We start from the raw sequence: 56597 nt of genomic DNA, 5'->3' as shown, positions 1-56597 counted from the left end.
CGCTGTTCATTGACGAGAACGGGATTGAAACAGGCAAGCGCCAGAAACAGGGCTGCCAGCGCGCGGATGAGGCCGCCGCGCAGGCGCAGCAAAATGGTGGCGACAACCAGAATCCCAAGCGGAATCAGAATGGCAAGCAGCCACGGCAAGGGCAGAAGAGGTTCGAAGGTGATGTTCATCTCGTCTCCCTTGAGCAATTCAGATTTTCACGCAAATCCTGAATTGCTCCAACATTCGTTCTTTGCAGTTCCGTCCGGAAAATGGGTCCACTTTCCTGGAACTGCCCTAATTGCCAAGCCGCTGCAACAGATCCGGCACATGCACCTGATCGGATTTGTAATTGCCGGTGAGCATATACATCACAATGTTCACGCCGCCGCGGATGGCATGGATGCGCTGCATCGGATCATTGGGCACGGTGGGCAGAAGCGGATTGCCTGCCTCATCAACAGCCCATGCACCGGCAAAATCATTGGCGGTGATCATGATTGGCGAGACACCGTCGCCGGTGCGCACTGGCCGGTCGCGCGGCGCGTCATTGGGCTGGCTGGCCTCGACCCAGAGAGGACTTCCTTCATAGCGGCCGGGGAAGGAAGGCATGATGAAGAAGGATTTGGTCAGCACGTGATCATCCGGCACGGGTTCCAGAGGTGGCACATTCATGCCATCGAGAATGGCGCGCAGGCGCTGATTGGCAGGGGTTGTATTGCCGTCAAGGCTGGCGCCTGCCTGCAACTGATCGCGTGTATCAAACAGCACCGTGCCGCCATGCTGCATATAGGCGTCAACTTTGGCGATCGCTTCCGCACTCGGCATCGGGGCTTGCGGATCGATCGGCCAGTAGATCAGCGGATAGAAGGAAAGCTCGTCCTTTTCCGGGTCAACGCCGATCGGCTCGCCCGGTTCCAGTGCGGTCTTTTCGCTCAACGCAAGACTTAAGCCCCGCAGTCCGGCCTTGCTGATATTATCGGTTTCGGCATTGCCGGTGATGATATAGGCAAGATGGGTCTGGGAGACGGCATTGATGATCGTCTCGTCACCGGGCCTGCTGTCGTTGAAGTTTTGGTGGCTTTCCTGGGCTTCAGCCTTATGCGGCGCAAGTGGCATGGCGCCTGCAAGAACGAGCGCCAGCGCAATGATGCCTGCACGGGTCCTGAGCTGGCGGCGGAATGCGCCACGCAGCCAGAGCATCAGCAATGTGTCGAGCGCAAGCAGGGCCGCGGCAAGGGCAAGGAACCAGCCGGCGAGACGAATGGACTGATCGCGTCCATAGGAAACCCTGGTCACGCCGACGGAAAAATCGGGCTGTTGCAATGGCTGTAATGAGACGGAGGGTTGGCTGAACAGGTTGAGCGCCTTGAGCCCGTCCTCATTGCCATAAAAACCGGGGGGCGTGTTGAGGCTTGCCGTGGGGGGATTGTTGTGATCCACGATCAGCGGCTTGGCATCGGAGGATGGCAGAACAAGATCGCCAGAGGCTGACAAAAGCTGGAAGGCCGGCAGGGAAACGGTATTCTTGAGCTTGCCATCCACCGACTGACGCGACAGGGTGAGGATCCGGCGCAACATTTCAACGAAGGTGCCGGAAATCGGTAGATTTGACCAGCTTGCATCGGGGGAGACATGAAACAGGACCAGATGGCCAAGGCCACGCCTTTCGCCTGTCACCAGAGGCGTGCCGTCCTGCAGCGTGGCATAGGTCTTGTCATTCAGGTCAAAGGATGGCTCGGCCAGGACCTGGCGCTTGACAAGGACATCCTCCGGGACGTTCAGGCCGGCGAAGGGCCCATTGTCCTCAAAGGTGGCAAGATGTTGCGGCTCTGACCACGACAGGGTGCCGCCCAGGGCGCGCTCACCCTTGCGCAGGCGCACGGGAAGCAGGGTATCCTCCTCATTGGCGCCAATCAGGCGCGGGCCGGCAAATCGCACCAGTGTGCCGCCCTGTTCGACCCATTGTGCAAGTCGTTTCAGGACAGGCGCGGGAATGGTGCCAATATCAGCCATGATCAGAACGGACGGTCTGGCATCCAGCATTTCCTGAACAGCTTCCGGCAGATTGGTGGCGCGCGGCTCGATCAGATTGGCATAGGGGGAGAGCGCACGCCGGATATAGTGCAGCGGGGTGAGCAGTGGCTGCACCAGATCATCATTTCCGAGCGCGATGAGGGCGACGCTGCGCCGTTCCGATCCGCTGTCGAGAAGATGGGTGGCAGCCGCCTGATGCGCGCCATCAATGCGGATCACGCGGAAATCATTGCGCAATTCGACCGGCAGTTTGAATTGGGCTGTCGCCTGTGTGCTGCCCGGTGAAAAATCCAGCGCTGCCTCACCAATGCGCCGGCCCTTGTCGTCATAGGCTGCGGCGGTGAGGCTGCGCATATTGGCAATGCCGGTTGGACGGATGGCGGTTGCCTCAAGGCTGTCGGCCTTGATTTCAATGTGTGTCAGCGCCACAACGGTGTCGAGATCGGCATGATACCAGAGTACCGAGGCCAGATTGCCATTCCGCTCCAGCGCGTCAAAGGCTGCGCGATCATCCGGCGTGGCAAGGCCATCACTCAGCATGGCAAGACGGACCTTGTTATCCTCGCCAAGTTCAGAGCTCAGCAGTGCAAGCGCAGCCTTGCGGTCAGGAACAAGCGGGCGCGGTTGAAGCCGTCCCAGGCTCTCAGTGGCCTGTTTGCCGTCAAAGGGGCCGATCTGTTCATTGGCGGGTTCGGCCGTGCCGACAATATAAACCGGCATATTGGCGTTGCCCGCATCGGCAATCAGTTCTTGTGCCGCATCCACGCGCTGCTGCCAGTTTTCCGCTGACGCCCAGCCATTGTCGATGACGATGGCAAGCGGCGCATCTGTGTTCAGGGCCACAGGACGCGGCTTCCATACTGGCGCGGCAAGCGCGAGAATAGCCAGGGCGGCAATGAGAAGACGCAGCAGTGTCATCCACCACGGGCTTTTCGATGGCACTTCATCGCGTTTGAAGACTTGAGCCAGAATGCTAAGGGGCGGAAAGGCTTCTACCTGCGGGCGCGGCGGCGTCATGCGCAGCAAGAGCCAGATCACCGGCAAGGCCAAAAGGCCAAGCAGGACAAGCGGAGAGCCGAAGGCAAGCGGAAGGAAGCTCATCGCCATGCACCTCCGGACATGCCAAGGCTCAAGGCTGCATGAAGGCGCGCAAGGCAGGAGGCTGCCGGCCTGTCAGTACGGTGGATGGTGAACGTCCAGCCAAGACGGGTGCAATAATCGGCAAGTGAGTCGCGGCGCGCCAGATAAAGACGGCGATACTCATCCGCATAGGTTTCCGCGCGGCCTGCAACCAGGATTGTGCCGCTTTCCGGGTCTCGGAATTCGACCCTGCCCGTATAGGGAAAGGTTTCTTCCGCCGGATCGGCAATTTCCACCAAATGTGCGCGTACGCCGCGCCGCGCCAGCCGGTCAAGGAAAGCAGTCAGTTCATCCAGTGGGTGCAGGAAATCGGAAAACAGCACCACTTCGGAAAAACGTTGCACATCCGAAAGATCGGGCAGCGTCACATCGGGCGCATTGTGCAGCAATTGGGTTGCAAGACGCTCGGCACCATTGCGGGCGCAGACAGGGCGCATCACTTGCGGAAAGGCAATGCGTTCGCCAGACCGTGACAGGATTTCCGCCATGGCCAGCATCAGAACCAGCGCACGCGCTTCCTTGGAGAGGGGCGCGCGTGTCGAGCGGTAGAACATCGAGGGCGAGGCATCGCTCCACAGCCAGACTGTATGGGCGGATTCCCATTCGCGGTCGCGCACATAGGTATGGTCGTCGCGCGCGGAGCGCCGCCAGTCGATGCGTGCGAGGGATTCGCCATTCACATAGGGCCGGAATTCCCAGAAATTGTCGCCGGTGCCGCTCTTGCGCCGTCCATGCCAGCCGCTGATGACGGTATTGGCAATGCGCTGGGCTTCGACCAGCAGATCGGGCAGGGCTGCGGCGCGTTCATGCGCGCGCGCAAGCGAATCCCTGATGTCTGCGCGGGAAACCTTGGTGCCAATGACCATCAGATTGCAGCCTTGACCAGATTGGCGATCACATCGCGCACATGAATGCCATCAGCGCGCGCAGCAAAATTCAGCGCCATGCGGTGCTGCAGTACCGGCTCGGCCAGCGCTCTGACATCATCGACGGAAGGGGCAAGGCGGCCTTCATAAAGGGCGCGCGCACGCACGCACAGCATCAAGGCCTGGCTTGCACGCGGGCCGGGGCCCCAGGCAATGTGCTTGCGCGCTTCCTCATTGTCTGCATCGGGACGGGCAGAGCGCACCAGTTTCAGGATTGCCTCCACCACATTTTCCGCAACCGGCATGCGGCGCACCAGCATCTGCATTTCCTTCAGCCGTTCGGCAGAAAGGATTGTCTGTGGCTTGGCCTCGGCAATGCCGGTGGTGGCAAACAGAATGCGCCGTTCGGCCTCAAGATCGGGATAGAGAATGTCGATCTGCATCAGGAAACGGTCAAGCTGGGCTTCCGGTAGAGGATAGGTGCCTTCCTGTTCAAGCGGGTTCTGGGTGGCTAGTACATGGAACGGCGTGGGCAGGTCATAACGCTGGCCTGCGACCGTGACGTGATATTCCTGCATGGCCTGCAGCAGGGCCGACTGGGTGCGCGGCGAGGCGCGGTTGATTTCATCAGCCATGAGCAGCTGGGCAAAAACCGGCCCCTTGATATAGCGGAAAGAACGTCTGCCCTCGGCATCCTGTTCCATCACTTCCGAGCCGATAATGTCGGAGGGCATCAGATCCGGCGTGAACTGGATGCGCTGGCCGGAAAGGCCAAGCACGGTGCCAAGCGTTTCGACAAGCTTGGTCTTGGCAAGCCCCGGCACGCCAACCAGAAGCGCATGACCACCGGCAAGAAGTGCCGTGAGCGTGCGCTCAATCACGCTTTCCTGCCCGAAAATAACCGTGCCGACGCTTTCCCGGACCCGTGCAATATCAGCAAGCGCCCGTTCTGCTTCCGCGATGATTTCGTCTGCACTGGCGGTTTCAGGCTTGGCGATAATGCTCATATAGACCTCATATCAATGGTGCCGACATATGGACGGGCTGGAAATCAACGCAGACGTTTTGTCTTGGTTGCTTTTATATACTGACAATCCGCGAAACGGTGACTATTTCATGACTTATGCTACGAAATTTCTATCGCACAGGATTAATCGAGTCGGATGAAGAATGGCACCCCCGGCAATAATACGCATGAACAGGCTTCACTGCACACAGCGCAGGGAATGGGCGGGCTGGAAGCCCTGATTGCGCGTGCCCATGCGGATGCAAACTCCGGCCCGTCGAGCAGGGAGCGCGGCATACCGCCGGTCGAACGCTGGAACCCCGATTTTTGTGGCGATATCGACATGGAAATCAGGGCAGATGGCAGCTGGTATTATATGGGCACGCCGATCGGGCGCAAACAGCTGGTCAGACTGTTTTCGACCGTGCTGCGCAAGGATGAGGACGGCAGGACCTATCTGGTCACCCCGGTTGAAAAGGTTGGCATCCGCGTTCAGGATGCCCATTTCATCGCGGTGGAAATGCAGGCACGCGGCGAAGGCGGGACACAGGTTCTGACCTTCCGCACCAATGTTGGCGATGTGGTGGAGGCAGGCGCAGACCATCCTTTGCGTTTCGTCATTGATGCGGCAAGCGGCGGCCTCAAACCCTATATCAATATACGCGGCCGGCTGGAGGCGCTGGCCACACGCGCCGTCATGTATGATCTGGTTGCACTTGGTGAAGAAATAGACGTGGATGGTGAGCGCATGTTCGCGATCAGATCGGGTGGGGTGGTCTTTCCGGTCATGCCGGTGGCAGCACTTGAGGCAGCATTGCAATGAACAGGCCATCGAACCTGCACAAGAACGCATTTTCTGCCGCCGCCTTTGCCGAACGGGTGCGGCGCTGGCAACCGGATCATGCTGACCTGACGGGCGACCATATTCTCAACCCGGAATTCCTCCAGACCGTGACGACAGGGCCGATGCGCGAAGCGGCGGTGTTGATCGGCGTCGTTGATCGCGGCGAAGAGGCAACGGTGCTTCTGACCCAGCGCACGGCGCATCTGCGCCAGCATTCCGGCCAGATTTCCTTTCCGGGTGGCTCGATCGATCCTGAAGACGGATCAGCGGAAAATGCTGCCCTGCGCGAGGCAGACGAAGAAATTGGGCTTGCGCAGGATCGGGCTGATATTGTCGGTTACCTGCCGCGCTATCTGACCGGCAGCGGGTTTTCGATCACGCCGATTCTGGCAGTCGTCAGGACGCCTGTCGAGCTGAAACCGAACCCGGTCGAGGTGGCAGACATATTCGAAGTGCCGCTTTCCTTTCTCATGAATCCGGCAAATCACATAAGAGCTAGTCGCGTGCTTGAGAATGGGCAGAAGCGTTATTTCTATGCCATGCCCTATCAGGAGCGCTATATATGGGGCATTACTGCGGGGATCATCCGCGGACTTTATGAAAGGCTCTATCGTTGAGCGAGACCGTGAATATTTCCGGCAAGGCCTCGTGGCTGCATGACAAATCCCTGCAGGCGCTGTTTGCAGCGCTGAACCGGGATGGCGGTGAAGCGCGCGCGGTGGGTGGGGCCGTGCGCAACACGCTTCTGGGAACGCTGGTCAATGATGTCGATCTGGCCACCACGCATGTGCCGCAGGAGACGATGCGGTTGGCGGAAGCGGCCGGCTTCAAGCCGGTGCCAACGGGTATTGAGCATGGGACCGTGACGGTTGTGGTCAATGGCCAGCCATTTGAAGTGACAACGCTGCGGCAGGACATCGAGACCAATGGCCGACATGCGCAGGTTGCCTTCGGTACGGACTGGAAAGTCGATGCCGAACGGCGCGACTTTACCATCAATGCGCTTTACGCAAAGGCTGATGGCACGGTGGTGGATCATGTTGGTGGGCTGGCTGATATTGAAACGCGCACCTTGCGGTTCATTGGCGATGCCGAACAGCGCATTCGCGAGGATTATCTGCGCATTCTGCGCTTCTTCCGCTTCTATGCCTGGTATGGCGCAGGCCGGCCGGATGGCGATGCCTTGCGTGCAAGTGCGCGTTTGCGCGAAGGGATCCGTCAGCTTTCGGCAGAGCGGATCTGGGCGGAACTGAAAAAACTGCTTTCGGCCGAAGATCCTTCACGTGCGCTGTTGTGGATGCGGCAGGCGGGCGTGCTGACCGAGGTCCTGCCGGAAAGCGAGAAATGGGGCATTGATGCCATCCATGGCCTGATCCGCGCTGAAAACGATCTGGACTGGCCGGTTGATTGCCTGTTGCGGCTGGAAAGCCTGCTGCCTCCTGATGCGGAACGCATGAAGGCGCTCGGCCAGAGGCTCAAAATGTCCAATGCCGAACGCATGCGGCTTGAAGCCTGGGCTGCGGCCGACAAGGTTGAGTCCACGCTTTCCGAACAGGCGCTGAAACTGCGTATCTATCGTGGTCAGCGACAGGCCGTGCTTGACCGGATTCGCCTTGCCTATGCGGCTGCGCGTCAGGCGGCAGTAGCCGATAATGACGCCTTGATAAGGGCAGGCAATTATGCGCGGCTGTTGCAGCTGGCCGAAAACTGGCAGGCGCCGGCCTTTCCGGTCACGGGTGCTGATCTTTTGCAGAAAGGCTTCAGCAAGGGCCCGGAACTGGGCGCTGCACTGCGCAGGCTTGAAACTTTATGGATCGATTCGGGTTTTGGCCTTGACCGGCGGGTGCTTTTGGACAAACTTGACCAGAACAGTTTGCTCTGAACAGCCTAGTCCCGTTTCCCCGAAAGATTGTGCCGCTTTTGGATCACCAGAATGCGGAGTGTTCTTCTGAAAGAGTTGAGAATGTCGAAGTCCAATAGTTCTGCTGTCAACGAGTCCGAACCAAAACAGTCTTTCAGCACTGAAGGCCTTGCGCCGATGGATCGCCCAAGCCGCATCACGCGGTTTTTCATGAGCATTGTGGCCTGGGCAGAGCGGCTTAATCTCAAATATGCCAAGCTTGGCAATCCGCCTGTCTATGACAATGCGACCTTTTCCTGGGCAGCCGAGATTGAAAAGGAATGGCCCCTGATCCGCAAGGAGCTGGACAGGATCCTGCTGCGTCAGAATGAGTTGCCATCCTTCCATGATATTTCGACAGATGTAAAAACCATCTCGACCGATAATCGCTGGAAGACCTTCTTCCTGCTGGGCTTTGGCGTGAAGTCGGAACAGAACATCAAGCAATGCCCGGAAACATGGCGCATCGTGAACAAGATTCCGGGGCTCAAGACCGCGATGTTCTCGATCTTCGAGCCGGGCAAGCATCTGCCGCCGCATCGCGGCCCCTATAATGGCGTGCTGCGTCTGCATCTTGGCCTGATCGTGCCGGAGCCGCGCGACCAGATGGCCATTCGCGTCGACAAACAGGTCTGCCATTGGGAAGAGGGCAAGGTGCTGATTTTTGACGATGCCTATGAACATGAGGCATGGAACCACACCGACAAGACCCGCGTGGTCCTGTTCGTGGACTTTGTGAAGCCAACCCGCTTCCCGGCCAATTTCATCAACTGGTGCCTGATGAATCTGGCGATCTTCACGCCTTTCATCCGTGAAGGCATGGACAATCACAGCGCGTGGGAAAAGAAATTCTACGCGGAAGCGGAAAGGCTGCGCAATCAGCCGAAGGCATGAAAAGGCGGGTCACCCCGCCTTTTCATTCTTGTTCTGGTTCAGGGCCATTTCACCACTGGCGGCATGGACGACAGGATCGAATTCACATTGCCGCCGGTCTTGAGGCCAAAGATCGTACCGCGGTCATAAAGCAGGTTGAATTCTACATAGCGTCCGCGCCGGACAAGCTGTTCATCACGGTCTGCCTGCGTCCAGTCCTTATTGAAATTCTGCCGTACCAGATGCGGATAGACCACCGAGAAGCCGCGTCCGACATCGCGCGTGAAAGCGAAATCGGCATCCCAGCCCCCCTTTTCTTCGCTGGAATGCAGCCAGTCATAGAAAATGCCGCCAATGCCACGCGGTTCATTACGGTGTGGCAGGAAGAAATATTCGTCACACCAGTCCTTCAGGTGCTGATAATCGACAATGGCCTTGTGTTTTTCGCAGATGAAGCGGAAGGCCTTGTGGAAGGCAACCGTATCCGGGTCTTCCTGCGTGCGGCGGCGATCGAGCATGGGAGTCAGATCTGCCCCGCCGCCAAACCACTGGCGGGTTGTCACGACCATGCGCGTATTCATGTGGACGGCAGGCACGTTGGGATTTTGCGGATGGGCGATCAGCGAAATGCCGCTTGCCCAGTAGCGCGGATCTTCCTCGGCCCCCGGAATCTGCTTGCGGAATTCCGGCGAGAATTCGCCATAGACGGTCGAGACATGGACGCCGACCTTTTCAAACACGCGCCCGTGCATGATCGACATGATGCCGCCGCCGCCCTTGCCCTCGTCCTTCAGCCATGGGGTGCGCACGAAACGTCCCGGTTCGCGGTCACTGAGCGGTCCTTGCAATTCGTCTTCCAGCTTTTCAAAACTGTCGCAGATCCGGTCGCGCAGTTCCGCAAACCAGTCCTGCGCCGCCCGCTTCTTGTCTTCAATGTCATGCGGGATGAATGCAGGAATAGCATCGCGTTGCATTGTCTTTCCTTTCGGACTCTTATCCGCCCTGGTCGTCATTATGCAAAGGCTTAGCAAAGTCTTTGGTTTGCGCAAAGCGCAAGGGGCAGGATCGGGGCAGGACCAGTCTGCTCTCCCCAGAAAAGACTCGTCAAACGGAGCATGCAACCTTATCCTGTGACAGGAAGATGGACAGTCTTTTCTGCAGGGAGGTATGGCCATGAATGCATCACCACCCAAGCCGCCATCGGCCCGCCCACCGCTTGATGGCCTGCGCCGGCAATTGGCGAAAAGCCGTGAGGCAAGGGGCCGTCTGCCACGCGATGGCTATGTGCGCGAGACCTTCATCCTGCCGAGTCTTGCCGCACGGCAAAAGGCACGGGAATGGTTCGACAATTTTCCCAGGGCTGCCTATTGGACAGAGATTGAAAGTTGGTGCGAACGGCCTGATGATGTGATCGAATTTACCATGCGCCGCCTGCCAACGGCGGATTGAGATCAGAAACCGGGCGCGTGCAACTGTCGTAATGCTTCGCCTGCGGTCATGGCAACACTCACGGCCAGATTAAGCGAACGTGTGCCGGGCACCATCGGAATGATGAGGCGTTCATCCGCACTTTCATGCACCATGTCGGGAACACCGGCGGATTCCCGCCCGAACAGAATGATGTCATTGGGCCGGAACTGATAGCGCGTATAGGGCAGGGCCGCCCTGGTCGACAACAGCACGATGCGCCGGCCGTTTTCCCTGCGCCAGTCGTCAAAATGCTGCCAGCTTGCATGGCGGGTAAGGGCTGCCTGTTCGAGATAATCCATGCCGGCGCGCTTGAGGGCGCGGTCGGAAATGTCAAAACCGGCGGGCTCGATAATATCAACGGCAAAGCCGAGGCAGGCGGCCATGCGCAATATGGTGCCGGTATTGCCGGGAATATCGGGCTGATAAAGGGCGACACGTAAATCCATGTCCGGCGCCTAGCGCGAAATTTCAGGCCGGGCAAGCCCCGTTGGCCGCATTGGCAGCGTGATGACACGATGCGTTCCTGCTCCGGTTTGTTTTTAAATCATTGCAATCCCGTTTTGCGATTGTGCCATTCAGCTTTTCAGGGAAAGACTGGATTGCCCGACCTGTTGTTTTTTCGCAGTTGCGGATGGAAAAGCGGTTTCCACTTTTCATGGAACTGCCCTAAAAGGAACGCCATGTTCAAGTGGTTTGAAAATCGACTCGAAGTCTATCCCGATCAGATACCGGAAACGCCGCCACGTTCGCTGGTTGCATTCTGTCTTTATTATACGCGCGGCGCCTGGCCATGGATCATCGCCATGGCGGTGCTCACGTCGATCATCGCCATCATCGAGGTGTCGCTGTTCGGTTTTCTCGGCAATATTGTCGACTGGTTGTCGAACCAGACGCGCGAGACATTTCTGGCCAATGAGGGCTGGCGGCTTGCCTTGCTGGCGGGCCTCATTCTCGTGGTTCTGCCGGGGGTGGTGCTGCTGCATTCGCTGATCATCCACCAGACGCTGCTTGGCAATTATCCGATGCGGATACGCTGGCTGATGCATCGCCATCTCATCCGCCAGTCGATGGCGTTTTTCCAGGATGAATTTGCCGGGCGCATTTCGACCAAGCTGATGCAGACCGCGCTTGCGGTGCGTGAAACGGTGATGAAGCTCCTCGACGTGGTCAATTACGTCGTGGTCTATTTTGCCGGCACGCTGCTGATTGCGGCTGCGGCAGACTGGCGGCTGATGGTTCCCTTCGCGGCCTGGCTGGTGGCCTATCTGTTTTTGCTGCGCTATTTCATTCCGCGGCTGCGTGTCATTTCCGAAGAACAGGCCAATGCGCGCTCCACCATGACCGGGCGTATTGTCGACAGCTACACCAATATTGCCACCGTCAAGCTGTTCTCGCATTCTGCGCGCGAAGAGGCCTATGCGCGCGAAAGTCTCGATATTTTTCTCGACACGGTGCATCGCCAGATGCGCATGGTGACGATGTTCTTTTTCTCGCTCTACGGCATCAACTGCCTGTTGCTGTTTGCAGTTGGCGCCATCGGCATCTGGCTGTGGATGGGCGATATTGTCTCGATTGGTTCGGTGGCGGTTTCGATCAGCCTTGCGCTGCGGCTCAACGGCATGTCGCAATGGATCATGTGGGAAATATCGGCCCTGTTTGAGAATATCGGAACAGTGGAAGACGGCATGGCCACCATTTCGCGTGCGCATACGGTTGTGGATGCGCCGGATGCCAAGCCGCTGAAGGTAACCAGGGGCGAGCTCGAATTCGACCATGTTTCCTTCCATTACGGCAAGAGCAGGGGCGTCATTGATGATCTCACGCTGAAGATACCGGCCGGACAAAAGGTCGGGCTGGTTGGCCGATCCGGTGCCGGCAAGTCGACACTGGTCAATCTGCTGCTGCGTTTCTACGATCTGGAAAAGGGACGCATCCTGATCGACGGGCAGGACATATCAAAGGTCACGCAGGATTCGCTGCGCGCCAATATCGGCATGGTGACGCAGGACACCTCGCTGCTGCATCGCTCGGTGCGCGAGAATATCATGTATGGTCGCCCGGATGCGAGCGAGGAAATGGTCGAACGCGCCCTGAAACAGGCGCAGGCCGATACGTTCATTCCGATGCTGACAGACATGAAGGGAAGACAAGGGCTGGATGCCCATGTCGGCGAGCGTGGCGTGAAACTGTCGGGCGGCCAGCGCCAGCGCATTGCCATTGCGCGGGTCATGCTGAAGGATGCGCCAATCCTGATCCTGGATGAGGCAACTTCGGCGCTTGATTCAGAGGTGGAGGCTGCCATTCAGGACAGTCTCAATACGCTGATGGAGGGCAAGACCGTGATCGCCATTGCGCATCGTCTTTCCACCATCGCAGCCCTCGACCGGTTGATCGTCATGGATCAGGGGCGCATTGTCGAAGATGGCACGCACGAGGAACTGGTTGCACGTGGGGGCATTTATGCCAGCCTTTGGGCGCGCCAGTCTGGCGGTTTCCTGGGTTTTGATACGGAAGAAGAACCGGGTGGAACACAGACGGGGAACGGCGCTGATGGTTTACCGCTGGTTTGAGCGCTGGATTGATCCGTTTCGTACGCCGGAGCAGTTGCGCCCGCCGGCAACGACGCTGGCTTTTCTCTGGCACTATGCCCGGCAGGCGAAATGGCCGATTGCCGCTGCACTCGTGACCAGCGGGCTGGTGTCGCTGGTCGAGGCCGGGCTGTTCTATTTCACCGGGCGGCTTGTCGATATTCTCGACCAGCTTGGCCGCGCTGGCGCGGAGCGCAGCTGGCAGAGCCTGCTTGCACTCGCGGGGCCGGAGCTTCTGTGCATGGCGCTGGTGGTTCTGGTCGGTCGCCTGCTGTTTACCGCCATCACGACGCTGATCGATGATCAGACCCTGTCGCCCGGTTTCTACAATCTCATCCGCTGGCAGGCCAATGCCTATGTGCTGCGCCAGTCCTATGCCTTTTTCCAGAATGATTTTGCCGGACGCATCGCCACAAAGGTCTGGCAGGCCGGGCAGGCCGCTGGCGATCTGATTGAATCCTTCATTCAGGTGGTGTGGTTTTTCGTCGTCTATACGTTGACGACGCTCATTCTGGTTGGTCAGCTCGACGGGCGTCTGGCGCTTGCCGTCCTCATCTGGATCGCAGCCTTCGGAGTGATTGCGAAACATTATCTGCCGCGGGTGCGCAAGGCGGCGGAAGCATCGGCCGAGGCTGGCTCGATGATCAATGGCCGCATTGTCGACAGCTATTCCAATATCCAGACCATCAAGCTCAATACGCCCGATGCGGATGAGAAATATTTGCGCAACGGCTTTGAACGCTATCTCAAGGCACTGTTTCCCTTCATGCGCACGCTGACGGGCATGCGCGTGTCGCTCACGGCGCTTTCCGGCGTGATGATCGTGGCGGTTGCCGCCATCGCGATCGATCTGTGGACGCGTGATGCCATTACGGTTGGGCAGGTGTCTTTCACGCTGGGGCTGGTGCTGCGTCTCAACATGCTGCTTGGGCGGTTGATGATGCAGCTCAATGGCATGCTGCGCCAGTTCGGGCTGATTGAGAATTCCATGCATCTCGTCTCGGCTCCGCTGGGGCTTGAGGACAGGCCGGGCGCCACGGCATTGCATGTCGGCGAGGGGCGCATCGATATCGAGGACGTGACCTTTCACTATGGCAAGAACAAGGGTGTGCTGGACAATATCAATCTGTATCAATCTGTCGATCCGCGGCGGTGAGCGGATCGGACTGGTTGGTCATTCGGGTGCGGGCAAATCACCCCTCGTCAATCTGATCCTCAGACTTTATGACGTGGAGAAGGGCGCCATTCGCATTGACGGGCAGGACATACGCGATGTCACGCAGGTTTCCCTGCGTTCTGCCTTTGCCGTGGTTAGCCAGGAAACCGCGCTTCTGCACCGTTCCCTGCGCGACAATATCATGCTTGCGCGCAGCGACGCCTCCGAAGCCGATCTGTTGCGGGCAGCAGAACAGGCCGAGGCGGACGAATTCATCGCCAGTCTGGAAGATTTTCAAGGCCGGCGCGCCTATGACGCCTATGTTGGGGAACGCGGGGTAAAGCTTTCCGGCGGCCAGCGCCAGCGCATTGCCATTGCACGTGCCATTCTGAAGGATGCGCCCATTCTCATCCTGGATGAGGGGACATCCGCGCTCGATTCGGCTGTGGAAGAATCAATTCAACAAAATCTCAGGCAGTTGATGCAGGGCAAGACGGTGATTGCCATTGCGCATCGTCTTCCACAATTGCCGCCCTCGACCGTCTGGTGGTGATGGACAAGGGGCGGATTGTCGAACAGGGAACCCATGACGAGCTGATCGCGCTTGGCGGCATTTATGCCAGCCTGTGGATGCGGCAATCCGGCGGATTTCTGGGAATTGAGCGCACGGGCTGAAATGATGTCTGAACGCTGCCTGCCTGTTTCATCGGGCGGCGACTTGCAGGCAGGAAGGGCTCAAACGCCTGCGACATGGTGCCGTCCCGGGGCTTGGTGGCTGGACAAGCCATTTTTACCCGCATAAACCGATAGCTGAAATGGAGGGAATATCGTCTCGCGGGTACCCGTGGGGCATCTGTGCTTGGGTGCAAGCAAGACGAGGGGAGAGTTCAATTGAACATGCAGATTGAAAAGGAATTGGCACGTGAGCGCACACGACACGGCTGAGCCGACACGGCGTGATTTTCTGTATATTGCGACAGGAATGGCGGGTGTCGTTGGCGTCGGTGGTTTGGCATGGCCGTTTATCGACCAGATGCGTCCCGACGCTTCCACCCTTGCTGCCGCATCCATTGAGGTCGACGTTTCCTCGCTCGCGGAAGGCGCGTCGCTGACCGTCAAATGGCGCGGCAAGCCGGTTTTCATCCGGAACCGAACTGCCAAGGAAGTCGAAGAGGCCAAGGCGACTGCCCTGTCTGAGCTGAAGGACATCGCAGCGCGCAATGCCAATCTTCCGCTTGACGCAGAGGCAACCGATCTGGCCCGCTCTGCGGGTGAGGGACGGGAAAACTGGATTGTCATGATTGGCGTCTGCACGCATCTTGGTTGCGTGCCGCTGGGTGAATCCGGCTCCTTTGGCGGCTGGTTCTGCCCATGCCACGGTTCGACCTATGATACGGCAGGACGTATCCGTTCCGGACCGGCGCCGGAAAACATGCACATTCCACAATACACCTTCACTTCCGATACGGTCATCAAGATCGGTTAATGGGTCTTGGGGAGAGATAATATGAGTGGTGGACACTCCACATACACACCGAAGACCGGCATCGAGAAATGGGTGGACGAACGCCTGCCTCTGCCGCGTCTGATGTATGATTCATTCGTGGCCTATCCGACGCCGCGCAACCTCAACTATATGTATACCTTCGGTGGCATCCTGACTTTCATGCTGGTTGCGCAGATCCTGACCGGTGTCGTTCTGGCCATGCAATATGCGGCAGAGACGACCATCGCGTTCAATTCGGTCGAGCGCATCATGCGCGACGTCAATTCCGGCTGGCTCATCCGCTATATGCATGCCAACGGTGCGTCGTTCTTCTTCATCGCAGTCTATCTGCACATTGCCCGCGGCCTCTATTACGGCTCCTACAAGGCGCCACGTGAGCTTCTGTGGATCCTTGGCGTGGTCATCTTCTTCCTGATGATGGCAACGGCCTTCATGGGTTATGTTTTGCCTTGGGGCCAGATGTCGTTCTGGGGCGCAACCGTCATCACCGGCTTCTTTACGGCCTTCCCGATCATCGGCGAGCCGATCCAGCAGCTTCTGCTGGGTGGTTTTGCTGTCGATAATCCGACGCTCAACCGCTTCTTCGCGCTGCATTATCTGTTGCCGTTCATGATTGCGGGCGTTGTCGTCCTGCATATCTGGGCGCTGCATGTGACGGGGCAGACCAATCCGACCGGCATTGAAGTCAAGTCCGAGACCGACACGGTACCATTTACGCCTTATGCAACCATCAAGGATGCCTTTGGCGCGCTGGTCTTCTTCATCGTCTTTGCCTACTTTATCTTCTACATGCCGAACTTCCTCGGTCATCCGGACAACTATATTCCGGCTGATCCGCTGAAAACGCCGGCCCATATCGTGCCTGAATGGTACTTCCTGCCATTCTATGCGATGCTGCGCGCCATCACCTTCAACATTGGCCCGATCGACTCCAAGCTTGGTGGCGTTCTGGTCATGTTCGGTTCGATCGCTATTCTCTTCTTCGTACCATGGCTTGATACGTCGAAGGTTCGTTCGGCCGTCTACCGTCCCTGGTACAAGCTGTTCTTCTGGCTTTTTGTGGCTGACGCCATTCTTCTCGGCTGGCTTGGTTCCCGCCCGGCAGAAGGCATCTACACCACGCTGGCGCAGTTCGGCACGCTCTACTATTTCGCTTTCTTCCTGATCATCATGCCGGTTCTCGGTCTGATTGAAACGCCCAAACGCCTGCCGAACTCGATCACCGAGGCGGTTCTGGAAAAGAGCGAGCACAAGAGCAGCGTTGCTCCTGTGAAAATCGGAAGCTGATACAGCGAGAGCATGAAGGACGTAGTTATGAAGAACATCCTCAAAAATATCGCTGCTTTCGGTCTTGCTCCGCTGGTTGCGCTCGGGATCACCATGGGTGGTGCGTCAGCTTCGGACGATGCTGCCGAACCGACGCATTTCCCGATCAAGAAGCCGACACAGGAAGAGTGGAGCTTTGCCGGCCCGTTCGGCACCTATGACAAGGCACAGCTGCAGCGTGGTCTGAAGGTTTACAAGGAAGTCTGCTCGGCCTGCCATTCGCTGAACCTCGTTTCATTCCGGACGCTGGAAGCGCTTGGCTATACGCCAGAGCAGGTAAAGGCATTTGCGGCTGAATATGAAGTGCAGGATGGCCCGAATGCGGATGGTGAAATGTTCACCCGCAAGGCAATCCCGACGGATCATTTCCCGTCGCCATTCCCGAACGCCAATGCTGCGGCTGCCGCCAATAATGGTGCCGTGCCACCAGATTTCTCGCTGATCGCCAAGGCACGTGCGGTCGAGCGTGGTTTTCCGACCTTCATCTTCGATATATTCACCCAGTATAACGAAGCTGGCCCGGACTATATCCATGCTCTGCTGACGGGCTATGACGAGCAGCCGCCAGCTGGCATGCAGATTCCGGAAGGTACCTATTACAATCCGTATTTCATGTCAGGTAAGTCGCTCGCCATGGCAAAACCATTGAGCGACGATCAGGTGACCTATGATGACGGCACGCCGCAGACGGTTGACCAGTATGCACGTGACGTTGCCGCTTTCCTGATGTGGGCAGCTGAACCGCATCTGGAAGAACGCAAGCGTACCGGCTTCCGCGTCATCATATTCCTGGCGCTGTTTGCGGCTCTGGCCTATATCACCAAGCGCGTGATCTGGTCTGACCAGAAGCACTAAAACTTGTCCGGACATTGAAAGGGCGCTCCAGGGCGCCTTCAGTTGATCAGCCCCCCTCGTTTTGACAGCAATCCAAAACGAGGGGTTTTGCTTCTGACAGTTACCTCTTCAAATCCGCGGCATGTTCCCTGACTGCGGGCATTTAATCCTTGTACTCTGTCTGCGCTGCCCAGGACGCCCTATTGATAAGGCAGATTTGAACGAGAATTATATTGGCGCGTCGCCCTGATCGTGATTGAAGACAACCAGTAAAATCTGCAACGCAGCTCATGGCCGCGATTTGTCATGCGCGCGTTGCACTGGAAAGGACACATCAATGGAAGCTGGTTTTAAAGCCTCATTAAAGGACGCAATCAGAACGATCCCGGATTATCCGAAGCCGGGTGTGCAGTTTCGTGATGTGACCACATTGATGGGGGATGCACAGGCTTTTCGGCGCGCGGTTGATGAGCTGGTCTATCCATTTGCCGGCAACTGCATCGACAAGGTTGCAGGTATTGAAGCGCGCGGCTTCATTCTGGGTGGCGCGATTGCGCATCAGTTGTCGTCCGGTTTCGTGCCGATCCGCAAGAAGGGCAAGCTGCCGCGCGATACGGTGCGCATAGCCTATAGTCTGGAATATGGCATTGACGAAATGGAAATGCACCGCGACGCCATCAACAAGGGAGAGCGCATCGTGCTGGTCGATGATCTGATTGCAACCGGCGGCACGGCGGAGGCTGCGGCCAAGCTCCTGCAGCAGATGGGGGCGGAAATCGTGGCCGCCTGTTTCATCATCGATCTGCCGGATCTTGGCGGACGCAGGAAACTGGAAGCACTAGGCATTCCGGTGCGCACGCTGGTTGCATTTGAAGGTGACTGATCGCTGCGGAGATGCGTCAAGGCAAAGCCCGGCAATGCCGGGCCTGTCTATGCGGGCAGCCTGATCATGGCCGCGCTGTCAAAGCGTAGCACATCCTCGCCATGCTGATTGATGGCGCGGGGGGTCATTGCGATCATTGACCAGCCCGGTCGCGAGGTCAGCGGGCGCACGGAAACTACCTTCTGGAAATAGGTAAGCCTGTCGCCGGCAAAGACCGGCTTTATCCAGCTCAGATTTTCAATGCCAGGCGAGGGGCCGAATGTTGGCGGCGTTTCGCCATTCCTGATGCACTCTTTGATAACGGATTTGATGAATTCGACATTGAGCTGCATGAACACGGCCGTTGTGTGCCAGCCGGAAGCGCAAAGCCCGCCGAACAGGGAATTTCTGGCGGCTTCCGGATCGGTGTGAAACGGCTGCGGATCATATTTCAAGGCAAAGGTGATGATGTCGTCGGCGGTGAAGAGATGCTCGCCGAGCACGACTTCCCTGCCGATATAGTTGTCAAACGTGCTCATTGCGCGGCTCCCGGCTGCGGTTGATCGCGCAGCTCAAAGATGACGGGGTTCTGCATTTCACAGACAACCATGTCGTTCTGATTGACCACTTCATGGTAAAAGCGCACCAGTCCGAGATGGGGGCGTGATTTGAGTACGCGTCGTTCAATGACCGTGGAAACACCGCTTAACGTATCACCGGCCAGGACCGGACGCTTCCAACGCAGAAATTCGACGCCGGGCCCACCCTGAACGCGGGATCTGCCGAGATAGGCATCATGAATCATGCGCATCACCAGCGCGGCCGTATGCCAGCCAGAGGCAGCCAGACCGCCCAGAACACTTGCCTTGCCGGCTTCCTCGTCCAGATGAAAGGGTTGCGCATCATAGATGCTGGCAAATTCGATAATGGCTTCCTTGCTGACCTGATGCGCGCCAAAGGGCAATTTCAGCCCCTCCACCATGTCTTCAAAAGCATATTCCGGTTGGGATCCTGTCACCCTGAACTCCTCCGATGAAGCGACAAAGAAAGGGCCGCTGCAAGGAGCAGCCCGATCAATCAGGTATTGAAGCGGAACAGCATCACATCGCCGTCCTGGACGACATATTCCTTGCCTTCGTCGCGTGCCTTGCCTGCTTCCTTGGCGCCGACTTCGCCATTATACTTGATATAGTCTTCATAGGCGATGGTCTGGGCGCGGATGAAACCGCGTTCAAAATCGGTATGGATGACACCGGCAGCAGCAGGGGCCTTGGTACCGCGACGGATCGTCCAGGCACGGGTTTCCTTTGGCCCTGCGGTAAAATAGGTAATCAGATCAAGCAGCTTGTAGCCCGCGCGGATCAGGCGGTCGAGGCCCGGTTCTTCAAGGCCCATGGCCTGCAGATATTCCTTGGCCTCCTCATCGGGAAGCTGGGCCACCTCAGCCTCGATTGCCGCTGAAATGATGACGGTTTCCGCGCTCTGCTCGGCGGCCATCTTTTCCACGGCAGCGGTGAATTCATTGCCGGTGGCTGCATCGCTTTCGGCGACATTGCAGACATAAAGCACGGGCTTGGAGGTGAGGAGATTAAGCCCCTTCAGGATGACGAGATCCTCAGGCGAAATGTCCTTCAGCATCATGCGGACGGGCTGGCCGTTCTGCAACAGCTCCAACGCCTTTTCCATGACCGGCAGGACGTTGAGTGCTTCCTTGTCCTTGCCGGTTGCGCGCTTGCGTATCTGCACGATGCGCCGCTCGATGCTTTCAAGGTCAGACAGCATCAGTTCTGTTTCAACCGTCTGTGCGTCCGAGACTGGATCGATGCGGCCTTCGACATGGGTAATGTCGTCATTTTCAAAGCAGTGCAGCACATGCACGATGGCATCAACCTCGCGGATATTGGCGAGGAACTGGTTGCCAAGACCCTCGCCCTTCGATGCACCGCGCACGAGGCCGGCAATATCGACGAAATTGATGCGGGTCGGGATGATTTCCTTTGAGCCGGCAATACGAGCCACTTCTGCCTGACGCGGATCAGGAACCGCAACTTCGCCCGTATTCGGTTCAATGGTGCAGAACGGATAGTTTGCAGCCTGTGCCGCGGCTGTCTTAGTCAGCGCGTTGAAGAGCGTCGATTTGCCAACATTGGGCAGACCAACGATGCCGCATTTAAAACCCATGATCTCACCTGTCTGAATAGAATGATTTGCTGTCGCTATGCGACATGGAGATAGGAAGCGTCAAGAGGCACACAGGCTGTGCGGTTGAAAGCAGCCTAATCTTTTTTGCCAAAAAGCTTTTTCAGCATCTCCGCCATCGGGCCGCTTTGCGGGAGGTCTGGCCTGATCTGGCGCGCCTGACGGATATGGCTTTGCGCTTTCGGCGCAGGCCTTGGTTGCGTGTCCGCCTTGCTGCCATTCTGTCGCTGATTGCCGTCGCCCATGGCAAGCGCCACGCGGTTCATGAAGCTTGAATCCTCGTGCCGGGCAAGAAGGCCGATATTGTCTGCGACAGCGCCAAGTAGCTTGTCGAGCCATTCCTGATCAGCCTTGGCGAAATCGCCCAGCACATGATTATGCACCAGTTCTTTCGCACCCGGATGGCCAATGCCAAGGCGCATGCGCCGGTAATTCTGTCCGCCGGGGAAGGATTGCAGATGGGCATCGATGGATTTGATGCCGTTATGGCCGCCAGAGCCGCCGCCGGTCTTCAGCCGCAACTTGCCGGGCTGCAGATCAAGCTCGTCATAGATGACGACAAGATCAGCCGGGGTAAGCTTGTAGAAACGCATGGCCTCGCCAATCGCCTGACCGGAGAGGTTCATGAAGGTTTGCGGCTTGATCAGCAGCACCTTTTCGCCGTCGATGACGCCATCGGCGATTTCGGCCTGGAATTTCTTCTGCCAGTTGGAAAAGCGATGGCGGCGGAATATTTCATCCGCCGCCATGAAACCGATATTGTGCCGGTTATGCGCATATTTGGAGCCCGGATTGCCAAGACCTGCAATGAGCAGCATGGATGGGCTCCTCCTGCCTTCAGAAAGCGATTATTCGCCTTCCTTGGTTGCTTCTTCGCCAGCAGCTTCTTCGTCAGCCTTCAGGCCGGCCGGCGCTGCGATGGTGGCGATGGTGAAGTCGCGGTCCTGGATGGCAGGGGTGACGCCTTCCGGCAGCTTCACAGCCGAAATGTGAACCGTGTCACCGATTTCGAGGCCGGTGAGGTCAACTTCGATTGCGTCCGGAATTGCATTGGCAGGAACGATCAGCTCAACTTCGTAACGAACGACGTTGAGAACGCCACCGCGCTTGATGCCAGGAGCGGCTTCTTCGTTCTTGAAGTGAACCGGAACGTTGACATGAACAACCGACTTTGCGGAAACGCGCAGGAAGTCGACATGGCGCGGGAAGTCGCGGACTGGATCGAGCTGATAGTCCTTCGGCAGAACCTGAATCTTCTTGCCATCTACTTCGATCGTGGCAACCGTGGTCTTGAAACCGCCGCCATGGATCTTGTAGTAGATGTCCTTGTAGGAAACAGCGATCGGGAGTGGCTCCTGCTTGTCGCCATAGATGACTGCAGGAATCAGGCCGTTGCGACGCAGTTCACGGGAGGACCCCTTACCTACCCGGGTACGCAGTTCGGCCTTGAGCACATATGGTTTGCTCATGGCATGTCCTTTCAAAGTTGCTGGAGAGTCGTCCGACCGCTTCAGGCTGAAACAGCAAACGACATGAAACAGCCCCTTCAGCCTTTCATGTCTGACAGGCCGGGCCGTTTCATTTCCGCGTTGCCTCCAAGGGTGTCTACGCGGATGGCGGTGCTATAGAGCAAAGGGCCATCCAACGCAAGTCGCAAGAGAGCTTCTGTGGGCTTTTACCCATCAAGGGTGGTATCACATCAAACAAAAATGTTAAGCGGTTCCCCCGTGGACGGGCTCGGCTTGCGAGTCGTCATGTCTTCGCAATGATTTCAACCAATTCCCGGGAGGCGAGATGCAGGTCGGTATCGACATGGGTACAGTTGCGGGCGGCAGTGCGGCCACGGCGGCACTTGGCGGCGGCAAACCGGCCATGCTTGATCTGGAAGAACTGCTCGCCACGCGCCTTCTTGTCCAGGGCAATTCCGGCTCCGGCAAGTCGCATCTGTTGCGCCGCCTGCTCGAACAGAGCGCGCAATGGGTGCAGCAATGCGTGATTGATCCGGAAGGGGATTTTGTCACGCTGGCCGACCGTTTTGGCCATGTTGTCGTGGATGCAGTCCGCAGCGAGGCGGAACTGACCCGCATTGCCGGACGCATTCGCCAGCACCGCGTTTCCGTCGTGCTCAACCTGGAAGGTCTGGATGTCGAACAGCAGATGCGCTCGGCGGCGGCCTTTCTCGGCGGGCTGTTCGATGCCGAACGCGATTACTGGTACCCGATGCTGGTTGTGGTCGATGAAGCGCAGCTTTTTGCGCCAGCCGCAGCCGGTGAAGTGTCGGATGAAGCGCGCAAGCTTTCGCTTGGCGCCATGACCAATCTGATGTGCCGCGGGCGCAAGCGCGGCCTTGCTGGGGTGATCGCGACCCAGCGTCTTGCCAAGCTTGCCAAGAATGTGGCTGCGGAAGCCTCCAACTTCCTGATGGGGCGCACTTTCCTTGATATCGACATGGCGCGTGCGGCCGATCTGCTTGGCATGGAACGACGGCAGGCGGAAATGTTCCGCGATCTTGAGCGCGGGCATTTTGTGGCGCTTGGGCCAGCGCTCTCGCGCCGTCCGCTGCCGATCCGCATTGGCAAGGTTGAAACTTCGGCGCGTTCATCTTCGCCCAAGCTGATGCCGTTGCCGGAGGCGCCGGATGATGCACGCGAACTGATCTTCACGCCGGCGCCGGAAGAAATCCGCACCGTCGTGCGCCGCACGCCCCCACCGCCGCCGCCACCCTCAACGGCAGAAATTCTGGCACAGGTTGCAAAACCGAAGCCTGAGGCAGAGCCGGAACAGGCCCCGCTTTTCCCGGATATTGTCGAGGCAGAGCGCGAAGAACTGCTCGACAAGGTCATGCGCGAGATCGTTGATGATCCGGAAGCGCCGTTCCGTTCGGTGGCCGTGCTTTATCAGGATTTTCTGGTGCGCTGCCGCATTCACCGTGTTCCGGGCGAACCACTGGCCTTGCCGGCCTTCCGGCGCAGGCTGGCTGTCGCGCAGGCCAGCATTGCAGGCGAGGTGGCGGAAAGCGACACGTGGCAAAAGGCGCTGCAACTGTCGGAAAGCCTCACCGATGATGTGCAGGGCGTGTTCCTGATTGTCGCGCAGGCTGCAGTGACTGGTGCGCCATGCCCGTCGGATGCGGCACTGGCGCGCGCCTATGGCACGCATTCGCTGAGCCGGGCGCGCAGGCTCATCACCTATTTTGAGGAACGCGGGCTTCTGGTCGTGCGCACCGATTTCAAGGGCATGCGGATTGTCAATTTCCCGGATCTGGGCTGCGAGACCGCGCCGGGTGATCCCAATGCGCCGGATGAACAGGCTGAGGCAGGTACGGCTGCGGAATAGGGCAGGGCGCTGTCAAGGGGCAGGCCAAAAGACAGCGATAAAAGCCGCCGCCCTGGTGTCAGGACGGCGGCCTTTGATTGGTTGCTGTCTACCTGATCAGTCGAACAGGCTTGAAACCGACTGCTCGGCAGCCGTGCGGGCGATTGCCTCGCCGATCAGGCCGGAAATCGACAGAACGCGGATATTGGGCGTGTCGTTGATGGCTGCGGTTGGCTGGATGGAGTCGGTGATGACCAGCTCTTTCAGCTTGGAAGCGGCAATGCGGGCAACTGCACCACCCGACAGAACACCGTGGGTGATATAGGCGGTGACGCTGTTGGCGCCCTTTTTCAGCAGGGCTTCGGCTGCGTTGCAGAGCGTGCCGCCGGAATCGACGATATCGTCGAACAGCAGGCAGTCCTTGCCGGAGACATCGCCGATGACGTTCATGACTTCCGATTCCCCCGGACGTTCACGGCGCTTGTCAACAATAGCAAGCTGCGCATCAATGCGCTTTGCCAGCGAGCGGGCGCGCACCACGCCGCCGACGTCTGGCGAAACGACCATGCAGTTGCCGGTCGGGTAATTTGCCTTCACGTCGCGGGCGATGACCGGAACGGCATAGAGATTGTCTGTGGGGATATCGAAGAAGCCTTGGATCTGACCAGCATGCAGGTCAAGTGTCAGAACGCGGTTTGCGCCGGCTTCGGTGATGAGGTTGGCAACGAGCTTGGCCGAGATCGGCGTGCGCGGGCCGGGTTTGCGATCCTGACGGGCATAACCGAAGTAGGGGATCACGGCGGTGATGCGGCGGGCTGAGGAGCGGCGCAGCGCATCGATCATGATCAACAGCTCCATCAGGTGGTCATTGGCCGGATAGGAGGTCGATTGCAGGACAAACACGTCTTCGCCGCGGACGTTTTCCTGGATCTCGACGAAGATTTCCTGATCGGCGAACCGACGGACACTCGCCTGGCCGAGCGGTATTTTGAGATATTCAGCAACGGATTCGGCAAGAACCCGGTTGGAGTTGCCTGCGAAAAGTTTCATATTTTGCCTCTGACACCGATGCAGTCGCGCTTAGGGCATTCCTCATTGAACGGGAACATGCAGAATGCTCTAAATTCCGTTTTGACGCATGTCTCTGTTCCAAAACCGGTTCCCACCTTTGGAAGACACACTCTCGTTTCGACGCAGCCCGGGACAGAATGAATGCGCCCTAAACTGCTCTGCTAAAAACCTCGAAACCACGCATTCGCCCGTTTGATGCAAGGCGGCGATATGCTGCAGCCTGTCTGTCTTTAGGATGCTGGGGCTATCGCAAAGAGTCATGGCGATTGCAAGTCCCGTCCGATCACAATCATTGCAAAAAAATTAACAGTGCAACTTTTCCGTGATCTTTTTCCCTTTTGCATGATGTCTGGTTGCGGAAAGTCCCGCAATCATGCGGTCAAGCCTTGTTTGCTGCAAACCAGCTCGCATATTCCTGCATGGTTTTATCGGCGATCGCCTGCATGGTTGCCGGTGTGACGACGCTCCATGAGTCGGCTGCAGCTCCTGGCACCTTTTCCTGACCCTGAATGCGATGAAGACGGTTGCCTGCTGCATCCGTGATGTCCCAGACATAGAGAATGGTGGTCTGGTTGTTTTCGGCAAGCGCCGAGAAATAGCCGCGGATGACATAGGCCGCATCCTTGTCATTGCTGCCAGCCAGCACAATGCCCTTGGTCTTGGCGACATCATTCATGCGATGGGTGAGCGGCGTGACGATATTGACGGGCGCGCCGACCAGAGGCGCAATCTGCAGCTTGCCGGGCTTGAGCATGGCTGATGCCTGTGGCGCGGCTGCTGCCGGGCTTGCGCCGGCGGGGGGCGTGGCTGCTGCGGCCGTGGTCTGTTCGCCTGTAGTCTGGCCCTGAACATTCAGGGTGGATTCCGTACTGTTACAGGCGACCAGAAATCCAGCCAGCAAAAGCATGACAGAGAGACGTACCTTGATCATGTCCGGCTTGAAGCTCCTCAACGCGGCAGATCGCCAGTCTGTACCATTTGCATCACATTAATGGATCCCGGGCCTGCTCCGCAAACCCGGAATTGCGAGACTATCGCTGATCGCACATCATTTGACAATCATATCAAGAGAATGGCGGGATAATGGCACGGCAGGGCCATTTGTTGTGAGATAGGTCTGGCCAAGCGTCATGGCGGTCCCGCTATCGGAATCCATGATGATCATGTGCGCGAACAAGGTCATGTCCGGCTGGATGGTCTCGGGATTGCCGGCATAAAACATCTGCGGATCCATCCATGACGGCGTGAAGCGCGCACCGACAGAATAGCCGCAGGCATTGAGCCTGTGACGGGTCAGATCATGCGCCTCCATGGTGCGCGCATGAGCCTCGAACACGTCGCCAAAAGTGTTGCCGGGCACCATGGCCGCTTCCACCGCCTGCAGCGCCTCCCGGGCGGCGGTATAAAGCTTCTGATGTTGCAATGTGGGCTTGCCGATAATCAGCGTGCGCATCATCGGGGCGTGGTAATGACGGAAAACCCCCGACCATTCGAGCGTGAGCTGGTCGTTTTCGTCGAGCTTGCGTCGGCCAGACTTGTAGCGGCAAAGCAGTGCGTCGGCACCCGAACCGATAATATATTCATTGGCTGGATAATCGCCATCGCCGGCAAAGTTGGCGCTCATCATGGCAGCGAGAATGTCAGCCTCGTCGGCACCTGCACGGGTGAGCCTGATTGCGGCATCCAGCGCATCATCACTCAGGGCGGCGGCGCGCCGGACATAGGCGATTTCGGCCGGGCTTTTGAGCACGCGCAGGCTGTCGATCATGCCGGAGGCGTCATGCAGCGTGGCAAAACTGGTCAATTGCTCGTCAAGGCGGCGCGCATTGGCGCCGGTCAGGCCATGGGTCTGATATTCAATACCGATGCGCGCGCCCAGAAGATCAAGTTCACTCAGGAGATTGCGCAGATCGGCCGCCGGATTGGCATTGGCACGGTCTGTCCAGACCACGATTTCGTCGATATTCGATGTATGGCGGGCCTGACGCAGATCGGCCGATCGGGTCATCAGCACCATCGAACCATCAGACTTGACCACGAGACACTGGAAGAAGCAAAAGCCGAATGTGTCATAGCCGGTCAGCCAATACATGCTTTCCTGCGAGAACAGCAAAAGCGCGTCCAGCTTTTCTTCTTCCATCTTCAAGATCAGTCGGTCGCGACGGGCGGCGAATTCTTCCGGCTCGAAGTGAAGGGCCATTAAGATCTCCCTTTAATCCTGAATGATGGCAATGGCGGCAATCTGGCGTCCGTAATCCGGTTCCTTGCGGTGTGTGGTGCGACGGTAGGAATAAAAGCGCGCTTCGTCGGCATAGGTGCATTGACGCAGCGCCTCTCCCCTTACGCCTGCCGCATTGAGCCGGTCGGCTATGAATTGCCAGAGGTCGAACATCTTGTGCTCATCCTTGCCGGATGAAGCGAAATAACGGGCATAATCGACATTATGACTGAGGAACTGCTGATAAAATTCCGGGCCGACCTCGTAATGGTCGGGGCCGATGGCCGGGCCAAGCACGGCGACAATGTTCTCGCGCCGGGCACCCAGCGCAATCATGGCCTCGATGGTGTTTTCCAGAACGCCGGAAAGCGCACCGCGCCAGCCGGCATGGGCAGAGCCGATGACGCCGGCTTTGTGATCGGCAAACAGCACCGGGCCGCAATCGGCAGACAGGGCGCCAATGGCAATGCCCGGAACATTGGTGACCATGGCATCAGCCTTGGGGCGTTCCGGTCCAAAGGGTTCGCGTACGGTGACCACATCCGGCGAGTGAACCTGATGAACGGTGAGAAGATGGTCCGGTGCGACGCCAAGCGTTTCTGCCACGCGGCGGCGGTTTTCGGCCACATGCGCGGGATTGTCATTGGAGCCGCTGCCGACATTCAGCCCGGCATAGATGCCTTCGGACACGCCGCCGATCCGGTTGAAAAAGCCATGCGCAATGCGATAGCCAGCCTTTCCGGCCGGGCCATGCAGCAATGGCGAGTGAAGCGGTTGAGGCTTGTCGGTCATGAAGGCTCTTTCAAGTCAAATGTCGTGGGATGGTGGGGGAGGTAGGCAAGCTTGTCAATTGCCGCTTTCCTGTCCCACGCCGGAGAAGCGGCCTTGGCAATGCAGCCGGTATTTTACAGTCATGTTTCATGACTGAAAGGGAAAATTCCGCGTTGCAGGGTCGCAGACAGAGAGAACCTTGAACAGATCGCCCATCTGGTCGGGGGCAGCCAGACGCTCGACATCAGCGCGAATCCGTTCCTGAAAGGTGGCGTCGCGGCCCGCCCCCAGCCGTCCGGCACGGTCAAGCAGGCCCATGGCGAGCAGGAATTCCCCCTGCGTCATCATGCCGGTGACAAGGCCGCAATTGCGCGCGGTCTGTTCCAGAACGGCAAAATCGACATGACTGGTCAGATCCGCCTCGCCCGGATGGGCAAAGACATCGTCATAGGCATGTTTGAGCATGGCCTGCAGCGTGTCGCCAAAGCCACTTTCCAGATGGCCATAATCAATGGCAAGGGCCGCACCGCGCTGTTCGGCAATGCGCAGGGCAATTTCCTGCATCAATGCCGTGCGGGCAGGGGCTGCCTCAAAAATCGTGCCGTCGGGCGCATGTTCATGGCCCTTTGGCAGCAGGGCCGGATCAATGCCGCCGGCGCCGCTGGCAAAATGCAGATTGCCTGCTGCATCGAGCGCCACCATACGCTCGACAAACCTGCCCTGAAGCTTGACAAACTGGCGGATCGGAATGGCGTCGAACAGTTCATTGGCGACAAGGATCAGCGGCCCGGCCGGAATGGCGCCGAAACGCTCAAACCATTCAATGCGGGCGCCACTGTGTGCCAGTCTTTCGCGCTGTTGTGCGGCCAGGCGCGTGCTGGTCTCGATCATGGCTATCTTGGCCGTTTTCACGAGATCAGGTGCAAGCTTGCTGATGGTGCGCAAAAGATCGCTCATCAACGTGCCGCGTCCGGGGCCGATTTCGCAGATCACCACATTGTCGGGGCGGCCCAGCGCATCCCATATGCCAAGGCACCAGATGCCAATCAGCTCGCCAAACATCTGGCTTATTTCAGGCGCGGTGATGAAATCCCCTTCGCGCCCGAAGGGGTCGCGCGTGGTGTAATAGCCGCTGTCGCGGTCGCCAAGGCAGGCCGCCATATAGTCGGCCACGCTGATTGGCCCGGTCGTGGCAATGAGACGTTTGAGACGTTGTTTCAGGTCGGACATGTTTGGCAGATCAGGCATGTTTGGCAGCCCGGTTCGCGCGCAGCATGGCCCAGATGCCAAGCAGCACCATCGGCAGCGAAAGCACCATGCCCATGGTGAGCCAACCACCGAACAGATAGCCGATCTGTGCATCTGGTTCGCGGTAGAATTCGACAATGATGCGCGCCAGGCCATAGCCGGTCACAAAGGCGCCGGCTACGAAACCGGGTTTCCTGAGCTGGTTTCCGACCCAGATCAGCAGGAAAAGGACGAGAAACAGGACAAGGCCTTCAAGGGCGGATTCGTAGAGCTGACTTGGATGGCGCGGCAGCGGGCCGCCATTGGGGAAATAGACGGCCCAGGGTACGTCGCTGACCCGGCCCCAGAGTTCGGAATTGATGAAATTGGCAATGCGCACAATGCCAAGACCAACCGGCACGCCGGCGGCAATGGTGTCGAACATGCTCCAGATGCGGATGTTGCGTGCGCGGGCAAACAGGATCATGGCTAGGGTGGTGCCGATGATGCCGCCATGAAAGGACATGCCGCCGTCCCACACGGCGGGAATTTCCAGCGGATGAGCAAGATAGAAGGAGAAATTGTAAAACAGCACATAGCCAAGACGGCCGCCAAGCACGACGCCAAGGGCTGCCCACAGCACGAAATCGTCAAGCGCCTCCGGCGGCATGGGTGGTTCATTGTTGGCCCACAGCCGGTTGGTGCGCAGCAGTTTCTTGCCATACCACCATGCAAACAGGATGCCCACGACATAGCCGAGCCCATACCAGTGCACCGCAAAAGGACCAATGGAAAAGATCACCGGGTCAATATCCGGAAAGGCAAGGCCAGAATGCAGCACGGTCGGCATTTGGGTTTCGATCATGAAATCACTCCAGTTTGCGCGTGACCATGCTGGACGAATTGCGTGCGGTCAAGCGCCAGACTTCATCAGCATGCTTGCATCACGGGGAAGACAGCCCTATTTCCTGTACAGGCTTTGCGTGAGCCCGCAGCGAAAATAGGGAAGACGACCATGACCAGCGGACCAAACCGGGTTCTCGATGAACTCGCCAAGCTTGTGACCGATGCAGCAGGGGCTGCGCAGGGGGTGCGCCGCGAGGTGGAAACCGCACTGCGTTCGCAGAGCGAGCGCGTGCTGAATGCGCTTGATGTCGTGCAGCGAGAAGATTTCGAGGCCGTGCGCGAACTGGCGATCAAGGCGCGGACGGAAAACAGCGCGCTTCTGGCAAAAATCGAGGCACTTGAAGCGCGCATTGCCAAACTTGAAGCTGCCAGTGAAACAAAAACGGCAAAAAACACAGCTTCTGCGGCAAAAAGCAAAAATAATTCCTGATTTTTATTCACAGGCCCCATCTGCCAAAAACCCTTGTCTTAGAGTCGCTTAAGGCAAGGGTGGCGGTCTGCAGCCCGAACTATCCACATGCTTTCATGTTGGTTTTTTGAAAAGGGGCTGGTGTTCGTGACTCTCTTCAATAGACTGAAAACACTACATGATTCGTAACAGTATCATGTAGGCAGCGGCGAGAGGGGTTTGCGAGTACCGCAGCGTTCGCCTGCTTTCCAGTATCAGTTGCGTATGTGCGTGTGTCATTGAGGCGCTGCATGCTGTCAGGCATGCCAGTTCCTCGACCTATTAATTCATGCCTGTATTTCAAGCGGGGTTTGCTTTGATGCGGGTATCGGCAGGCAAATATTGCTGGTCGGTTATCTGGAAACGCGACTTGCATGTGTTTCCGAGAACAGGAATTGGACATGAGTCTATTAGAGCTTGAATTCGCACGCGAAGCACATCCGGTCGATGTGATCGAGCAGGTTGCGCATTCAAACGACTGGACATTTGAACGCACTGGTGATGACGAGATCGCTATTTCAGTGGCGGGGAGCTGGAGCGATTATCATATCTCGTTTTCATGGATGGAAGATTTCGAGGCGCTGCATCTGGCCTGCGCCTTTGACATCAAGGTGTCAGAACCGCGCGTCAATGAAGTGATGCGCCTGTTGTCCCTGATCAATGGAAAACTGCTGATGGGCCATTTCGATCTCTGGCAGCAGGAAGGCGTGATCATGTATCGCCAGTCCCTGTTGCTGGCGGGTGGGGTTGAGCCAACCAGCCGTCAGGTTGAAGTGCTGCTTTCGGCAGCGCTGGAAGCTTGCGAAACCTATTTCCAGGCCTTCCAGTTCGTGGTTTGGTCAGGTGTTGGTGCGCGCGAGGCGCTCGACAGCGTGGTTTTTGAGACCGTTGGACGTGCCTGATCTGCCTCATGCACTATCTGCACCGTGCGTCCATTCCGGATGGATGCACGACATGGTGCCTTGTCCTGTCGCGTCTCTTCACCCATAAGAGACAGTGTCTTCACAATGGCTCTCACAATTTCTCTGGGGAACGGCAATTGAGTGACAAGACAATAAGCTGGGATGATTTTGAAAAGGTCGATATCCGCTCCGGCACGATCATCGATGTTCAGCCTTTTCTGGAAGCGCGCAAGCCTGCCTTCAAGCTGAAAATCGATTTTGGCGACAAGATCGGGGTGAAGCGCTCGTCGGCGCAGATAACCAGACATTATTCGCCGGAAACCCTCCTTGGCAGGCAGGTGCTGGCGGTGGTCAATTTTCCGCCACGCCAGATCGGGCCGTTCATGTCGGAAGTGCTGACGCTCGGGCTGCCGGATGAAAATGGCGATGTCGTGCTGGCTGCGATTGACAAGCCGGTGCCGAATGGTGGCAAACTGTTTTAAGCGCAAGGTCTCATCAGGACAGGCTGGAACAAGACAATGCAGGCAACACTGGCCGTGGCAGCAGGCGGGGCTCTGGGAAGCGTTTTGCGCTACTGGATAGGCCTGCTGATGGCGCATGTCAGCCGTGACCTGCCGTGGGGCACGATCGGCATCAATATTGCCGGTTCATTCCTTATTTCCTTCTTCGGCATGCTCACGTTTCCGACTGGACGTTTCCCGCTGCCGGAAGTGTGGCGGCTTGCCTTCATGGTCGGGGTCTGCGGCGGTTTTACCACCTTTTCCTCGTTCAGCCTGCAGACATTCGAGCTGCTGCGCCTTGGTCAGCCGGAGCGCGCCCTGCTCAATGTAGCCATTTCCGTCATGGTCTGTCTTGCGGCAACCGCCCTTGGCTATATGGCGGCGCAGTTGATCAATCGCGGATGATCAGGCCGGGATGCGGATGATGGCGCGCAGGCCGCCCAATGGGGAATCCTGAAGCTCGATATCGCCGCCATGACTGCGGGCTATGTCACGCGCAATGGCAAGGCCAAGCCCGCCCGTGCCGCCCGAATCCTGCGTTCGCGCTTCATCAAGGCGGACAAAGGGCTTGAAGACATCCTCGCGCCGGTCTTTCGGAATGCCCGGCCCATCATCATCGACAATGATGGTCAGCCAGCCGTCACCATGCGTGACGCCCAGTTCAACATTGCTGGCGTGACGGAAGGCGTTGGAAACCAGATTGCCGACCAGGCGTGAAAAGGCATTGGGGCGAACATGCAGCCGGGGGTCGCCCTTGATGCTGTATTTGAAGCCGCGATCGCGCAGGCGCGCTTCATTGGCAAGCTTTTCGCACAGACGCTGCATGTCGAAGTCAGCCGGTTCTTCCGAGCCTTCTCCACGTGCGAAGGCAAGATAGCCTTCCAGCATGGTCTGCATGTCGGCAATGTCCTGATTGAGCGGTTCGGTATCGATGGACTGGCCGGCAAGCGCGAGTTGCAGCTTGAAACGGGTGAGAATCGTGCGCAAGTCGTGGCTTACGCCCGACAGCATGGCGGTGCGCTGTTCGATCTGGCGCTCGATGCGTGCGCGCATCTGGATGAAGGCCATGCCGGCGCGGCGCACTTCCTGCGCGCCGCCCGGCTGGAAGCCTTCCGGCATCGGGCGTCCCTTGCCAAAACTTTCGGCTGCTTCGGCAAGCTGCTGGATCGGCTTGATCTGGTTGCGCAGGAAGGCAATGGCGATGATGAGCAGCACCAGTGCCGTGCCGACCATCCAGGTGAGGAAGATACCGGTATTGGAGGCATAGGCCTGGCTGCGGCGAGCAAAGACGCGCAAGACCTTGTCATCCAGCTTGATGCGGATTTCGATGAGGTCGGAATCGCCCACCGTATCAACCCAGAACGGCCGGTTGATCTGGCGGGTGATTTCTTCGCTCAGGAAGTAATCGAGAATGGCGAAAAAGGGTTTTGGGCCGGGCGGCGGCAGGGGATCGGGTGGCAGGATGGAAATGTTGAGCGCCAGCCGCTGCTGGGCGATGCGGATCAGGTTGTCGTAGCCGGGTTCCTGCGGATAGGTTTCCAGAATATCGATAATGGCAGCGATATCGCGCACAACGGCGGTGGACAGGCGTTCGGTGACCATCTGCCAGTGTCGTTCCATGAAGACATAGGCAATTACCGTCTGCAACAGCACCATCGGTGCGATGATGATGATGAGCGATCGCGCATAAAGCCCTTTCGGCATGCGGTGTGCAAGCCAGCGGAAGAGCTTTTTCGTGGGGGATTTCATCGGCTTTTGTTATCCCTGCCGCGGCTTTTGCAGCGCAGCTATTCGATGCTGAGCTTGTAGCCGATGCCGCGCACGGTCTGCAGCCAGACCGGATTGGCCGGATCCTGTTCGATCTTGCGCCGCAGGCGGTTGATCTGAACGTCTATCGTGCGTTCGCCGACATCACCTTCCTGGCCGGTCAGTTCATGCCGCGGAATGGTGTCACCGGCGCGTTCGGCAAACAGTGCCATGATCTCCTGTTCGCGGTCGGTGAGCTTGATGATTTCCGAGCCCTTCTTCAGCTCGCGGCGCGGAATGAAGAAGGTGTATGGGCCAAAGACGATCTGTTCGATCTTGGGCTGGGCCGGTTGGGCGCCACGGCGCAGGATATTGTTGATGCGCAGCACCAATTCGCGCGGGTCAAAGGGCTTTGGCAGATAGTCGTCTGCGCCTGCGGACAGACCGTCAATGCGGTTGTCGGTTTCAGACAAGGCTGTCAGCATCAGGATGGGAACATTCTTTTCCTCACGCAGCGAGCGCGTGAGAGCCACGCCTGTTTCCCCCGGCATCATGACATCGAGGATCAGCAGGTCGAAATCAATGCCGGCCAGCTTGCGCCGTGCTTCAGCAGCCGAACCTGCAACGGTGACGCGGAAGCCACTGTTTACCAGATATTGTGAGAGCAGATTGCGGATACGCGTATCGTCATCGACCACAAGGAGATGCGGTGCGTCGTCCGAAAGTTTGCGTTCTTCTGCTGTCATGGCTTTGGTCATTCCTATCCTGTTGCGCCGCCGAGGCTATCTTACCGGCTGGAAGGCTGTGCGTCCATTATGCTGTTATGCCGCAAAAATCAGGAATCCATGGCGGACAGATCATCAATCTGTGCGCGGCGTTCCTCATTGACCATATTGTAGAGAAAGCGCTCGACCAGGGCGCGCTGTTCAGGGCTGAAGGATTGCATGGCCAGTTCAATGCGGCGCGACTGCGGCAGGGCAAGATCGAGCGCAAGCTGCCGTCCGGCCTTGGTTGGATAAAGCTTGCGGTGACGGCGGTCATGCAGGCCGGTTGCCTGCACGACATGACCGGTGTCGATGAGTTGTTTCAGAACGCGCGACAGGCTTTGCTTGGTAATGCGCAGGACATCCAGCAATTCGGCCACCGTCAGGCCCGGTCGGCGATTGATGAAATAAAGGACACGGTGATGCGCGCGACCAAAACCGATCTTTTCCAGAATCATGTCCGGGTCGGCAGTGAAGTCGCGATAGGAGAAGAACAGCAGTTCGATGACATTAAGATCCGCAGCCTCCTTGGAGGTCAGGGGCGTGGTCAGATAGTTTACGTCATTGTTCAAATTCACTGCGGCACTCCGTTAGGATTTGCGCAATATCTCAGCAATATTGACCCATTGCAACCGCATCGACAATTTTTGCAAAGCATCATATCATAAATTGGAATAAATCTTTTCCTGCGCAAGGGTTAACCAATCATTTCGCATCGCCGGGCCGTTTTTTCGCCCTGTGCATACACAAGGATGTGAGGCGGTCGCGGCAAACAGTTCATGCCTGACCATTCAGGTGAGTCATAGAAAAACATTGAAGGTCTTCATGAATTTGCATCAATAGTTGCATGCATTGCTGTTGTGAAAGATTCAGAATTGTTCAACTGTTTGAATTTAATTTATTTATTTAACAAATCACATGAAAATATCCATCATGGAGCATCCAATTCGTAGCATAATGTTTGACATTAATTGAATTCAGTTCAAAGATTTTGCATCGGAATCGGTCGGTTCCGTATTCAACTGAGATGGGGTGACTCAGATGGAATCTCTATTGCCTATTATTATCCAGCTTGTATCTGGAGCAGTTGGTGGAAATATAGCTGGTGCAATCAAGAATATCAGCCTCGGAACGACCGGAAACACGGTAGCTGGTGGTATTGGCGGTGTTATTCTTGGTCAACTGCTTCCTTTGCTTGCCGGGGGCAATCTGGACTCGGCGCTCAATGGCATTGTCGGACAGCTGGCTGGCGGCGGCGTGGGTGGTCTTGTCCTGACCATCGTGGCTGGGCTGATCAAGAACGCTCTGGCAAACAAGGCCTGACAAGCGTCTGGACGGCTTTATTGCGAGGAGAGGGGGGGCAGCGGGCGGCTGAAGCCGCCCGTTGTTTATTATGATCAAAGCGGCATAAAACCATTTCACCTGTCTCGATTAGCGGCTACATACAGGGCGGAAACAGGAGCCGAATGCTCTGAAGATGGAGATTTTTCATGGGGCAATTGCAGGCCATCATCGTACCTGTCACGCCATTCCAGCAGAATTGCACGATTGTATTCGACAAGGACACGAAGAAGGGGGTCGTGGTGGATCCCGGTGGCGACGTTGAACGCATCCGGGAAGCCATCCGGTCAGCGGGTCTCGATATAGAGGCAATCTGGATTACGCATGGCCATATTGATCACGCAGGGGGCGCGGCTGAACTGCGCGACGCGCTGGGCGTCAATGTGATCGGGCCGCATGAGGATGACCGCTATCTGCTCGATAATCTGGTTCTGACCGGCCAGAAATATGGTATGACCGAAGGCGTGCGCAATCTCGCACCTGACCAGTGGCTCAAGGAAGGCGACACGGTTTCATTTTCCGGTCACAGCTTCCAGGTATTTCATTGCCCGGGTCATGCGCCGGGCCATGTCGTCTATTACAATCCTGACATCCGCTTTGCGCTGGTGGGGGATGTGCTGTTCCACGGCTCCGTCGGGCGTACCGATCTGCCGGGCGGGGATCATGCTGCGCTCATCCGCTCCATCAAGGAAAAATTGTTGCCGCTTGGCGATGATATCGGCTTCATTTGCGGCCATGGGCCGGGCAGCCGCTTTGGCGAGGAACGGCGTACAAATCCGTTCCTCGTGTAAGGCGTTGAAGCATGAGATAATGAAAAGCCGCCCGAAGGACGGCTTTTCTGGTTCAGTTTGCGTTGCAGAAATGATCGCGGCCATCATATCCGCGATAGGTGCCGGTATTCGGGTTGAATGACCGGTACCGGTTTGCGCAATAATTGTACCAGCCCGGAGTCCAGGGCTGGAAGCCTGGCTTATAGGCCGCAGGGCGCGGCGCGCTTGGATAATAGGCTGGCGGCGGCGGAGGCGGCGCATATTGCGGCTCGACATAAACACGGCGCGGGGGTTGTGCCAGGGCGCTGCCAATCAGCGCGCCAGCGGCAAGACCGATCACACCGGCTGCGACCGCGTCACCATTGCCACGATGACGGCGAGGCGGCATCGGACGCGGGCCCGGATAGTCCCAGCCAGGGCGCCAGCCGCCAGGACGACCCCAAGGATCGGCCGATGCGGTGCTCATCGGTACGGCCACGGTCGCAATGGCTGCGAGGGCCAGTACGATGGTTTTGCTGATACGGTTCATGTTTGGCTCCTTTGGAAGCTCAGTTACGCATTCACCGAGGGCACAGCCTCGAAATCATGAAGGATCTGTTAAACCTTTCAAGATGAATGGCGGCTGAACAATGTCTGCATCGGCACAAACCTGCAATTTTACCGCATAACATATTCTCACGCGGCGTAATATTGCGCGCGCAAAAGCGCCTTGAAACTGTGGCCTTGCTGGCCCCATGGCCATGCCATCATTGCCTGCCGGGAAGGCATCGGAGCCGGGCGCAGGTCATGAAAAAACCCCGGCAGGAGCCGGGGGTCAAATGGGGTTGAGAAAGACATCAGCCAGTTATGGTGATGTTTACGGCTTTCGGGCCCTTTCCGCGACGATCCGGTTCCGTCTCGAAGGAAACCTTCTGATTGTCAGCGAGACCGCTAAGGCCCGATGCCTGCACTGCAGAAATATGCACGAAAATGTCCGCGCCACCATCATCCGGCTTGATAAAACCAAAGCCTTTTTCGGTATTAAAGAATTTGACCTGTCCGGTCTGTGCCATGGGATCCGTTCCTTTTCCTTGGCGCCACCGTTCCTTGCGGAGCCGGTGGAATTACGTCTTCTGCCAAGCGCACCACACACCCGGCAGAGGGTTATGCAGGCAGTTTCTCGACTTGGGAAGGAACCGATCATTGCCAGAATTCACATTCTGGCCCGAAGCTTATTGCGGCTCCGGCGCGCCGTTATACCAGTCTTCCATTTGTTCGCAAAATGCCCGAACGACATGAGACTGATATATGGCGCGGTATTTGGCAAGCAATTTTTTTACACAACGCAAGATTGTTTGGATGATCATTCCAGCATAGATTGAAATACGAGGATGTGCGCATAATAAGATGATTAAACAATAAAACGAATGGAATAGTTTATCGAATAAAACTGCTAATCAAACATAGCTGATATATATCACAGGTTGCGCAAAACAATACATGCCCCCCCAGCCGTACGCAATTTATTACATATTTCATCAGCCTGTTTGCGACTGTCTGCGCCGATGCGCACGGCATAAATTCCGCGCCTGCCGATGGGGCTCTTGATGCGGCTGATGACGGGCCTGTGGGCGGCAAGCACCGTGGCGAACTGTTTGCGCAGCCGGTTCCATTGATTGAGTGCGACGCTGCGGCGGAAATTGCCGGCAACCTGAATGCCCCATGGTTTCGGCTTGACGCGGGACATGGGAATGGTTGCAGCCCGCACGACCGGCAGGCGACGGCAGGCCTCGGCAAAGCTCAGTTCTGGATCAAGCGGCCGTTCCTTCACTTCCTGACCGGCTGCAAAATCATCCGCGGGGGCGCCGGTAATGTCGAGCACATAATCTTCCGTCTCAAGCGGCAGAAAACCGCCGGAACGCTGCCAGCTTGTCACGCGCGCAGGGCCTGCATTATAGGCTGCGGCAGCAAGGCCCCAGTTGCCGAAGGCTGTTTTCAGGTCGCGCAGATAGCTGGCTGAAGCAGGGATTGCCTGTTCAATGTCAAAAGGGTCGGCAAGACCGCGCTCCCGGGCCGTATAGGGCATGAATTGCGCAATGCCCTGTGCACCGACGGGGCTTATCGCACGATGGTCGAAACGGCTTTCCTTCCAGATCAGCCGCGCGAAATAGTTCTTTGGCAGACCATATTTTTCCGCACTGCTTTCAATCAGCGTACAGATCCGGTCGACGGTGACCGGTTTCTGTTCGGAGGCTGGCCTGGAGGCAGGCTCAGGCACATTCTTGGCCTGCTGCGGTTCATTCGCAGCCAGAGCAGGCCCAATCGATATGGGCGCAAGGCACATAAGCAATGCAATCAGCCAAGCAATCTGCAAATGATTGAAAACCCTCATGCCTGTTCCCATAGCTGCCATCGGTCTTGGCCCGGAGCAATCCAGATTTTCACGGAAACGCTGAATTGCTCGAACATGTTGCTTTGCCGCAGTTCCGGAGGGAAAGCGGTCCCCACTTTTCTGGAGCGGCTTCAGATAGTCTCCGGGCAATGCGCGGATTTTGCCTGTTCCCGTTCAGGTTGCAAAGCCAAAACTTCATGTCGGGCAGATGGGCAGCATCAGCATGGTGGTGGCAGGGGCAGAAAAGCGGCAGGTGATGGCACGCGTAATCCCGTCAGTGGCCGGGTCTTCCGGTCTTTCCCGGCCGGCGTTTCCTGCGTGCGACCTCGGTCGGGTCTTCATAAGAACCGATGCCAGCCCGTTCGCGCCGGATCGGCGTGTCTGTGCCCACGGGAATTTCCGTGCGCTTCACCGTCATCTCATCCAGCGTGTTCTTGCGGAAGAGCGGTTTTGCCATATCCGTGCCGGGGCCCATATTGTCGAGTGTCGGCTTCTGGAACAACGATCTGCCCTTGCCGCGTGGCGACGTGCTGGCATTGCCTTCAGGGTCGCGCACCAGTGGATCATCGGCAATGGCCAGTTCCGTTTCGCGCAGGCGTTTGATTTCATCGCGCAGGCGTGCTGCGGTTTCAAAGTCGAGATCGGCAGCCGCATCGCGCATCTGTTTTTCCAGATGTTCGAGATGGGCCTGCAGATTGTTGCCTACCATGGCGCCTTCTTCGGCAAAGCCGGAAATATCGGCGCGGACGTGGTCGCGTTCGTAAACCGAGTCGAGAATATCGGAAATATTCTTCTTTACCGAAGCCGGGGTAATGCCATGCTCCAGATTGTAGGCGGTCTGTTTTTCCCGGCGGCGGCTGGTTTCGTCCATTGCACGCTGCATCGAGCCGGTAATCGTATCAGCATAGAGAATGACCTTGCCGTCAACATTGCGGGCGGCGCGGCCGATGGTCTGGATCAGCGAGGTTTCGGAGCGCAGGAAACCTTCCTTGTCGGCGTCAAGAATGGCGACAAAGCCGCATTCGGGAATGTCGAGGCCTTCGCGCAGCAGGTTGATGCCGACCAGCACGTCAAAGGCGCCCAGGCGCAGATCGCGGATGATTTCGATGCGCTCCAGCGTGTCGATGTCCGAATGCATGTAGCGCACCCGCACGCCCTGTTCATGCAGATATTCGGTCAGGTCTTCGGCCATGCGCTTGGTCAGAACCGTGACCAGCGTGCGATAGCCCTTGGCGGTGGTTGCGCGGATTTCGCCCAGAACATCGTCGACCTGTGTGCGAGCAGGGCGCACCTCGACCAGCGGGTCGATCAGGCCGGTCGGGCGGATGACCTGTTCAACAAAGACACCGCCGGATTCTTCCAGTTCCCATGCCCCCGGCGTGGCCGAAACGGCGATGGTCTGCGGGCGCATGGCATCCCATTCCTCAAAACGTAAAGGCCGGTTGTCCATGCAGGAAGGCAGGCGGAAACCATATTCGGCCAATGTTGCCTTGCGCCGGAAGTCGCCGCGATACATGCCGCCAATTTGCGGAATGGTAACATGGCTCTCGTCAATGAAAACCAGCGCATTGTCCGGGATATATTCAAACAGGGTCGGCGGCGGTTCGCCGGGATTGCGACCGGTCAGATAGCGCGAATAGTTTTCAATACCGGCGCAGGAGCCGGTGGCTTCCAACATTTCCAGATCGAAGCTCGTGCGCTGTTCAAGCCGCTGAGCCTCAAGCAGACGGCCGGCGCGGGTCAGTTCCGCCAGTCGTTGCTGCAGCTCTTCCTTGATCGATTTGATTGCCTGATTGAGCGTCGGGCGCGGCGTGACATAGTGCGAATTGGCATAGATCTTGACCGATTTCAGCTCGCCGGTCTTCTGGCCCGTCAGCGGATCGAATTCGGTAATGGCCTCGATCTCGTCGCCGAACAACGAAATGCGCCATGCCCGGTCTTCGAGGTGGGCGGGGAAGATTTCAATCGTGTCACCACGCACGCGGAACGAGCCGCGCACGAAATTGATGTCCTGCCGCTTGTATTGCTGTTCCACCAGATCGGCGAGAAGTTGGCGCTGGTCGAGCCGGTCGCCGATCTTCATCTCGAAGGTCATGGCGGTATAGGTTTCGACCGAACCGATACCGTAAATGCACGAGACCGAGGCGACGATGATCACGTCATCGCGTTCCAGCAGCGCGCGCGTTGCCGCGTGGCGCATGCGGTCGATCTGTTCGTTGATCGAGGATTCCTTCTCGATATAGGTATCCGAGCGCGGCACATAGGCTTCCGGCTGGTAATAGTCGTAATAGGAGACGAAATATTCCACCGCATTGTTCGGAAAGAAGCTCTTGAATTCGCCATAAAGCTGGGCCGCCAAGGTCTTGTTCGGCGCCAGAATCAGGGCGGGACGCTGTGTTTCCTCGATGACCTTGGCCATGGTGAAGGTCTTGCCGGAACCGGTGACGCCAAGCAGCACCTGGGTGCGCTCATTGTTTTTCAGCCCAGCGACCAGTTCGCGAATCGCAGTGGGCTGGTCACCGGATGGCTCGAAACTCGTCTCCATGCGGAACGGAATGCCGCCTTCGGATTTTTCCGGCCGGGCAGGGCGATGCGGCGTCCAGAGCTTACCGTTCTTGAACAGCGGGTTGCCGGAGGCAATCAGCTCGGCCAGTGCCTGAACCGTGGCTGTTGCACCAGACGGATTGATGTCGGCTGCCTCTTCCAGGCTGATATCAAGCCCCGCGACCGGGTTGAGGCCGGCAGCCGCGCGTTCCTTGGCCGAGGCGGCCCCGCCCATGGAAGTGCCGCGGGCGCTGCGCGTGGCTTCCGTGCTGCGTTCGGCAATTTTTCCGGCCTTGGCCGGCTTTGCCGCCTTGGCTGGTCTGGCGGTCGCCTTTGCGCGCGGCTTTTCCGCCTCGGCGCTGATTTCCTTCGCCCAGTCGGCGATGGAGCCCGTCAATGGCGTGCCTGACAGACCGGTTTGCGGCGCTTCGCCGAAACCGCCATGTTGCTGATCCGTATCTTGGATATATTTGTCTTTAGAGGAAGCCATGGGCTCAATATGGAATTCGAAGGGACAAAAGAAAAGGGCGGAATGCGGTCTTTCCTGCCTGTTTTGTCATATAAAGACATACTCCTGACAAGATGGTGTCAGGATATGGGGGCTATTCTGCCTGGAGTGAATATCCGGTTCATACCCAGTTTTGGTTCTTTTCATACCGTCCGGGCTGGATCATAGTCGCGACAGACTCAAGGATGAATGATTGGACATTGAAAGATGAGTGAAGAGAACACGCCAAGGGGCATGTTGACCATGCGCACATCGGCCATGCCGGCTGATGCCAATGCGGCTGGTGATATTTTTGGTGGCTGGGTGATGTCACAGATGGATCTTGCCTGCGGTATCCGTGCGGCTGAACGCGCCAAGGGCCGTGTGGTGACTGCTGCGGTGCGGGAAATGTCGTTTGCCAAGCCGGTGAAAATCGGTGACGTGCTCTGCGTCTATACCGATATTGTGCGTGTCGGCCGCAGCTCGATCACGCTGCGCGTTGAAAGCTGGGCGCAGCGCTATCTGTCCGATGTGATGGAACTGGTCACGCATGCGGAATTCGTCATGGTCGCACTGGATGCGAATGGCCGACCGACGCCGGTTCCGGCCGAAGAATAAGGCATCAATCACTGAAACGCCCGGCTTGTCCGGGCGTTTGCATGCCATCTCAGCGTGTTGAAGACAGGCTGTGCAGTTCTTCCTCTTCCGCAAGGCCGATGATGCGTTCGTGCGCAGGCTCTGCCGTAATGGAGGCCGTGTGCAGCGCCTGTGTGGGCCGCAGCGGTCCACGCGAGCCCATGCCCGGGCTGCAGCCAGCCACAAGCACCAGAGCCGAAACAAGGGCCAGAACAATACGGGTTGCCGACAAGGCGCGTTTCATGATGCCTTCCAGATTTGCCTTGTTCGCCTTACCACGCGAATATTGGCCAATCGTAAACAGTGAATGGTTGTGGCGCTGAAACGACGGGGCATTTCATTTGCATGATATTGTGCGGTACGCGACCCGATTTGCTGTAACCGGCTTTTGCCTGGCGACCTGATATTGGTGCAATTTTTACGCTTTGCGTTTATTTATGCCGGTGTTGCATGAATCTCCACAGAAGTTGCTTCCATGTCCTTTATCACATCGCCTGCCGTATTGCCGATCCTGCTGCTCATTGGTTCCAACGTCTTCATGACGATTGCATGGTATGGGCATCTGAAATTCACCAATGCGTCGCTGATCACGGTAATTCTGGCAAGCTGGAGCATTGCACTGGTTGAATATTGCATGGCCGTGCCGGCCAACCGCATTGGCCATGAAGTCTATTCGACCGCGCAACTCAAGACGATCCAGGAAGTGATCACGCTGGTGGTCTTTGCGCTGTTTTCCGTCTTTTATCTGAAGGAAGCCTTCACCTGGCATCACCTGCTTGGCTTTGCCCTGATTGCCGCCGGCGCGTCACTGATTTTCAGGAGCTAACCCTTCTGTTCAGCCAGTTCCGCAGGCGTTGGGGCCTCGTCGCGGCGCTTCCAGACCTGCGGCACCAGTTCAACCGCAAGCATGGCGATGAACAGCAGGCCGCAGCCGATGAAGCCGATGAAGGAAATGCGCTCGCCAAGAAAGATCGCGCCAAACAGGGCGGCAAACAGTGCTTCGGATGACAGGAAGATTGCTGCCTGTGCCGAGGTCGTATAGCGCTGGCCAATGGTCTGCAGGGTGAAGGCGATACCGGAGGAAAAGACGCCGGTGAACAGGATTTCCTTCCATGTCAGCATCAGCGCATTCCAGTTCAGTTCTTCGGTTGCCACGGCAAGCACCAGTCCCGCAGCAGCGGCCACGGCAAACTGGACACAGCTGATGGCAATGGGTCTTCCGCTGCGATTGGCAAAGCCGATCAGGATGACCTGCAGGGCCCAGAAGGCGGCGCCAAGAATGATGAGATAATCGCCGGTCTGCAGCGCAGTCAGCGCGCCGCCGGAAAGCAGGAAAATACCGACAAAACAGGCTATCGCGCTGGGCCAGACCACCGGATGTGGCCATTGCGCAAAGAACAGGACGCCCAGAACCGGCACGAACACGACATAAAGACCGGTCAGGAAGCCGGCATTGGTGACTGAAGTGGTGATCAGCCCGATCTGCTGCAAGGCAAGGCCGATGAAGAAGGCGAGGCCGACATAGATGAAGGAGAGATATTCACCCGGTCTGATCCTTGTCTTTGCCCGGCGACCTTCAACCAGCGCAAAGGGCAGGATGAAAAGCGAGGCGATGACGGAACGCACGCCAATGAAGAAAAACGGGCCGATGCTGTCCATTGCGGTTGATTGCGCGACAAAGCCCATGCCCCAGATGATGCCTGCCAGGAGAAGAAGGAGATTTGCCTGTACGCGCGTCATGATGGCCTCAGTCCGTGCCCGCGAAGTGAACCGTGAGGGCTGTCGGGGAAATTGGTGTGGTCGCGTTCCGTCGGAATGCGAAACATGTTGCGAAATGCCGTCAGGCCGTTTCGCAACCTAGCTATAGGCAATATTCCCCCTTCACGGCAAGGGGGTGCTCAAATGGAAGACAGATTGCAGCCTGAATGTGTAGGCTGGGCCTGCACGTCGGCCGACTTTGCGCATTGGCCGTCTGGGGAGAATTGCCAGTGTCCGTTTTTTCTTCGTGAAATGATTTCGGAAAATGCTATAGTCGGGCAAATCGAAATTCGAACGGTTCCAAGATCACATGATCTCGGTGACCGTTTTCTTTTTGTGCCTGAGGCCTTGGTGCTAGCTGGAGATTTCTCCATGTGCCGGGGCGCAAGGGTGGACGTTGAGGCATTTCGGCTCATGGCCGGGCGAAATGCCCGGCGAAGGAAAGGACTAGTGGGTATGGAAAAATTCCCTATGACGCCGCGTGGCTTTGCCAAGCTCAAGGAAGAGCTGCAATGGCGTCAGCAGATTGAGCGTCCTCGGATTATCGAGGCAATCGCTGAAGCGCGCGCGCACGGTGATTTGTCGGAAAATGCCGAATATCATGCTGCCAAGGAGGCGCAGAGCCTCAATGAAGGCCGCATTGACGAGCTGGAAGGCATTATTGCGCGTGCGGAAGTCATTGATGTAACGAAACTGACCGGCGACAAGATCAAGTTTGGCGCGACGGTTACGCTCATCGATGAAGATACGGAGCAGGAAAAGGTCTATCAGATCGTCGGTGATCAGGAAGCCGATGTGAAGGAAGGCCGTATCTCGATTTCCTCGCCTATTGCGCGCGCACTGATCGGCAAGAGCGAAGGCGACACGATCGAAGTCAATGCGCCGGGCGGTGCCCGTTCCTATGAAATCCTGAGCGTGAAATATATCTGATACGGTTGCAGGCCGGTTTCCGGCCTGAACATCCCTGCGATGGCGGGATCGCCCTGGCGGTTCCGCAACCGGCAAAACCAGAGTTGGTGCCCGTGCAAGTTCCGGTCCAGAATGTTGAAGTCATCGCGCCCAATTTCAAGCGCCGCCTGTCCGGTGTGACCTCGACAATCGTGCAGCTTGTTCCGCTGCAGCGCGCCATGGGTGTGGTAATTGCAACGCTTGGGCCCGGCTTGCCGGAGAATCTGCCGCATCTGCCGGCCTTGGCGCCGCTTGCCTTCTGGCAGCGGCCAAGGGGACGGCGTTTCCGCATCTGGCATGCGCGGCGCAATATTGAAATGCTGGCCGGCATTTTCATGCGCGATGTGCTGCGCATGAAGTTGCGGTTGATCTTTACCTCCGCGGCGCAACGCAACCACAAACCGTTCACCAAATGGCTGATTCGGCGCATGAATGCGGTGATTGCCACCAGCGCACGTTCAGGCAGTTTTCTGGAAGTGCCGCATCAGGTCATCATGCATGGCATCGACCTTGAGCGTTTTCATCCGCCGATGACAGATGAGGACCGTTTTGCCGCAGCCAACCTTCCCGGCAAATATGCCATTGGCTGCTTTGGCCGTGTCCGCCATTCCAAGGGCACGGATCTGTTCGTGGATGCGATGATTGCTCTCCTGCCACAGCATCCCGAATGGACGGCGATCATTACCGGCCGGGTGACAGCCGAGCATCAGGCCTTTGCCGATGAGCTCAAGGCACGCATTGCCGCGGCAGGACTGCAGGATCGCATCCTGTTTCTGGGCGAGGTGCCGGATGTGCGCGTCTGGTATCGGCGGCTGACACTTTATGTCGCGCCATCGCGCAATGAGGGTTTTGGCCTCACGCCGCTGGAGGCCATGGCGTCGCAGACCGCGGTTGTGGCAAGTGATGCCGGCGCCTATGCCGAGATGATTGTTGAGGGGACCGGCAAAGTCGTGCCTGCCGGCGATGGAGCTGCCTTGCGCGATGCGATCGCGCCTTATCTTGGCGATCCGGCCAAGGCTGAAGCCGAGGCTATCAATGCGCTGAAACATGTACGCGCGACATTCCCGTTGCAGAAGGAAGCTTCTGCCATCAACGCAGTCTATGAGCAGGTTTTCGCGGGACAATAGGCAGGTTCCCGTCCGCGGACCTTTGCAGCGGATACAGATCTTCGGCAAATCAAGCGTCAGAGAATCATCAGTGGCTCGTCCTTGACCGGACGGATGGTGAGCGCCGTACGCACCGAATCGACATTGGGGGCTGCGGTCAGTTCCTCGATGACAAAGGTCTGGAACGTGTTCAGATCGCGTGCAACGCAATGCAGCAGGAAGTCGGATTCGCCTGAGACCATCCATGCCCGGCGTACGAGCGGCCATTGCTTGGTGCGTTCGGCAAAGGCCTTGAGGTCTGCATCAGCCTGTCTGTGCAGGCCGACCGAGCAGAAAGCCACCAGATCCTGCCCGAGAATGGCGCCGTTCAGAATGGCGCGATAGCCGCGGATGACGCCGCTTTCCTCCAGCTTGCGCACACGGCGCAGACAGGGTGGGGCGGAAATGCCAACACGTTCGGCAAGTTCGACATTGGTGATGCGCCCGTTATTCTGCAACTCCCGCAGAATTTTCCAATCAATTTCGTCCAAATCGGCCTTGATCGGCATTGAGCGCTCCGCAAGAAAGGAAATTACGTTTCAATGAAATATAGATGACGAAGCCTGATGCTTGCCATATCTAATCTTGCTCTTATCAAATCGGGCCGGGCGGTGTAAACCGTCTACAGTTCAATTAACGCACCCAAAAGACACGTGTGAACAGGATATATATCGTCACCAGTTCCAGACGGCCGGCGAGCATCAGGAAGGACAGCACCCATAAGGCACCATCGCGTATGGTGGAAAAATTGCCGACCGGGCCGATCGTGTCGCCAAGACCGGGGCCGACATTGGATAGGGCTGTCAGTGCGCCGGTGAAGGCCGAGATGAAATCAAGGCCAAGGCTTGCCAGCAGCACGGCGCCAATGATCAGCGAGGCGCAATAGAGAAACAGATAGAGCAGCACGTTTTGAGCAATGTCGCCGGAGACTTCCGATGAGCCGTAGCGGATCTTGATGACGGCATGCGGCATGATCAGGCGGGCGAGATTGGCACGGGTCAGGTTCCACAGAATGATGAGGCGGTTCATCTTGATGCCGCCGGAGGTTGAGCCAGCACAGCCGCCAAGGAAACATGCGAGGAAGAAGATGCCGATGGCTGGCGGCCCCCATAGCGAATAGTCTTCCGTCGTGTAGCCGGTGGTGGTGATCACGGAAACGAAATGGAAGGCAGCGGCAATCAGTGCGTCGCCAAACGGAACATGGGAGCGGACGCGCAGGACAATGGCGAGCATGAAGCTGAAGACGATGATGATGGTCAGGAACAGCTTGACCTGCGGATCCCGCAGGGTCGCAGTGCGCTGCGGCATGAAGGCCTTGATATAGAGCACGAAGGGCAGTGCCGACAGCGTCATGAAGACGGTGGCAATGAGCAGAAGGGCCTTGTTGCCTTCATAAAAGGCAAATGAACTGTCATGCGTCGAATAGCCGGCGGTCGCAACGGTGGTCAACCCGTGGTTGATGGCGTCGAAAGTCGACATGCCGGCGGCGAAATAGGAAATGATGCAGGTGGCCGTCAGCGTCAGATAGGCTGAGATGATGCCCAGCGCGATCTGGTTCATGCGTGGCAGGATCTTTTCCGATTTGTCGGAATTTTCCATGTGAAAGAGCGCAAGACCACCGGCACGCAGCGACGGCAAGAGCAGCAGCGCCAGGCCGATGAAGCCGGCGCCCCCGATCCAGCACAGAAGCGAGCGCCAGAGCAAAATGCCGCGCTGCATGTCATCAAGACCGGTGAGCGCCGTTGCACCGGTTGAGGTCACGCCCGACATGGCTTCGAAAAAGGCGGTGCTATAGCTGATCGGAAGATGCGAGAAATAAAGCGGGATGGAGCCGAGAAAGGCCGCCGTCAACCAGAGGCTTGCCGTCAGCAGAAAGCCAAGGCGTGGGGTGAAGCGGGAGGCATGATCCTGAGTTGCCAGCAGGATGAGCGCCGACAGGGCCCCGGTTGCAGCCGATGAACGCACGAAGATCAGCCAGTCATCACTGCCGTCGCGCAGGTCGATGGCTGCCGGCAACAGCATCGCGACTGCCATAATAAGGCCGAAGCGCGCACATATATTGGCGACTGTCTTGTAAATGACCGGAGGCTCCGCTTTGTGACATCATGTTCTGACAGATTGATTGTCTGTTTAGCCTGAGTGTCAGCGCATCGCAATCAAGGAAAGGCGACGTGTGCTGCATTCCGGCGACAAGCCTGTGGGATAACGGCCGGCGCAATTTGCCAAACCTTGCAAAGCGTGGCGGTAAAACCTACTTTGCTGAAGTCATTGGGTAATTGCCAAATTCAAAGCGTTAGCGTCACAATCCGGTCCGGGAGTTCAGTTCATGTCACAGCGTCACGCGCCAGTCATCATCATCGGTTCCGGGCCGGCAGGCTATACGGCCGCCATCTATGCCGCGCGTGCAATGCTGAAGCCGCTGGTCATTACCGGCCTGCAGCAGGGCGGCCAGCTTATGATCACCACCGAGGTGGAAAATTATCCGGGCTTTGCCGAGCCGATCCAGGGGCCCTGGCTGATGGAGCAGATGGCAAAACAGGCCGAGCATGTTGGTGCAGAGATCGTCTATGACATCATTACCGAGGTCGAGACCACGGTGCGTCCATTCCGGCTGATTGCCGATTCCGGCACGGTCTATACCTGTGATGCGCTGATCATTGCCACCGGCGCGCAGGCAAAATGGCTTGGCCTGCCAAGCGAGCAGGCCTTCATGGGCGGGGGTGTTTCTGCCTGTGCGACCTGTGACGGTTTCTTCTATCGCGGCAAGGATGTGGTTGTCGTCGGCGGCGGCAATACGGCGGTTGAAGAAGCGCTCTATCTTTCCCATATCGCCAGGAGCGTTACTGTCGTGCATCGACGGGATGGTTTCCGTGCCGAGAAAATCATGCAGGATCGCCTGCTGGCACGTGAAAATGTTTCGGTCGTGTGGAACAGTGTTGTTGATGAAATCGTTGGCACGGAAGCGAAGCCGCCAATGGGGCCTGTGGTTACGGGTGTCCGTTTGAAGAATGTCGTTACGGGAGAAATCAGCACGCTTGATGCGCAGGGGGTTTTCATTGCCATCGGCCATGCCCCGGCGGTCTCGCTGTTTGAAGGCAAGCTGAAGCAGAAGCCAAATGGCTATCTGTGGACTGCGCCGGATTCAACGGCGACAGACGTGCCGGGCATCTTTGCTGCCGGCGATGTGACGGATGACGTTTATCGGCAGGCTGTCACGGCGGCGGGCATGGGCTGCATGGCTGCCCTTGAAGCTGAACGCTGGTTGGCAGCGCAGGAACCTCTGCATCAGGCAGCGGAGTAAAAGGGGGATTAAGTGGTCGCTCCACTCGATTGGGATAAACTACGCATCTTTCATGCTGCCGCCGAGGCAGGATCCTTTACCCATGCTGCGCAGACACTGCATCTGTCGCAATCAGCCATTTCACGCCAGGTGAGTGCGCTGGAGCAGGATGTCGGGGTACCATTGTTCCACCGCCATGCACGTGGGCTTATTCTGACCGAGCAGGGCGAAACGCTTTATCGCACGGCACATGATGTGCTGATGAAACTGGAAAATGTCCGTTCGAAGCTTGCGGAAAGTCGGGAAAAACCGACGGGCCATCTGCGGGTTACGACCACGGTCGGCCTTGGTTCCGGCTGGCTGATCGAACGCATCCAGGAATTCATCGATCTTTATCCCGATATCCAGCTGCAGATGATCCTCGACAATGAGGAGCTCGACCTGACCATGCGGCATGCCGACTGCGCCATCCGTCTGCGCCAGCCGCAGCAGCCGGATCTGATCCAGCGCCGCCTGTTTACCGTGCATATGCATGTCTATGCCTCGGCAGCCTATATTGCCAAATATGGCAAGCTGAATTCCGTGGCAGAACTTGACCAGCATCGCATCATCACCTTTGGTGAACCGGCGCCGAGCTATCTGACCGGGCTCAACTGGCTGGAAACGGCCGGGCGCTCCGATGGTAGCGCACGCGTGCCAGCGCTGCAGGTCAACAATCTCCTGTCCGTGCGCCGCGCCGTGCAGCGCGGCATCGGCATTGCGGTTCTGCCGGATTACATGGCCGACAAGGAATCTGGCCTGATCAAGATGCTGCCGGATCTTGAGGAAACACCGTCCTTCGACACGTTCTTCTGCTATCCGGAGGCGCTGAAGAATTCGGCCAAGCTCAATGCCTTCCGCGATTTCCTGTTCTCCAAGGCGAGAACCTGGAAATATTGATCGTTGTCAAAGCCTTGCAAAAGCCGCGCCGAGATCCTCAGCGCGGCTTTTGTCTGGCCTGATGGACGGATCTGCCTGATATTCTGACTGAAAGCCTGTTCTGTCCCGTGGTGCATCCTCTGGTGTGGGGTGCGCCGGTGCGCTGCCTTGAAAATTGCCAGATATTGCGAATCGTTAATACATGAAATGCCTTATTTGTAGGCAGCCTTGGCATTGATTTGCATCAAAAATGTCCTGCAAATTTTAACGGCAAAATGGATCATTCTCTGGAAATTGAAATAACCTACTGAAATTGTTTAATAATTAGAAAAAATACAACTATGCGTATTTCGCATGGCTGATCTGCAATAAAGTGGGATTGCAAAAACAATGAGCAAGATGCATATAGCAGTCATCTCAGCGCTGCGTTTCCTCCTCCCATTTGCGCAGGCTGGGTGTTCCCCTCTGGAGGTTTGCCGCAATGGCACCTTCAAACTTCAAGCCAGACATATGTCTGGCTTTTTTTTTTGCCTGTTTCCCGCTGAATGTCAGGCTTTGGTTCATGCGTCTGGCAGACATGAAAAAGGGGCCGTGCGGCCCCTTCATGGAATACTCTGTTCCGAAGCTCAGCGCAGGCTTGCGCAGAAGCGCTGGATGCGACGGCAGGCTTCTTCCAGAAGCGTTTCCGAGGTTGCATAGGAGATGCGGAAGTTCGGGCCAAGGCCGAAGGCCGAGCCATGCACGACAGCAACGCCTTCTGCCTCAAGCAGTGCGGTCACAAAATCCTCGTCGGTTTTGATGAGCTTGCCATCTTCGGTCTTCTTGCCGATCAGGTCGGCGCAGGACGGATAAACGTAGAAGGCGCCTTCTGGTGTCGGGCACTTGATGCCGCTTGCCTGGTTCAGCATGGAGACGACAAGATCGCGGCGGGCCTGGAAGATGGCCTTGTTCTTCGGAATGAAGTCCTGCGGGCCATTGAGCGCTTCAACGGCTGCCCACTGGGCGATCGAGCAGGCGCCGGAGGTCTGCTGCCCCTGCACCATGTCCATGGCCTTGATGAGCTGCAGCGGGCCGGCTGCATAGCCGATGCGCCAGCCGGTCATGGCATAGGCCTTGGATACGCCATTCATGGTAAGCGTGCGGTCATAAAGCTGTGGTTCAACCTGTGCCGGCGTCGTGAAGACGAAATCACCATAGGTGAGGTGTTCATACATGTCGTCGGTCAGGATCCAGACATGCGGATGGCGCAGCAGAACTTCGGTCAGCGCCTTGAGTTCGCTTTCGGTGTACGCTGCACCGGTTGGGTTCGACGGCGAGTTGAAGACCAGCCACTTGGTCTTTGGCGTGATGGCCTTGTCGAGCGCTTCGGCGGTCAGCTTGAAATTGTCTTCCTGACGGGTGTTGACGAAAACCGGCGTGCCGCCATTGATGGCAACCATTTCCGGGTAGCTCACCCAATATGGCGCCGGGATGATGACTTCGTCGCCCGGATTCAGCGTTGCCATGAAGGCGTTGAACAGGATCTGCTTGCCACCAGTGCCGACGATGACCTGTTCTGGCTTGTATTCAAGGCCGTTTTCGCGCTTGAACTTGGCGACAATGGCCTGACGCAGTTCTGGAATACCGGCAACCGGCGTATATTTGGTTTCGCCACGCTTGATGGCTTCGATGGCGGCCTGTTTGATATTTTCCGGCGTGTCGAAATCGGGCTCGCCTGCACCAAGACCAATCACGTCTTTGCCTTTGGCTTTCAGTTCGCGTGCTTTCTGGCTGACCGCGATTGTTGCAGATGGCTTTACACGGGAAAGGGCGTCGGCGAGAAATGCCATGATAGATCTCCATGAAGGCAGGCTCTGATAACCGGCTCGGCATGGCCGGTTTTGCGGATTTTCTATGTCGCATCACATGAAGAATCGCAACAGAGGAGTTGATAAAATTCCCGGCATTTGCGGCATTTCCATTCCATGTGTTGCGAAAACTTGCCGAAGCATCAGCGTTGCTGACCTATTTGCGCACAGAAACTGATTGGACGGCGATATCTGATCCATTCAGCATCGGGACAAAGGGAGAAAACCCATGCTCACGCCCTATGGTCAGCACGTTTCAGGCGGCGCATCGCGGCGAATTTGTCATGGAGGATTTTCCGGTGGTCAGGCCTAGCTTAAGCGGGCAGGGGCTGATGAAGGCCATGTGCCGATTGACTGGTTGCCGCAATGACAGGCAGGAAAAAGGCGGGTCAGAGCCCGCCTTTTTCAATTCCGGTATTGCTGCGATCAGGCAGCAACGAGATTGTCTGCGGACGAGCGGCCCGAACGACGATCCTGAACGATTTCGTACGAAACCTTCTGGCCTTCATCGAGTGTGGCAAGGCCTGCGCGCTGAACGGCGGAAATATGAACGAAAACGTCGCTGCCGCCCTGATCAGGCTGAATGAAGCCGAAGCCCTTGGTCGTGTTGAACCATTTAACTGTTCCCGTAGCCATGGGAAAATCCTTTGTAACCTAAGCGTATAATGAAAGTCCGTATGCTTCGCACACGTCCCCGTGGATCGAATTTATGGACAGGAGATCGTCAGGAAGCACGGCACGCCGTGCAGGTCGCAAAGTCACTCGACCGAAAATCGATGAAGGAACTATATGCGACAAATATGACCAATACAAGGTGGGCGATGCGATATCTCTCCGGCCAGATTCATTTTGTTAATGTCGTTGACTGTGAATTAGGGCAGCCGCAAATCATTTCTGCAGCGCAATCTGCCAGGGATGAGTTTGCCCATGATAAAGGAATATTCCACACCGCTTTCATCAATGTAATCAAATTCACAGCGGCTTCCGTGGCCTTGTGCGGTGCTGTCTGCCTCATGGGCTGAACTGGGCCCTGTGCTTGTCTCTGAGATCTGCCGGGGTGTCTGGTTGGTCTGGCCGTCGTCCTTTTCTGTTTCTCCTTTTCCGCTCGCAAGTGATTCTGCGGCAAAAAGAAATGACAGCGACAGGCACAGCGCAGATATACATGATGTTTTTAACAAAATATTTCTCCCAGCTGCATGATTTCCTTCAAACAAGACATCATGCAGCAAGAATAGTTTTAAAAATATCGCAATTAACGACAATAAAGCTGTTGCCCGCAGAAAGGGCGGCAATCGGTCAGGTTGTGTGTCAGGGCAGCCCGGATTTTCACGGAAAAGCTGAATTGCTCTAACATATTGTTATTTCGTCGTTCCGGATGGAAAACCGGTTTCCACTTTTCCCGGAACTGCTTTATGCGATGGGATCAAGTTTGCGGCGACGCAGGAAGTGAAATACGGACAAATGCAACAGGACAAGGACCAGCAGGCATCCGAACAGTGTGGAGGGGCGCTCAGGCCAGAAGTGCTTATGTGCAGCCTTATGGCAACAGCGGATTGCTGTCCCAGCTTTCCATGATGTTCGGTGCCTTCATGGCAACCAGAATGCGCAACAGGCTGATTGCGCTTGCGTTTAGTATTTTCATCCTCGTTGTGATCATTGCCGTTGCTCAGGTGGCGATCAACCGCTGGAACGAGCCGTTTTATGACGCGCTGTCACGCCGTGACATGCAGGGCTTTCTCTATCAGTTGCGGTGTTCTTTGCTATTGCCGGCAGCCTGCTGGTGCTCAATGTCTCGCAGACATGGTTCAACCTGATGTTCAAGATGAAAATGCGCGAAGGCCTTGCGCGTGATCTGGTTGACCAATGGCTGCAGCCAGGGCGGGCGTTCCGTCTGGCCAATGCCGGCGAGATCGGCATCAATCCGGACCAGCGCATGCATGAGGATGCGCGCCATCTTGCCGAAATGACCTGTGATCTCGGCATCAACCTGCTGCAATCGACCGTCATTCTGGTGAGCTTCATCGGTGTGCTGTGGTCGCTGTCGAGCGGCTTCGAGTTTCATGTCTGGGGCTATAGTTTCACCATTCCCGGCTATATGGTGTGGGCGGCAGTTCTTTATGCCTTGTCGGCATCCTGGATCTCGTGGCTGGTCGGGCGCAGGCTGGTTGAATACAATGCCGACCGCTATGCGCGTGAAGCCGATTTCCGTGCCTCGCTCATGCGGGTGAATGAGCATCTTGACGTGATCACCCTGGCGCGGGGTGAGGGGGATGAGCGCCGTCGTCTCAATCTCGATATTGATGCGGTCATTGCCGCCATCCGCCAGATCGTCACGGCAACGACCCGTTTGACATGGGTGAAGGCGGGCTATGGCTGGCTGACCGTTGTCGCGCCGATTCTGGTCGCCGCACCCGTCTATTTTGGCGGCGGGCTGACATTTGGCGGCCTGATGATGGCGGTCGGCGCCTTTGCCCAGGTCAATAATTCGTTGCGCTGGTTCGTCGACAATTTTGGCGCCATTGCCGATTGGCGCGCAACGCTGATGCGGGTTGCAAGCTTCCGCGAGGCGGTGCTGCGCATGGATGAGCTTGACCGGGTTGATCAGCGGGTGGAGCTGGCGGTCAATGAGCGGGACGAGCTGACATTCGACGATCTGGTTGTAGCTTTCCCGGACGGCTGCTCCAGGCTTTCGGAGGATCATGTCGTGATCATGCCGGGCGAGCGTGTGCTGATTTCCGGCGGCACGGCCATGCAGCGTACCTTCCTGTTTGGTGCGATCGGTGGCCTGTGGTTCTGGGGAGATGGGCGCATTGGCATGCCGGGATCCGGCAGGCTGGCCTTCCTGTCCCGCAGCCCCTATTTCCCGCCGGGCGATCTGAAGAGGGTGATGGCCTATCCGCTTGAATCCAAGATGTTTTCCGTTCAGGACATGGAATGTGTGCTGGAGCGGGTCGGGCTTGGACGGCTCAAATATTCGCTTGATCATGTGATGCGCTGGGAGCGGCTGCTTACGGAAGACGAGCGACAGAGCCTCGCCTTCGGACGGCTTATCCTGCAAAAGCCGCGCTGGATCATCATCGATGGTACGCTCGACAGTCTCGATACGGACACCTATTCGCGCGTGCGCGATCTGCTGGATACGGATCTGCGCGATGTGGCGATCATCCATCTTGGCAAGTCACAGCGCCATGACGGTCTGTTCGACCGCGAGATCAGTTTGGTGGATGCGCCGGATGGCAAGCCGCTTGACCTGCCATCCCGTCACAGATCGAAACGCAAATAGCCTCCTGATCATCGGTATTTACGTCACTGGCGGCGTCGACGCCGCAAAAGCGCACCACTTGACCCTTGCGGGGTTTTGTATCTGCCGCACCGCGTCAGCAAAACAGCCTGTTGTGGTGCAGACAACAACAGAATTATTTGTCTGCACTGAAATAAAATATATGCGCTTTTTGAAAATATCTTTTAATGTTTGGTTCAATTTTTGCTCAATATGAGTAACAACCAAATTTATTTATCTCATAGCTGTCTGAATAATATTTATTTTTGGAAAAATTTCAATAAATAATATTGTTTATATAATTGATGTTATATTAGATAAAATATTGATTTTATAACAATATTATATTTGCAATAAAATCATATTATGATGTTAAATTTTTGTAAAAATATTGTTATTGTTATATAGTTTAGTAAAAATAAAAATATGAATATATGTATATTTAATATACTGTATTATAATTTACAATATTATAATTAGAGAAGTTCCATTACAATAATAAGCTGGTATTGTTTTGCGATTGAATTATCGAGTTGCCTGGTTAATAAGGCCTTAAAAACAGTATTAATACATTTAGTAATAATCGAAAATAAACCTAATCGTTGTAGCAAACTTAAAGTAATTTAAATTTAATTAGGCTTGTGTGGTATGAATATTATAATTACAAGAAAACTTAAACGTATCCTTAATTCTGGTGTGTCTCAATTAAAGATAGTTTTGCTTTCTGCTCCCTTTTTTATGGTCGCGCCTGAGAGCCCGACCGAAAATTAAGTTGAGCGATTTCAGTAGTTTATGATTCTCTATGTTT

The 56597-nt window shown here is 56.9% G+C and carries 55 protein-coding genes and 2 pseudogenes (1 of these 57 running past the window's edge); 27 read left to right on the top strand and 30 right to left on the bottom strand.

Going from position 1 to position 56597, the window contains the following annotated elements; genetic code table 11:
* The 4 genes from ACFO1V_RS06615 to ACFO1V_RS06600 all read right to left on the bottom strand — a co-directional run.
* Positions 1–179, bottom strand: partial view of a hypothetical protein gene (locus ACFO1V_RS06615; RefSeq protein WP_374832843.1) — the beginning only. The gene continues 1897 nt to the left of window position 1, outside the view; only the first 179 of its 2076 coding nucleotides appear in the window; its start codon is at positions 177–179; its stop codon lies off the left edge, out of view.
* 106 nt (positions 180–285) lie between these two features.
* On the bottom strand, positions 286–3126 hold the full coding sequence (locus ACFO1V_RS06610) for a DUF4159 domain-containing protein (protein ID WP_374832845.1): 2841 nt from the start codon (positions 3124–3126) through the stop codon (positions 286–288).
* Entirely contained in the window at positions 3123–4031 is a 909-nt protein-coding gene (locus ACFO1V_RS06605; RefSeq protein ID WP_374832847.1) for a DUF58 domain-containing protein, read from the bottom strand. Before ACFO1V_RS06605 ends, ACFO1V_RS06610 begins: the two co-directional genes overlap by 4 nt.
* Entirely contained in the window at positions 4031–5038 is a 1008-nt protein-coding gene (locus ACFO1V_RS06600) for an AAA family ATPase (protein WP_374832849.1), read from the bottom strand. Before ACFO1V_RS06600 ends, ACFO1V_RS06605 begins: the two co-directional genes overlap by 1 nt.
* Before the next feature lie 156 nt (positions 5039–5194).
* Between ACFO1V_RS06600 and ACFO1V_RS06595 the strand changes: the two genes are divergently transcribed.
* From ACFO1V_RS06595 to olsC, 4 genes are all read left to right on the top strand, one after another.
* Entirely contained in the window at positions 5195–5860 is a 666-nt protein-coding gene (locus ACFO1V_RS06595; protein ID WP_374832851.1) for a DUF1285 domain-containing protein, read from the top strand.
* Positions 5857–6498, top strand: a complete 642-nt coding sequence (locus ACFO1V_RS06590) for a CoA pyrophosphatase (RefSeq protein ID WP_374832853.1) — start codon at positions 5857–5859, stop codon at positions 6496–6498. Before ACFO1V_RS06595 ends, ACFO1V_RS06590 begins: the two co-directional genes overlap by 4 nt.
* Positions 6495–7763 (top strand): CCA tRNA nucleotidyltransferase, encoded by a 1269-nt coding sequence (locus ACFO1V_RS06585; RefSeq protein WP_374832855.1) that lies wholly within the window; start codon positions 6495–6497, stop codon positions 7761–7763. Before ACFO1V_RS06590 ends, ACFO1V_RS06585 begins: the two co-directional genes overlap by 4 nt.
* Positions 7764–7844: 81 nt before the next feature.
* Entirely contained in the window at positions 7845–8675 is an 831-nt protein-coding gene (olsC, locus tag ACFO1V_RS06580; RefSeq protein WP_374832857.1) for an ornithine lipid ester-linked acyl 2-hydroxylase OlsC, read from the top strand.
* Positions 8676–8713: 38 nt separating this feature from the next.
* Here the strand turns inward: olsC and hemF are convergent, their stop codons facing one another.
* Positions 8714–9628, bottom strand: coding sequence for an oxygen-dependent coproporphyrinogen oxidase (gene hemF, locus ACFO1V_RS06575; RefSeq protein ID WP_374832859.1), 915 nt, complete (start codon positions 9626–9628; stop codon positions 8714–8716).
* 199 nt (positions 9629–9827) lie between these two features.
* On the opposite strand from hemF, the gene ACFO1V_RS06570 reads away from it, so the two are divergent.
* Positions 9828–10103: a hypothetical protein gene (locus tag ACFO1V_RS06570; protein ID WP_374832861.1), complete on the top strand. Its 276-nt coding sequence runs from the start codon at positions 9828–9830 to the stop codon at positions 10101–10103.
* Between the two features lie 2 nt (positions 10104–10105).
* Here the strand turns inward: ACFO1V_RS06570 and ACFO1V_RS06565 are convergent, their stop codons facing one another.
* Positions 10106–10570, bottom strand: coding sequence for a tRNA (cytidine(34)-2'-O)-methyltransferase (locus tag ACFO1V_RS06565; protein ID WP_374832863.1), 465 nt, complete (start codon positions 10568–10570; stop codon positions 10106–10108).
* A 234-nt stretch (positions 10571–10804) separates the two neighbouring features.
* Here ACFO1V_RS06565 and ACFO1V_RS06560 point away from each other — a divergent pair, with 234 nt between their 5' ends.
* From ACFO1V_RS06560 to ACFO1V_RS06535, 6 genes and pseudogenes are all read left to right on the top strand, one after another.
* The gene (locus ACFO1V_RS06560; protein WP_374832865.1) at positions 10805–12694 is read left to right on the top strand and encodes an ABC transporter ATP-binding protein; all 1890 of its coding nucleotides are present in this window, start codon (positions 10805–10807) and stop codon (positions 12692–12694) included.
* Positions 12675–14543: pseudogene (locus ACFO1V_RS06555) on the top strand (ABC transporter ATP-binding protein). Before ACFO1V_RS06560 ends, ACFO1V_RS06555 begins: the two are co-directional and overlap by 20 nt.
* A 247-nt stretch (positions 14544–14790) precedes the next feature.
* Complete coding sequence (petA, locus tag ACFO1V_RS06550) at positions 14791–15354, top strand: ubiquinol-cytochrome c reductase iron-sulfur subunit (RefSeq protein WP_374832867.1); 564 nt, start codon at positions 14791–14793, stop codon at positions 15352–15354.
* Between the two features lie 21 nt (positions 15355–15375).
* A complete protein-coding gene (locus ACFO1V_RS06545; protein ID WP_374832869.1) occupies positions 15376–16662 on the top strand; it encodes a cytochrome b in 1287 nt (428 codons plus the stop codon).
* A gap of 27 nt (positions 16663–16689) precedes the next feature.
* Positions 16690–17556, top strand: coding sequence for a cytochrome c1 (locus ACFO1V_RS06540; RefSeq protein WP_374832871.1), 867 nt, complete (start codon positions 16690–16692; stop codon positions 17554–17556).
* Positions 17557–17872: 316 nt separating this feature from the next.
* Positions 17873–18418 carry an adenine phosphoribosyltransferase gene (locus ACFO1V_RS06535; RefSeq protein WP_374832873.1) on the top strand — a complete coding sequence of 182 codons (546 nt, stop codon included), beginning with the start codon at positions 17873–17875 and terminating at the stop codon, positions 18416–18418.
* Between the two features lie 47 nt (positions 18419–18465).
* Here ACFO1V_RS06535 and ACFO1V_RS06530 read toward each other — a convergent pair whose 3' ends face one another.
* From ACFO1V_RS06530 to ACFO1V_RS06510, 5 genes are all read right to left on the bottom strand, one after another.
* Positions 18466–18936 carry a MaoC family dehydratase gene (locus tag ACFO1V_RS06530; protein ID WP_374832875.1) on the bottom strand — a complete coding sequence of 157 codons (471 nt, stop codon included), beginning with the start codon at positions 18934–18936 and terminating at the stop codon, positions 18466–18468.
* Complete coding sequence (locus ACFO1V_RS06525) at positions 18933–19415, bottom strand: MaoC family dehydratase (protein WP_374832877.1); 483 nt, start codon at positions 19413–19415, stop codon at positions 18933–18935. Before ACFO1V_RS06525 ends, ACFO1V_RS06530 begins: the two co-directional genes overlap by 4 nt.
* 59 nt (positions 19416–19474) lie before the next feature.
* Positions 19475–20578, bottom strand: coding sequence for a redox-regulated ATPase YchF (ychF, locus tag ACFO1V_RS06520; RefSeq protein ID WP_374832879.1), 1104 nt, complete (start codon positions 20576–20578; stop codon positions 19475–19477).
* A gap of 95 nt (positions 20579–20673) precedes the next feature.
* Complete coding sequence (gene pth / locus ACFO1V_RS06515) at positions 20674–21414, bottom strand: aminoacyl-tRNA hydrolase (RefSeq protein ID WP_374832881.1); 741 nt, start codon at positions 21412–21414, stop codon at positions 20674–20676.
* A gap of 30 nt (positions 21415–21444) precedes the next feature.
* Positions 21445–22065, bottom strand: a complete 621-nt coding sequence (locus ACFO1V_RS06510) for a 50S ribosomal protein L25/general stress protein Ctc (protein ID WP_374832883.1) — start codon at positions 22063–22065, stop codon at positions 21445–21447.
* Positions 22066–22390: 325 nt separating this feature from the next.
* Between ACFO1V_RS06510 and ACFO1V_RS06505 the strand changes: the two genes are divergently transcribed.
* Entirely contained in the window at positions 22391–23932 is a 1542-nt protein-coding gene (locus ACFO1V_RS06505; protein WP_374832885.1) for a helicase HerA domain-containing protein, read from the top strand.
* 96 nt (positions 23933–24028) lie between these two features.
* Here the strand turns inward: ACFO1V_RS06505 and ACFO1V_RS06500 are convergent, their stop codons facing one another.
* From ACFO1V_RS06500 to lgt, 6 genes are all read right to left on the bottom strand, one after another.
* Positions 24029–24961: a ribose-phosphate pyrophosphokinase gene (locus ACFO1V_RS06500; RefSeq protein ID WP_374832887.1), complete on the bottom strand. Its 933-nt coding sequence runs from the start codon at positions 24959–24961 to the stop codon at positions 24029–24031.
* Between the two features lie 400 nt (positions 24962–25361).
* Positions 25362–25913 (bottom strand): hypothetical protein, encoded by a 552-nt coding sequence (locus tag ACFO1V_RS06495; RefSeq protein ID WP_374832889.1) that lies wholly within the window; start codon positions 25911–25913, stop codon positions 25362–25364.
* Between the two features lie 117 nt (positions 25914–26030).
* Positions 26031–27182: a M24 family metallopeptidase gene (locus ACFO1V_RS06490; RefSeq protein WP_374832891.1), complete on the bottom strand. Its 1152-nt coding sequence runs from the start codon at positions 27180–27182 to the stop codon at positions 26031–26033.
* Between the two features lie 12 nt (positions 27183–27194).
* The gene (pgeF, locus tag ACFO1V_RS06485; protein WP_374832893.1) at positions 27195–27992 is read right to left on the bottom strand and encodes a peptidoglycan editing factor PgeF; all 798 of its coding nucleotides are present in this window, start codon (positions 27990–27992) and stop codon (positions 27195–27197) included.
* 126 nt (positions 27993–28118) lie between these two features.
* Positions 28119–29219, bottom strand: coding sequence for a class I SAM-dependent methyltransferase (locus ACFO1V_RS06480; protein WP_374832895.1), 1101 nt, complete (start codon positions 29217–29219; stop codon positions 28119–28121).
* On the bottom strand, positions 29212–30063 hold the full coding sequence (gene lgt / locus ACFO1V_RS06475) for a prolipoprotein diacylglyceryl transferase (RefSeq protein ID WP_374832897.1): 852 nt from the start codon (positions 30061–30063) through the stop codon (positions 29212–29214). The genes ACFO1V_RS06480 and lgt overlap by 8 nt, the downstream gene beginning before the upstream one ends.
* A 150-nt stretch (positions 30064–30213) precedes the next feature.
* On the opposite strand from lgt, the gene ACFO1V_RS06470 reads away from it, so the two are divergent.
* The 4 genes from ACFO1V_RS06470 (at position 30214) to crcB (ending at position 32359) form a co-directional block, all read left to right on the top strand.
* Positions 30214–30534 (top strand): accessory factor UbiK family protein, encoded by a 321-nt coding sequence (locus ACFO1V_RS06470; protein WP_374832899.1) that lies wholly within the window; start codon positions 30214–30216, stop codon positions 30532–30534.
* 419 nt (positions 30535–30953) lie between these two features.
* Positions 30954–31454 carry a type III secretion system chaperone family protein gene (locus ACFO1V_RS06465; RefSeq protein WP_374832901.1) on the top strand — a complete coding sequence of 167 codons (501 nt, stop codon included), beginning with the start codon at positions 30954–30956 and terminating at the stop codon, positions 31452–31454.
* Positions 31455–31591: 137 nt separating this feature from the next.
* Entirely contained in the window at positions 31592–31936 is a 345-nt protein-coding gene (locus ACFO1V_RS06460; protein WP_374832903.1) for a tRNA-binding protein, read from the top strand.
* A gap of 36 nt (positions 31937–31972) precedes the next feature.
* The gene (gene crcB, locus ACFO1V_RS06455) at positions 31973–32359 is read left to right on the top strand and encodes a fluoride efflux transporter CrcB (RefSeq protein WP_374832905.1); all 387 of its coding nucleotides are present in this window, start codon (positions 31973–31975) and stop codon (positions 32357–32359) included.
* On the opposite strand, the gene ACFO1V_RS06450 is transcribed toward crcB, so the two are convergent.
* From ACFO1V_RS06450 to ACFO1V_RS06440, 3 genes are all read right to left on the bottom strand, one after another.
* A complete protein-coding gene (locus ACFO1V_RS06450; RefSeq protein ID WP_374832907.1) occupies positions 32360–33703 on the bottom strand; it encodes an ATP-binding protein in 1344 nt (447 codons plus the stop codon).
* Positions 33704–33741: 38 nt separating this feature from the next.
* Positions 33742–34446 carry a response regulator gene (locus tag ACFO1V_RS06445; RefSeq protein ID WP_374832949.1) on the bottom strand — a complete coding sequence of 235 codons (705 nt, stop codon included), beginning with the start codon at positions 34444–34446 and terminating at the stop codon, positions 33742–33744.
* A gap of 89 nt (positions 34447–34535) precedes the next feature.
* A complete protein-coding gene (locus tag ACFO1V_RS06440; protein ID WP_374832909.1) occupies positions 34536–35042 on the bottom strand; it encodes a MarR family winged helix-turn-helix transcriptional regulator in 507 nt (168 codons plus the stop codon).
* Between the two features lie 463 nt (positions 35043–35505).
* Between ACFO1V_RS06440 and ACFO1V_RS06435 the strand changes: the two genes are divergently transcribed.
* A complete protein-coding gene (locus ACFO1V_RS06435) occupies positions 35506–35787 on the top strand; it encodes a hypothetical protein (RefSeq protein ID WP_374832911.1) in 282 nt (93 codons plus the stop codon).
* A 167-nt stretch (positions 35788–35954) separates the two neighbouring features.
* Positions 35955–36596: an MBL fold metallo-hydrolase gene (locus tag ACFO1V_RS06430; RefSeq protein ID WP_374832913.1), complete on the top strand. Its 642-nt coding sequence runs from the start codon at positions 35955–35957 to the stop codon at positions 36594–36596.
* A 52-nt stretch (positions 36597–36648) separates the two neighbouring features.
* Here ACFO1V_RS06430 and ACFO1V_RS06425 read toward each other — a convergent pair whose 3' ends face one another.
* From ACFO1V_RS06425 to uvrB, 4 genes are all read right to left on the bottom strand, one after another.
* Positions 36649–37104, bottom strand: a complete 456-nt coding sequence (locus ACFO1V_RS06425; protein WP_374832915.1) for a BA14K family protein — start codon at positions 37102–37104, stop codon at positions 36649–36651.
* A gap of 307 nt (positions 37105–37411) precedes the next feature.
* Positions 37412–37627: a cold-shock protein gene (locus ACFO1V_RS06420; protein ID WP_374832917.1), complete on the bottom strand. Its 216-nt coding sequence runs from the start codon at positions 37625–37627 to the stop codon at positions 37412–37414.
* A 404-nt stretch (positions 37628–38031) separates the two neighbouring features.
* Complete coding sequence (locus tag ACFO1V_RS06415; RefSeq protein ID WP_374832951.1) at positions 38032–38898, bottom strand: transglycosylase SLT domain-containing protein; 867 nt, start codon at positions 38896–38898, stop codon at positions 38032–38034.
* Between the two features lie 322 nt (positions 38899–39220).
* Positions 39221–41980 carry an excinuclease ABC subunit UvrB gene (gene uvrB, locus ACFO1V_RS06410; protein ID WP_374832919.1) on the bottom strand — a complete coding sequence of 920 codons (2760 nt, stop codon included), beginning with the start codon at positions 41978–41980 and terminating at the stop codon, positions 39221–39223.
* Positions 41981–42205: 225 nt separating this feature from the next.
* Between uvrB and ACFO1V_RS06405 the strand changes: the two genes are divergently transcribed.
* Complete coding sequence (locus ACFO1V_RS06405) at positions 42206–42595, top strand: acyl-CoA thioesterase (protein ID WP_374832921.1); 390 nt, start codon at positions 42206–42208, stop codon at positions 42593–42595.
* Positions 42596–42644: 49 nt separating this feature from the next.
* Here ACFO1V_RS06405 and ACFO1V_RS06400 read toward each other — a convergent pair whose 3' ends face one another.
* Positions 42645–42857 (bottom strand): hypothetical protein, encoded by a 213-nt coding sequence (locus tag ACFO1V_RS06400; protein ID WP_374832923.1) that lies wholly within the window; start codon positions 42855–42857, stop codon positions 42645–42647.
* 231 nt (positions 42858–43088) lie between these two features.
* Between ACFO1V_RS06400 and ACFO1V_RS06395 the strand changes: the two genes are divergently transcribed.
* The gene (locus tag ACFO1V_RS06395; protein ID WP_374832925.1) at positions 43089–43439 is read left to right on the top strand and encodes a DMT family protein; all 351 of its coding nucleotides are present in this window, start codon (positions 43089–43091) and stop codon (positions 43437–43439) included.
* Here ACFO1V_RS06395 and ACFO1V_RS06390 read toward each other — a convergent pair.
* Complete coding sequence (locus tag ACFO1V_RS06390; protein ID WP_374832927.1) at positions 43436–44353, bottom strand: DMT family transporter; 918 nt, start codon at positions 44351–44353, stop codon at positions 43436–43438. The two genes, ACFO1V_RS06395 and ACFO1V_RS06390, sit on opposite strands and share 4 nt — an antisense overlap.
* A gap of 474 nt (positions 44354–44827) precedes the next feature.
* On the opposite strand from ACFO1V_RS06390, the gene greA reads away from it, so the two are divergent.
* Together greA and ACFO1V_RS06380 are read left to right on the top strand one after the other, a co-directional pair.
* Complete coding sequence (gene greA, locus ACFO1V_RS06385; protein ID WP_374832929.1) at positions 44828–45301, top strand: transcription elongation factor GreA; 474 nt, start codon at positions 44828–44830, stop codon at positions 45299–45301.
* Positions 45302–45393: 92 nt separating this feature from the next.
* Positions 45394–46446: a glycosyltransferase family 4 protein gene (locus tag ACFO1V_RS06380; protein ID WP_374832931.1), complete on the top strand. Its 1053-nt coding sequence runs from the start codon at positions 45394–45396 to the stop codon at positions 46444–46446.
* A 56-nt stretch (positions 46447–46502) separates the two neighbouring features.
* Here ACFO1V_RS06380 and ACFO1V_RS06375 read toward each other — a convergent pair whose 3' ends face one another.
* Together ACFO1V_RS06375 and ACFO1V_RS06370 are read right to left on the bottom strand one after the other, a co-directional pair.
* Positions 46503–46973: an Lrp/AsnC family transcriptional regulator gene (locus ACFO1V_RS06375; RefSeq protein WP_374832933.1), complete on the bottom strand. Its 471-nt coding sequence runs from the start codon at positions 46971–46973 to the stop codon at positions 46503–46505.
* Between the two features lie 124 nt (positions 46974–47097).
* The gene (locus tag ACFO1V_RS06370; RefSeq protein WP_374832935.1) at positions 47098–48498 is read right to left on the bottom strand and encodes a TrkH family potassium uptake protein; all 1401 of its coding nucleotides are present in this window, start codon (positions 48496–48498) and stop codon (positions 47098–47100) included.
* A 292-nt stretch (positions 48499–48790) separates the two neighbouring features.
* Here ACFO1V_RS06370 and trxB point away from each other — a divergent pair, with 292 nt between their 5' ends.
* Positions 48791–49765, top strand: a complete 975-nt coding sequence (trxB, locus tag ACFO1V_RS06365; RefSeq protein WP_374832937.1) for a thioredoxin-disulfide reductase — start codon at positions 48791–48793, stop codon at positions 49763–49765.
* 12 nt (positions 49766–49777) lie between these two features.
* A complete protein-coding gene (locus ACFO1V_RS06360; protein WP_374832939.1) occupies positions 49778–50683 on the top strand; it encodes a LysR family transcriptional regulator in 906 nt (301 codons plus the stop codon).
* A gap of 605 nt (positions 50684–51288) precedes the next feature.
* Here the strand turns inward: ACFO1V_RS06360 and ACFO1V_RS06355 are convergent.
* Both ACFO1V_RS06355 and ACFO1V_RS06350 read right to left on the bottom strand, forming a co-directional pair.
* Positions 51289–52491, bottom strand: a complete 1203-nt coding sequence (locus ACFO1V_RS06355) for a pyridoxal phosphate-dependent aminotransferase (RefSeq protein ID WP_374832941.1) — start codon at positions 52489–52491, stop codon at positions 51289–51291.
* A gap of 444 nt (positions 52492–52935) precedes the next feature.
* Positions 52936–53145 carry a cold-shock protein gene (locus tag ACFO1V_RS06350; protein ID WP_374832943.1) on the bottom strand — a complete coding sequence of 70 codons (210 nt, stop codon included), beginning with the start codon at positions 53143–53145 and terminating at the stop codon, positions 52936–52938.
* 41 nt (positions 53146–53186) lie between these two features.
* Here ACFO1V_RS06350 and ACFO1V_RS06345 point away from each other — a divergent pair, with 41 nt between their 5' ends.
* The 3 genes and pseudogenes from ACFO1V_RS06345 (at position 53187) to ACFO1V_RS06335 (ending at position 55792) form a co-directional block, all read left to right on the top strand.
* Positions 53187–53531 carry a hypothetical protein gene (locus ACFO1V_RS06345; protein ID WP_374832945.1) on the top strand — a complete coding sequence of 115 codons (345 nt, stop codon included), beginning with the start codon at positions 53187–53189 and terminating at the stop codon, positions 53529–53531.
* A gap of 35 nt (positions 53532–53566) precedes the next feature.
* Entirely contained in the window at positions 53567–53860 is a 294-nt protein-coding gene (locus ACFO1V_RS06340) for a hypothetical protein (protein ID WP_380075070.1), read from the top strand.
* 61 nt (positions 53861–53921) lie between these two features.
* Positions 53922–55792: pseudogene (locus tag ACFO1V_RS06335) on the top strand (ABC transporter ATP-binding protein/permease).
* The last annotated feature ends 805 nt before the right edge of the window (positions 55793–56597 follow it).

Source organism: Daeguia caeni (assembly GCF_042653845.1).
Classification (GTDB): domain Bacteria; phylum Pseudomonadota; class Alphaproteobacteria; order Rhizobiales; family Rhizobiaceae; genus Brucella; species Brucella caeni.
Note: the sequence above shows the minus strand (reverse complement) of the source record. Positions and strands in the feature narration are given on the sequence as shown.

Bases quoted from the DNA above. Each gene is read 5' to 3' on its own strand.
- ACFO1V_RS06610 (WP_374832845.1), bottom strand. From the start codon at position 3,126: ATGAGCTTCCTTCCGCTTGCCTTCGGCTCTCCGCTTGTCCTGCTTGGC.
- ACFO1V_RS06605 (WP_374832847.1), bottom strand. From the start codon at position 4,031: ATGGTCATTGGCACCAAGGTTTCCCGCGCAGACATCAGGGATTCGCTT.
- ACFO1V_RS06600 (WP_374832849.1), bottom strand. From the start codon at position 5,038: ATGAGCATTATCGCCAAGCCTGAAACCGCCAGTGCAGACGAAATCATC.
- ACFO1V_RS06595 (WP_374832851.1), top strand. From the start codon at position 5,195: ATGAAGAATGGCACCCCCGGCAATAATACGCATGAACAGGCTTCACTG.
- ACFO1V_RS06590 (WP_374832853.1), top strand. From the start codon at position 5,857: ATGAACAGGCCATCGAACCTGCACAAGAACGCATTTTCTGCCGCCGCC.
- olsC (WP_374832857.1), top strand. From the start codon at position 7,845: ATGTCGAAGTCCAATAGTTCTGCTGTCAACGAGTCCGAACCAAAACAG.
- hemF (WP_374832859.1), bottom strand. From the start codon at position 9,628: ATGCAACGCGATGCTATTCCTGCATTCATCCCGCATGACATTGAAGAC.
- ACFO1V_RS06570 (WP_374832861.1), top strand. From the start codon at position 9,828: ATGAATGCATCACCACCCAAGCCGCCATCGGCCCGCCCACCGCTTGAT.
- ACFO1V_RS06565 (WP_374832863.1), bottom strand. From the start codon at position 10,570: ATGGATTTACGTGTCGCCCTTTATCAGCCCGATATTCCCGGCAATACC.
- ACFO1V_RS06560 (WP_374832865.1), top strand. From the start codon at position 10,805: ATGTTCAAGTGGTTTGAAAATCGACTCGAAGTCTATCCCGATCAGATA.
- ACFO1V_RS06545 (WP_374832869.1), top strand. From the start codon at position 15,376: ATGAGTGGTGGACACTCCACATACACACCGAAGACCGGCATCGAGAAA.
- ACFO1V_RS06540 (WP_374832871.1), top strand. From the start codon at position 16,690: ATGAAGAACATCCTCAAAAATATCGCTGCTTTCGGTCTTGCTCCGCTG.
- ACFO1V_RS06535 (WP_374832873.1), top strand. From the start codon at position 17,873: ATGGAAGCTGGTTTTAAAGCCTCATTAAAGGACGCAATCAGAACGATC.
- ACFO1V_RS06530 (WP_374832875.1), bottom strand. From the start codon at position 18,936: ATGAGCACGTTTGACAACTATATCGGCAGGGAAGTCGTGCTCGGCGAG.
- ychF (WP_374832879.1), bottom strand. From the start codon at position 20,578: ATGGGTTTTAAATGCGGCATCGTTGGTCTGCCCAATGTTGGCAAATCG.
- pth (WP_374832881.1), bottom strand. From the start codon at position 21,414: ATGCTGCTCATTGCAGGTCTTGGCAATCCGGGCTCCAAATATGCGCAT.
- ACFO1V_RS06510 (WP_374832883.1), bottom strand. From the start codon at position 22,065: ATGAGCAAACCATATGTGCTCAAGGCCGAACTGCGTACCCGGGTAGGT.
- ACFO1V_RS06505 (WP_374832885.1), top strand. From the start codon at position 22,391: ATGCAGGTCGGTATCGACATGGGTACAGTTGCGGGCGGCAGTGCGGCC.
- ACFO1V_RS06500 (WP_374832887.1), bottom strand. From the start codon at position 24,961: ATGAAACTTTTCGCAGGCAACTCCAACCGGGTTCTTGCCGAATCCGTT.
- ACFO1V_RS06495 (WP_374832889.1), bottom strand. From the start codon at position 25,913: ATGATCAAGGTACGTCTCTCTGTCATGCTTTTGCTGGCTGGATTTCTG.
- ACFO1V_RS06490 (WP_374832891.1), bottom strand. From the start codon at position 27,182: ATGGCCCTTCACTTCGAGCCGGAAGAATTCGCCGCCCGTCGCGACCGA.
- pgeF (WP_374832893.1), bottom strand. From the start codon at position 27,992: ATGACCGACAAGCCTCAACCGCTTCACTCGCCATTGCTGCATGGCCCG.
- ACFO1V_RS06480 (WP_374832895.1), bottom strand. From the start codon at position 29,219: ATGCCTGATCTGCCAAACATGTCCGACCTGAAACAACGTCTCAAACGT.
- lgt (WP_374832897.1), bottom strand. From the start codon at position 30,063: ATGATCGAAACCCAAATGCCGACCGTGCTGCATTCTGGCCTTGCCTTT.
- ACFO1V_RS06470 (WP_374832899.1), top strand. From the start codon at position 30,214: ATGACCAGCGGACCAAACCGGGTTCTCGATGAACTCGCCAAGCTTGTG.
- ACFO1V_RS06465 (WP_374832901.1), top strand. From the start codon at position 30,954: ATGAGTCTATTAGAGCTTGAATTCGCACGCGAAGCACATCCGGTCGAT.
- crcB (WP_374832905.1), top strand. From the start codon at position 31,973: ATGCAGGCAACACTGGCCGTGGCAGCAGGCGGGGCTCTGGGAAGCGTT.
- ACFO1V_RS06450 (WP_374832907.1), bottom strand. From the start codon at position 33,703: ATGAAATCCCCCACGAAAAAGCTCTTCCGCTGGCTTGCACACCGCATG.
- ACFO1V_RS06445 (WP_374832949.1), bottom strand. From the start codon at position 34,446: ATGACAGCAGAAGAACGCAAACTTTCGGACGACGCACCGCATCTCCTT.
- ACFO1V_RS06435 (WP_374832911.1), top strand. From the start codon at position 35,506: ATGGAATCTCTATTGCCTATTATTATCCAGCTTGTATCTGGAGCAGTT.
- ACFO1V_RS06430 (WP_374832913.1), top strand. From the start codon at position 35,955: ATGGGGCAATTGCAGGCCATCATCGTACCTGTCACGCCATTCCAGCAG.
- ACFO1V_RS06425 (WP_374832915.1), bottom strand. From the start codon at position 37,104: ATGAACCGTATCAGCAAAACCATCGTACTGGCCCTCGCAGCCATTGCG.
- ACFO1V_RS06420 (WP_374832917.1), bottom strand. From the start codon at position 37,627: ATGGCACAGACCGGACAGGTCAAATTCTTTAATACCGAAAAAGGCTTT.
- ACFO1V_RS06415 (WP_374832951.1), bottom strand. From the start codon at position 38,898: ATGTGCCTTGCGCCCATATCGATTGGGCCTGCTCTGGCTGCGAATGAA.
- uvrB (WP_374832919.1), bottom strand. From the start codon at position 41,980: ATGGCTTCCTCTAAAGACAAATATATCCAAGATACGGATCAGCAACAT.
- ACFO1V_RS06405 (WP_374832921.1), top strand. From the start codon at position 42,206: ATGAGTGAAGAGAACACGCCAAGGGGCATGTTGACCATGCGCACATCG.
- ACFO1V_RS06400 (WP_374832923.1), bottom strand. From the start codon at position 42,857: ATGAAACGCGCCTTGTCGGCAACCCGTATTGTTCTGGCCCTTGTTTCG.
- ACFO1V_RS06395 (WP_374832925.1), top strand. From the start codon at position 43,089: ATGTCCTTTATCACATCGCCTGCCGTATTGCCGATCCTGCTGCTCATT.
- ACFO1V_RS06390 (WP_374832927.1), bottom strand. From the start codon at position 44,353: ATGACGCGCGTACAGGCAAATCTCCTTCTTCTCCTGGCAGGCATCATC.
- greA (WP_374832929.1), top strand. From the start codon at position 44,828: ATGGAAAAATTCCCTATGACGCCGCGTGGCTTTGCCAAGCTCAAGGAA.
- ACFO1V_RS06375 (WP_374832933.1), bottom strand. From the start codon at position 46,973: ATGCCGATCAAGGCCGATTTGGACGAAATTGATTGGAAAATTCTGCGG.
- ACFO1V_RS06370 (WP_374832935.1), bottom strand. From the start codon at position 48,498: ATGGCAGTCGCGATGCTGTTGCCGGCAGCCATCGACCTGCGCGACGGC.
- trxB (WP_374832937.1), top strand. From the start codon at position 48,791: ATGTCACAGCGTCACGCGCCAGTCATCATCATCGGTTCCGGGCCGGCA.
- ACFO1V_RS06355 (WP_374832941.1), bottom strand. From the start codon at position 52,491: ATGGCATTTCTCGCCGACGCCCTTTCCCGTGTAAAGCCATCTGCAACA.
- ACFO1V_RS06350 (WP_374832943.1), bottom strand. From the start codon at position 53,145: ATGGCTACGGGAACAGTTAAATGGTTCAACACGACCAAGGGCTTCGGC.
- ACFO1V_RS06345 (WP_374832945.1), top strand. From the start codon at position 53,187: ATGCTTCGCACACGTCCCCGTGGATCGAATTTATGGACAGGAGATCGT.